Here is a 42,010-nt window from a genome sequence, read left to right as displayed (position 1 = left end):
ACTTCTCACTTCTCACTTCTCACTTCTCACTTCTCACTTCTCACTTCTCACTTCTCACTTCTCACTTCTCACTTCTCACTTCTCACTTCTCACTTCTCACTTCTCACTTCTCACTTCTCACTTCTCACTTCTCACTCCTCTCAATTCTTCAAAGGCATTTTATCGTCTTTTCCTGCGGCGAGTAAGTTAGCAAATAATCTGAAAGCACCTGAGACTCCAGCCGGAAATTCTCTAAAAAAACTTAAACCTGTATAAATATAATTGCCTTTTCCGTATTTGGCAACGAGTAATGCTCCTTCTTTAGAAGATTCTCCTTTGTCATTAGAAGCGAGTAGTGGCGTGAATTCATCTGCCCATTCATTAGGGAAATACAAACCGCGTTCTTGTACCCAACCTTCAAAATCTTGAATGCCGATTTTGTTTGGAAAATTTAAAATGGGATGATTGGGTTCTAAAATTCTGATAAGGGCGTTTTCGTCAGTCACACGATCACGTGATAATTTTAAATCGTAAGGTGCTAAATTATCAACTTTAATGCCTCTGCTGGTGTTGTATTGAATCACCAAGTTGCCACCTTCCTTCACATAGTCTAGCAAATATTTTTGTTTAAATTTTAAAGCTTCTACAATATTGTAAGCACGAATACCGACTACAATCGCATCGAAATTAGAGAGATTTTCAGGGGAAATATCCTCTGGTGGAATAATAGTAACGTTATAACCAATTTGTCGTAAACTTTCAGGAACCACATCACCAGCACCTTCAATATAGCCGATGTTTGTGCCTGCCTTTTTAATATTTAATCGCACCACTTTACTTTCACTAGGGATTAAAACGGTTTGAAATGGAATGTGTTCATAATCGATTTCAATCAATTCATCGGTGTAAAATTCGCCATCAACATTTACCATTGGTGTAATTAAGCCTTCATTTTGATTTTTTGGTGGAATCATGGTAAAGATGACTTTTTGAATGTCTCCTTTATTAGTAATGCTTACGTTTTGTTTATCTGGAAAAACCGTCCAACCATCAGGATATGCCATTTGCACAAAGCCGTCAATATTATTTTTTCCTGCTCTAACGATGACTTCAATTTCTTTTTGTTGATCGTTATCGAAAATATAGACTTCGTTACTCAGGCTTGCAGACACTACAGGAATGATTTCAAACGGACGATACAATTCACCTTTATCTGGCTTCGAATAGCGATGGATGACAGGTTTGGTAATCGTAATTGGTGTGCCTTCAATCATTAAATTAAAATCGACAAATACAGCGCGTGGTGTTTCAGGTAAACCAATGAGATTTTGGTCTGTGACACTATACATGCCTAAAGTACTTTGTGTATTTAACCAATAGGGCGTCGTGTAATTGCTATTATTGGGAATGTTAATGTTTTCGTCAAAATTTAACCGTTGATTGGCTGGTAGTGCCATTTGTTTTGAAATGCCGTTTTGAAGCGTCGATAATTTATAAGAGTCTAAGGTGATGTTCGCTTTACTTCGGTTTAAAACTTCCATTTTAAGACCAACGTCTGTGTTTGGTGCGGCGTGCGGATTTTGAGCTGAGACTTCCAAATACAAACCAGCACAAGCTTCAATAATGGTTTTTAGTTCTTTGGTTTTAATGGTTTTCCAGTGCTCATTTTTTACATTTTGAAGTAATTTGTACGCTTCTAAAAGTTGTGGAAGATGCATCGAAGGATTCACGAAGTTGAAGTTGTTTTCAATCGCAGTCATGATGTTGCCTATGGCTGCACCACCTTCAATTCGATTCCAAGAGGTATCAATACCAGAAAAGACATCGTCGTTATTTTCTAAAGGTTCCCCTTTTAAATATTCTATATATTCTTGTTGAGAGCCACGTTGTGATAATCGACCAAAACCTTGACATAAATGCTGACTACTAGCTAAAGACGCTAGTTCGTTGTTAGACATGCCCTTGGTTGGATAGTATACTCCAATATCAAAATTAAGCATGTTGCTTTTATCTGCTGCTTCAAATTTTTCTTGACTGCCATAAAACCACCAAGATGTGTTAAAGAATAGGCGTGTTGGCTGCCATGTTTCGGTGAGTGTTAATTGCGAAGGGTATTTGGTAGCATCATTAGCCAAATCAAAAGCTTCCATACTTAACATGGCCGAACTGGTGTGATGTCCGTGCGTTCTTCCTGCAGTTCTATGATCAAAGCGATTGATAATAATATCTGGTTTAAATTCTCGAATGGCCCAAACGACGTCTGACAGCACTTCGTCTTTATTCCAAATTTCTAAAGTTTCGTCAGGATGCTTAGAATACCCAAAATCATTGGCTCTTGTGAAACGTTGTTCGCCACCATCGACACGTCTGGCTGCTAATAATTCTTGTGTTCTTATGACGCCTAAAAGTTCTCTAATTTCTGGACCAATGAGGTTTTGTCCGCCATCACCTCGGGTTAACGATAAATAGGCTGTACGTGCTTTCACCTCATTAGACATATATGAAATGAGACGTGTATTTTCATCATCAGGATGTGCAGCAATGTATAAAACTGATCCTAAAACGTTGAGTTTTTGAACGGCTTCGTAAATTTCTGACGATGCATACGTTTTGGGTTGTTGTGCTTGTAATGATACAATGGTACTAAATACAAGTAATAGACAAAGTCTAAATTGGTACATGAGGTGGTTAGTTAGTTGCGTTTCAAATATAGGAAAGTTAGTAACTTATAGCATTTGTTTTAGATTTATTTAACGCTTAGGAAATGGCAGGATAGTTTTACATGAATGACATGACGAATTCAGACCTTTCAGGTTTTCAAAACCTGAAAGGTCTTTGAAGATTTTTGAAACTGCATTCAAAAAATACAATCTGTGCTTATTTTACAACCACTTCTTACGTTTAAAATAAAACAACAAAGCAATAAACATCACTAACATAACACCCAAAAGCACAAAATATCCGTTGTGATAATTGAGCTCTGGAATGTGTTTAAAATTCATGCCATAAAGACCTGCGAGGAAGGTGAGTGGAATAAAAATGGTAGACATAATAGTGAGGACTTTCATCACTTCATTCATCTTATTGCTAATGGTGGTCATATACATGTCCATTAAACTCCAAATCATTTCACGGTAAATATCAATGTTTTCAGATACTTGAATTAAGTGATCGTAAACATCTCGATAATAAGTAATTGTGCGTTTGTAAATTAAAGGGTGTTCGCCTTTTTCAATACGACTAATAATCTCACGAAGTGGAAATATAGCACGACGTACTTTTAAAATTTCGCGCTTTAGTTGTTGAATTTCTATGTTGACACCTTCTCTTGCAGTTCCTGCAAAAAGTTCGGTTTCTAAGTCTTCAATTTTATTGCCTAAAGTTTCGATTATGCTGAAGTAATTATCTACAACGGCATCTATTAAGGCATACAATAAATAATCGGATTTTAGTCCTCTAATACGTCCATTACCTAACCTAAGACGTTCTCTAATAATATCAAAAACATCACCTTCGGATTCTTGAAACGAGATGACATAGTTTTTGCCTAACACAAAACTGACTTGTTCAATTACAATGTTTTCGTCTTTATCGTAATAGAGCATTTTTAAAACCACAAAAAGATAATCGTCATATTCGTCTATTTTAGGTCGTTGCGCTGTGTTTACGATATCTTCTAAAACTAAAGGATGAAGACCATATTGGTTTCCGATGGATTCGATCTCTTTGGTATATTGCAGACCATTAATATTTATCCACGTTACCGAATCCGTATCTTTAAAAGGAATAGCGTCTGCGATATTTAATAAAACGGTTTCTTCAACATGTTCTTTATTATAGTCGAAGGATTCAATATGCAGTTTTTTGTCAGATTTTTTTCCTGTGTAAACTAGTGTTCCAGGAATTTGTCCGACATGCTTCTTATAATTCTCAGTACGTTTTTTAGCTCTCTTCCTCATAATTTATAAAATACTCGTATCGTCTAAGGCGTCCTTTTGCATTAAAGTTACCGCTTTTTGAAGAATTAGATTGTTTGGATAGGTAACCAAATCACCATTATCTTCTCTTAAATGAATTTGAAAGGCTCTAATGTCTTCAATAATGGCTTCTACGGGATAATCTTTATCGTGAATTTTAATTTTATCTCCAACCTTGTAAGGAAACGAGAAAAACATAATAACGCCTGAAGTAACATTACTTAGAATGGACCAAATGGCAAAAAGCGCAACACCAATTACGGCAAAGACCGACGAAAACACTAGCGTAACGTCGTGTGTTTTCGCGCCAAGAATAAAAGCTTCTATAAGAATGGCGATAAGAACCAGAGCGACAGTTGCGTAACGGCCAATTAAAGCTGCTCGTGCTTCGGTTGTGCCACTTTTTTTGCCGATTCTTTTTACAGTAACCACGATAATGGCTCTAATTATAGATAACAGCACTAACAAGATTAAAGTATGAATAATCTCATCTTGGTAGTTAGAAAAATAATCGTTCATGTAACAGGTATTTAGTCACACAAATATAGTTGAGATAATATAAACTCTATTGCAATTTTAAAGTTTCTCTAAGGGTTTCGTCTGCGTTACTATTTTTACTCCAGTAGGCTGATTTTATGAGCTCTAACTTTGTAGCTTTTGTAGTTAAGGTGGTTTCAGAAGGACCGTAACCACTAGACATCACTTCTTCCCAACCTATAATATCATAAGGAAAATTTGGATTAAAATTAATTTTTAGCGTTCTGTTTAAATTGCTGTATGCAATAGTATATGTTCCATTATCTATCGTAGCTGTTGCGTTATATGCTTTTATGGTTCTGTGTTTTAATCGGGTGAATTCTAATGATGGTACTAGTGAGATTTGTCCAACAGGTAAACTTTTAGGATCGATGCGTAATTTGGTCCAAAGTTCATTTTCTGTCCATGTTTTTTCTAAGGTGAAGCTTTCATCACCTTCACTTTGAAAGTAAGAATGCGAGGTAACTTCAAACGTATCTCGGTTATTCAATTGCGAATACACATGGCCACACCATTCCTGTACTGAAGCCGAAATTTTAAGCGTATGTTTGTTGTTTGCCACAGGATAAAATGTACTCTGCATAATTGAATATTGATAAATACCAGTATTGAAATTTTTAGTGGCATTCAATTTTAAAACTGGGATGTTTTGCTCACTATAGTTATCAGCCTTTACTTGTTGTTGAGGTAAAAAGTCTTCAGTCACAAATACCAAAACAGCCTCGCCTTCTCGCATTTCACCATAACGTGCTTGCTCTAATTTATAGGAAGTAATTTCTGCTTCACCATTGTACCAATACCCTTTAAAAGCTTCTGTGAGTTTGGTCTCTGGCGCTATTGTTGCTTCTGTTTGAGATGTTGCAACAGCTAATATTTCTGAAACTTCGGCTGTATTGTCTTTGCAGGAATTTAAAATGAAGATTATTATTATTCCTGTTAAAAGAAAAGTTTTGTTAATTCTAGTCATAGCGCTTGCTTTTATAATTCTGAATCCTAATTAAGAGTAGGATAGAAGATGATATGTTGTATCATTCCAAAACAAATTTACAATCCTAAGCGCCTTCAGCAATGGCATTTAACGTTTCGTAAAGTAAATGCGTTGGTAAGCCAACGACATTATTATATGAGCCTTCTACACTTGTGATTCCAATAGCACCAATCCATTCTTGGATGCCATAAGCACCAGCTTTATCAAAAGGTTTGTAATGATCGATGTAGTACTTGATTTCTTCATCAGTCAACGCTTTAAAGGTCACTTTGGTTATGGTATTGACTAATTTTTGTCCTGATGGTTGCGTAAAACAGATAGATGTCACCACGTCATGCGTTTTATCACTTAAAGATTTTATCATATAAAAAGCATCGTCTGCATCTTTGGGTTTGCCAATGGCTTTTTCATCTAGCCATACAATGGTGTCGCTGGTAATGAGAATGTCTTTCGCATGGATAGCCTTAGCAAAAGGTTCTGCTTTTAGTTTTGCTAAATAGTCTGTGATTTCGTAACTTTTTAAATGTTCAGGATAAATTTCTTCAACAGGTTTTAGCTGAATTTCAAAATCGAGATCCATGGCTTTTAAAAATGCATGACGACGTGGTGATGCTGATGCTAAAATAATATTGAAGTTTTTGAGTTTAGCGTTACGCATATTATTTCAAGATAAAATTATATAATAATAAAGACAGCATGCCTGTGAACATCGTTAATTTTAAAACAAGACTAATGCGTTTGTAGTGCTGAGTTTCTTCAGCATTAAATAGTTTGATGCTGCCGTAAATTAAAGGCGCAACAACCAAAACTAAAAAATAACCAACCACTAATTGCTGTTTAAATAAATACGTAATCACATAATAAACAATGGATACTATGGGAATTAGTGAGATTATAAACACAATTTTGTTCGTTTTCACTTTACCTAAAAGTACAGGCAGTGTTTGTATACCAGTTTGGTGATCACCATCAAAATCTTCAAGATCTTTAACCAGTTCTCTAACAAGGTTAATTATAAAAGCGAAAATAGCGTAGTCTCTTATAATGTATAAAAATGTGGTTTGAACGGCCTTATTATTCAAATTCATGGCAGGTACTAACTCATAAATACCAACCAATAAAATGCTTAAGGCTACGACTATAGATACGATGATATTACCAACAATCGCAATTTGTTTTAGTGAGGTTGAATAAATATAAAGTACAGCAGAAGCGACAAAGAAAATGGCGAAAAAACCAGATTTACCAATGCCGTTAGATAAATAAAACCCTAAGCCAACACCAATGATATTAAGCACCATAAATAATGTAGTAGCTGTTTTTTCTGTAATGAGTTTATTGATGATGCGTTGGTTTGGTTTGTTGATAGCATCGGTTTCAACATCGTAAACATCGTTGATAACATAGCCACCAGCAGCAATGCAAAGTGTCGCTAAAACCAGTAGAAAAAAGTTGAAATCGCTCAAGGTGGTAATCACACTGTGACTCTCACGAAAAGGTTCTAAAAGTGCATATTTTACTAAATATTGCGTGAGTGCAATCATCAGTAAATTTTTCCAACGGATTAAATTAAAAAAGTGAATCATTTGAGGGTTTAGCGAGATAATATTTGTGTGATTAAATAATAAGAAACATAAACAATAACGGCAAAAACGATGAGACTAATAATGGCAGTACGTTTGAATAATTTACGTTCTTGACGTCTTAATTTATCTTTAATTTTTTGTTTGTCTTCTTTGCTTAAATCTTGATGCAAAAAATTCATTTTGTAATGCAGATGCGCTTCCATATCGAGCTTTTCCTTATATTTAGAAAAAGGTGTTGTTGATTTTTGATTAAAGGTCGCCTGACTATTGCCAAAACCTATATATCCAAATCCTATACTTTGTCGTCTTCTACGTGACATGTTTGAATCGATTTAATCCTGTGGCTGAAAATTATGAATCTATTTTTTAAGTTTGAATTAATCGTATTTAGCATTAAAATTTCCATTCCATTTGCCTTGTACCTTTAAGACTTGTTCAATGACGTCTCTTACGGCACCTTTTCCACCATTTTTATGCGAAATGTATTTTGAAATACTCTTAATTTCGGGAACGGCATCTTGCGGACAACATGGCAAGCCCACTAATTCCATTACCGGATAATCTGGAATGTCGTCACCCATATATAACACTTCAGATTTTGAAATATTGTGGCTATTTAAATAGGTGTTGAGTTGTTCAATTTTATTATGCGCATTGAGGAAAATAGTGTTGATGCCTAATCCTGCCAAACGTTTTCTGACGCCTTCATTAGAACCACCAGAAATGATACAGAGGTTAAATCCGGCATCAATGGCTGTTTTTAGGGCAAATCCATCTTTAACATTCATGGTACGCAGCATTTCGCCATCTGTGGTTACTAAGATGGTGCCATCGGTTAATACACCATCAATGTCAAAAATAAAAGTGGTGATGTCTGCTAAATATTCTTTGTAACTTTTATCGTCGCTCATTAATTAGTTTTTTGTTGATTTCGGCCTGTAAGAAGACACATTATGCGTTCTCTTAATAGAAGCCGTCAATAGTTTGTAAATAGATTGATGTTCTTCTTTTTCCATCAATTTTAATTGGCGTTTTATGGTTTTTTTGTCATTGCGTTTTGCAGGACCTGTTTGTGCCATATATGGTGACATATTTTTAATTTTCCGAGCCGTCTCTTGAATCAAGGGCTGCAAAATTTCGAATTCTATGTTTTTAGTCTCGCAAATTTCATGACCAATTCTGTAAAGTTGATTGGTGAAATTATTAACAAATACAGCAGCTAAATGAAGTGTTTGGCGCTGTTCCGTCGTAATTTTATGAGGTTTACAACCAACAGCTTTTGCTAAATTTTTCAATAACTGAAGGTTTTCTTTTTCGTAAGTTTCTACACAAATCGGTACTTCTGTAAAATCAATATCAGCATCTTTAGAGAAGGTTTGTAGCGGATAAAAAACAGCAATTTTATTTTTTTTGTCTAAATCGTGCATAGACACACTACCAGAGGTATGTGCTACAATACGGTTTGTAAATGGTAAATCTTTAGAAAGTTGCTCAATACTATCGTCACTAACAGCCATGATATAGATATCGGCTTCTTTTAAGTCGTCTAAATTGTCTGTGATTTCAACGTCATTGGCATAAGAAGAAATAGAAGCGCGCGTGCGATTATACCATTGGGTTATGGTAATGTTTTCAGAATTTGAAAACGCTTTATAAAGATGTATGGCCACATTGCCAGCACCAAGTAAAACAACTGATATCATGCTGTAAAAATACTAAGATTTCTTATGTTAGACTCATGAGAATTGGATTAAAAGGATAACTTTGGGTAACTATATGAATATGTTCTTTTAAGGAAAACACGTCTGTATAGATGTGAACCTAAAAATCACATTTAAAAAATGTCCTGTTAGGTACAATATATCGGTAAAATAATGGATATGAATTTTTCAAAAAAATGTTTCGTTAGGGACAATATATCGGTAAAACAATGGATATAAATTTTCAAAAAGGGGTTTCGTTAGGGACAATATATCGTTGAAAACAATGGATATAAATTTTCAAAAAGGGGTTTCGTTAGGGACAATATATCGGTAAAACAATGGATATAAATTTTTAAAAAAGGGTTTCGTTAAGGACAATATATCGGTAAAACAATGGATATAAATTTTCAAAAAAATGTTTTGTTAGTGACAATATATCGGTAAAAACAATGGATATGAATTTTTCAATAAAATGTCCCGTTAGGGACAATATATCGGTAGCAAAATTTTTCAAAAGATGAATCAAGCGTGCCTTTAGGTACGCCATATAATTTCAAAAACATGCCAAACACATACACCCAAATACACATCCAAGTTGTTTTTGCAGTTCAGAATAGACAATCTTTAATAAGTCGCATTTGGAAAGACGAATTATATCAATACATTACAGGTATCATTCAAAATAATAATCACAAGGTGTTGCAAATAAATGGAATGCCAGACCATATTCATATCCTTTTCGGAATGCGACCAACCCAGTCGTTGTCTGAATTAATGAAACAAGTTAAACAACATTCATCAAAATGGATAAATGACAAGGGATTTGTTAACGGTAAATTTTCATGGCAATCTGGTTATGGTGCGTTTTCATATTCAAAATCTGAGGTGCCTAGAATTATCCATTATATAAGTAATCAAGAAGCGCATCATAAAAAAATAAAGTTTCAAGATGAATATGTAAAGCTGTTGAAAGATTTTGATGTTGATTATGATGAGCGTTATATTTTAAAATCTGTTTTTTGATGTCTGAATAAGCGACCAAAGCATATGTTGTACCTAAAGGCACAAAAGAAAAAATACGTAAATAGTTTTTACCGATATATTGTCCCTAACGGGACAGGCAATGCTAAAAATAACAATCAAAAAGAAAAGAGTGGCAAACATTAAATAAACAAAAATTTGTCTAAGTTTATGAATAACACACTGGTTGATAGCATAAAATGCGATTTATAATAAAATGTTTTATTACGGATCACATATATTCAGAAATAAAAAAATAATTACATTTATAAATGTGCCTTTGTAAATATCATATCTGCAGTATGATAAAGAAACAAACAACCATAATCAAAGTACCAATGAACAAAGAAGACATTAAAACCAGAGCAGATATTTTTCAATTGGTATCCAAGTTTTACGAAAAAGTGAGAAAAGATGACGTTTTAGGGCCTTTTTTTAATGATACTATAAAAGATTGGGATGCGCATTTAGACCACTTGACGACGTTTTGGGAATCGAGTTTGTTTCTTAAAACCAAATATCATGGCAATCCGTTAGAAGCACATACCAAAGTAGATGCGGCAAATAATAATAGTATTACAGAATTGCATTTTGGTTTGTGGCTCAATCTGTGGTTTCAAACTATAGACGAATTGTTTGAAGGCGATTATGCCGAAAATGCCAAACGACGTGCACGCAAAATGGGAACCTTTCTGTATTTAAAGATTTTTGAAGCACGTACATCAGATTTAAAATAGACGTTTGAAAATCGCAATGAAGCATTCCTCTAAATTCATCTTACCGATTATTGTGATTTCACAATTTTGCTGCACCTCCTTATGGTTTGCAGGAAATGGAATTATTGATGATTTAGTTATTGAATTTAATCTGAGTCCATCAGCATTAGGCTATGTAACATCAGCAATTCAATTTGGTTTTATTTCAGGAACTCTTGTGTTTTCTGCTTTAACTATTGCAGATCGTTTCTCACCATCTCGAGTGTTTTTTGTAAGTGCACTCATCGCTGCGCTATTTAATTTGGGGATTATTCTAAGTTCAAATGCGTTAATAAGTATTATCGTTTTACGGTATTTTACTGGCTTTTTCTTAGCTGGTATTTATCCTATTGGTATGAAAATAGCGGCAGATTACTATAAAAAAGGCTTAGGTAAATCTTTAGGGTTCTTAGTTGGCGCTTTAGTTTTAGGGACTGCATTTCCGCATTTGCTCAATGGTTTATCTTACGATGTGTCTTGGTTAAATATCATTCATGTCACGTCATTAATTGCATTTTTAGGCGGTTTATTGATGTTGGTATTAGTACCTGATGGCCCTTACAGAAACCGAAGTTCACGTTTAAAATTCACAGCGTTTTTTAATATTTTTAAGAACAGCAAATTTAGAGCTGCTGCATTTGGTTATTTTGGTCATATGTGGGAACTGTATGCCTTTTGGGCTTTTGTTCCTGTAATTTTAAAATATTATGTTTTAGAAAATAATACGACTTCTAACGTGTCGTTATTTAGTTTTTTAATCATTGCTATTGGTGGGTTGGCTTGTGTTTTAAGTGGTTATCTTTCAGAATATTTTGGTGCAAAACGTGTGGCTGTTATCGTGTTGAGTTTATCAGGTTTATGTTGTTTATTGTCGCCAGTAATATTGTCTCATAATTCGTCAGTTTTAGTCATTGGCTTTCTTTTATTTTGGGGAATGGTAGTTATTGCAGATTCCCCTTTGTTTTCATCTCTGGTTGCTGAAAATGCTGAACCTGAAATAAAAGGAACAGCTCTAACCATCGTCAATTGTATCGGTTTTGCTATAACCATAATTAGTATACAGTTACTCAGTTTTTTGAGTTTAACTTATCATTCAAGTTTGATTTTTATGGTGTTGGCCTTAGGACCCATATTTGGATTAATGGCATTAATAAAACCATTAAAATAGTATCACGACCTATTGAAAAGTGGTTTTGATAATTATATTTGTCGCAATAAAAAATCAAGAAACCAAAAACACATGAAACTACTTAAAGAATTTAAAGAATTTGCCGTAAAAGGGAATATGATGGATATGGCCATTGGGATTATTATTGGTGCATCCTTCAATAAAGTGATTGATGTTTTGGCGAAGCAAGTCATTTTGCCACCATTATCGTTACTCACAGATGGTGTTAATTTTAGTGATAAAAAATTGGTATTACGAGATGCTATTAGTGATGCTTCTGGTGCAATAACAACCAGTGAAGTGGCTATAGCTTATGGCAAACTTTCAGAAGTGTTTTTAGATTTTTTGATTATCGGATTTTCAGTGTTTATAATTGTGAAATTTATGAATCGATTACGAAATAGGGCACAAGACACTCAAGATAAAACGGTTGTGACGCCTAAGGATATTCAGCTATTGTCGGATTTAAAAGCGCTTATGGAAGAACAGAATAAAATGCTTCAGGCCAATTCTAATCGTTAAAAATTTCTCAAAAGTTTAACACCTTTTGATGCTCAAAATGCCATACCTAAACGAGCAAAAAGCCTTATCTTTGCACCAGCTTAAAAAAGCCTATAGCTATGCAAAAGAAAATCGCTAATTTCCTGTTCTCTACAAAACTGACTGCATTTTTATTTATAGCCTTTGCTGTCGCCATGGCAGTAGGTACTATTTTAGACAGGAACATGGATACCTCTCCAACACCATACACGAGGACTTTCATTTATAATGCTTGGTGGTTTGAAGCCATCATGGTATTTTTTATCATCAATTTTGTAGGAAATATTTTCAGATTCCGTCTACATAAAAAGGAAAAATGGGCCACTTTAGTGTTGCATTTATCATTCATTTTTATTCTTTTAGGAGCCTTTGTAACGCGCTATATTGGTTATGAAGGTATGATGCCTATTAGAGAAGGTGATACGGAAAGCGAGTTTTTCTCTCAAAAAACATATATCAGTGGTCGTATCATTGGTGATTATGAGGTGAACGGTCAACTACAGCAGCGCAGAATTGAGGAGGTTGTTGATTTTTCATCACGTTTAGATAATGATTTTGATGAAACGTTCGATTATGGCGAAGATAATGTTCGTATTCAAGTTAAAGAATTTATACCAGGTGCGGAAAAGGATGTCATTCCAAACGATACAGGCAAACGTTACTTAAAAATTGTTGAGCAAGGCGATGGCGTGCCACATAACCACTTTTTAGAAGATGGTAAAACAGCAAACCTTCATAACATTTTGGTCTCTTTAAATAAGTTTCAAGAAGGTGCCATAAATATTCAAGAAACTGAAGACGGTCTTTTTATCAATTCGCCTTACGAAGGACAATACATGACTATGGCAACACAAGCCACAGGTAAAGTTATTAAAGATAGTTTACAGCCGCTTATATTAAGGTCTTTGTACTCTCTTGGTGGAATGCAAATTGTATTGCCAAAACCTATTGTAAGAGGAGACTTTGGTATTGTTAAAAAACCAGAGATATTAAAAACAGATGCTGATGGACTGATTTTAGTGGTGTCAGCCAATGGTGAAACTAAAGAACTTGGTCTTTTAGGAGGCAAAGGCACTTATAATCCGTTAGAAGAAGTTAAGGTAGGTGGCTTAGAAGTTGCCTTACAATATGGACCTAAATTATTAAAATTACCTTTTGAAATTAAGCTGAATGATTTTATTGCGGAAAAATATCCTGGCACAGATAAGGCGTATTCTTCTTATGAAAGTAAAGTGACCATCATAGATCAAGAAAAAGGTGATTTTGATTATAGAATTTTCATGAATAATGTCTTAGATCACAAAGGCTATCGTTTCTTTCAAGCGAGTTTTGATCCAGATGAAAAAGGCACTATTCTTTCTGTGAATCATGATTTTTGGGGAACGTATATCACTTACGCAGGCTATTTATTGTTATATTTTGGCTTAATGGTAATTCTCTTTGCTAAAAATACCCGTTTTGATGCTATCCGAAGTCAACTCGAAAAAATAAAGAAAAAGAAAGCGAAATTAATGACGATGATCTTGCTTTTAATTGGTTTTTCAGGATTTTCACAATCGCATTCAGATGGAGATCATCAGCGTTCAGAACGACCAGCGAAAGCACAAATAGATTCCATTCTTAGGGTACACATTACGCCAGAGGAGCATGCTGCAAAGTTTTCTGAAATGGTGATTCAGGATTACAGTGGTCGTATGATGCCAATGCACACGTATGCTTCAGAAATGTTGCGTAAAATTAGTAAGAGTGATGTGTATGAAGAGTTCAATGCAGATCAAATTTTTCTATCCATTCAAGAAAGTCCGATGCTTTGGTATAATGTACCAATCATTTATCTAAAACCAAGAAAAGGAGATTCTATTAGAACGATTATTGGTGTCGATTATTCTCAAAAACACGTCAGCTTACTCGATTTCTTTACTGAAAACGGTAGAAACAAATTGGGGCCTTATGTTGAGGAATCCTTTAAAGCGCAAGTGCCAACGGGTTTTCAAAAAGAAATTAAAGAGACTTACAATCGATTAAGTTTGTTATCTGATGCTATTGAAGGTCGTAATATTAAAATTTTTCCAATTCCTGGTGATGAAAATAATCGATGGATCTCTTCTAAAGAATTTAGAGACGAAGGTTTAAGAGAAAAAATTGAAGATACGCTTTATGGCAATTTTATAAATAATGGCTTTGTCGCTTACTTAGTGACCCTTAATAATGCCAAACAAAATGGTGATTATTCTAAAGCAGAAGATTTACTCGAAGGGATTAAGAAAACACAACAGCGTTACGGAAAAGAAGTGATGTTGTCTGACGAAAAGATAAAGGCTGAAATACTATACAACGATTACGATATTTTTAAACGCTTGTTCAGTTGGTATATGTATGCAGGTACCTTGCTGTTTATTCTTTTAATTGTTCAGATTTTTAAATTTAATAGTCAATGGCTTAAAGTTTCTGTTACGGTATTTAAAGTTATTCTTATTGGGCTATTTATTTTACACACTGGTGGTTTAATAATGCGTTGGTACCTTTCTGGACACGCACCTTGGAGTGATGCTTATGAATCTATGATTTATGTGGCTTGGTCAGTAATGTTATTTGGTTTGCTATTTGGTAGAAAGAGTGATTTAACCTTTGCCGCTTCGGCATTTGTGTGTTCTATGATTTTAATGGTTGCCCATTGGAATTGGATGGATCCTGCCATTGGTAATCTAGAACCTGTATTGCAAGGCTATTGGTTAATGATTCATGTTTCTGTTATTGTAGCAAGTTACGGTCCTTTTGCCATTGGGATGATTTTGGGTGTCGTTGCCTTGTTATTAATGATTCTCACCAACAAAGAGAACAAAGAGCGCATGCTCATTAATATTAAAGAGTTAACGATTATCAATGAAATGGCACTAACGGTTGGCTTAGTGATGTTAACCATAGGTAACTTTCTTGGTGGTATGTGGGCCAACGAAAGTTGGGGAAGATATTGGGGCTGGGATCCTAAAGAGACTTGGGCTTTAATTAGTATTATGATTTATGCTTTTGTCATTCACATGCGTTTAGTACCAGGTTTAAGAAGTCGTTGGATTTACAACTTAATGTCAGTGATAGCCTTTGGAAGTATCTTAATGACCTATTTTGGAGTTAATTTCTATTTATCTGGTTTACATGCCTATGCTAGTGGAGATCAAATTGTAAGTTTCCAATTTATTGCTATGACCTGTGTTATCATTGCTGTTTTAGGGTTTTTCTCTTACAGAAACTATAAGACACATTACAAATAGCGGTTAATTTCCTACATTATTTAAACCACTGCATTACTATTTTTATTAATTTTCAGACATTAATTAACTTTTAGATGAATTACTTCAAAAAATTAGGAACTGCAAATCTGCTTATGTTAGCGTTGTGTGCAGCTATAATTATTGTTGCAGAGTTTTTATTTCTTACTGGAGATAAATTGCATGGTATTTTTGTAGGCCTTTGGGCACCAACATTATTAGGTATAATGATCTATTTAAAACTTGTAGATCATGGTCGCAGATGAAATTGTTTTATGGTTTTCCGTTGTTGTAATAACCTTAGTTGTTTTATGGGCATTTTTAATGATAAGAGCTTATAATAGAATGGGAAAAAACGACTAAACACACTTTATTTTAATATTCTAATTTTTAAAGAAGCAAAACGTGCAGATGACTCTAAAATTAGCCGCAATTTATAACATACTTTGGGGAGCTTGGGTGGTATTATTTCCAAATCATTTTTTTAACCTTGTAGGTATGGAGCCATTAAATCATCCTATGGTTTGGCAAGGTATGGGAATGGTTATTGGTGTTTACGGTTTAGGCTATTGGTGGGCATCTTACAATCCCATGAAGCATTGGCCAATTGTTGCTGTAGGTTTTTTAGGCAAAATTTTTGGCCCACTTGGTTTTATATTCAATTATGTTAAAGGTGATGTGCCTTTTGAATTTATCTACACCTTATTAACCAACGACTTTATTTGGTGGATTCCATTCTTTTTAATTTTGAAGAAAGTACATACCGATTATAAATGGAAACTCTCTTGATTAAGTTTCTTCGATTTTTACTTATTGGTTTTTATGCTTTTGCAGGAAGTTATCACTTTATAAATCCTGAATTTTATTTAGATTTAATACCAGATTATTTACCATATCCTCAAGCTGTAAACTATATCAGCGGCTTTTTAGAAATCGTCTTAGCTATTGGTGTCGCAATACCTAAAACACGTCTTTTAGCTGTAAAAGGTATCATTGTGTTATTAATTGTATTTATACCATCACATGTTTATTTTATACAAATAGGATCTTGTGTGGATAGTGCATTTTGTGTAGCACCTTGGATTGCTTGGGTTCGTTTATTATTAGTACATCCCTTACTGATATGGTGGGCTTGGGCTGTAAGAAAATGAGATTAAAATGACTTTAGATTTAATACGTTTATTAATAGATTTTGGATTTGTAGTACTTATTTGGGCTGTGCAGTTGGTTATTTATCCAAGTTTTGGGTATTATACTGATACCAATTTGTACAAATGGCATCGAAGTTATACGGCCAGAGTGACGGTTATTGTACTACCCTTAATGATTAGTCAGTTGGTTTTAGCTGCTATGCAACTTTGGACGGTTCAGAACTGGTTCACCCTAGTAAGTGCCATCATCATTGCAGCATTATGGTTACTCACATTCTCTATTTTTGTGCCTTTGCATCAAAGTATTGATAACAATAAACCAGTTGAAAATGTGTGTTATAAATTAGTAAGCAAAAATTGGATGCGTACGTTTTTATGGACAAGCCTCTTCGTTTTATCTTTATTACATTATATGGTATAAAAAAACCTCTTTTAACTAAACGCTAAAAGAGGTTTTAAATTGTGTACTTAAATATTATGCTTCAGATGCTGAAGTAGCACTAACCGCTAATCCATATACCACTAAACCGAATCCGATTTTGTTGACGGCATCACCGATGTTATAAATAACATCCATGTTTAATCCACTAAACCAACCTTCATACCAACCTGGTGTTCCTGCCATGTAGCCCAAAGGATAGATAGCCCATCCAACGAGTACAAACCAACATAAGGTTTTGTGAGCGGTTAAGAAAGCACCACCTGCTTTTTCAGCAAGTTTCTTAGCTTCACCGAACCAAATGATGTAGACAATAGCGAAATAAGCTAATCCTGAAATTAAGCCCCATAACCAAGCCTGATCTCTGTAAACGGCTTCACCAAAGTAACCTGTTACAAGCATTACTACAGATAGGAAAATCAATTTCCACATCAAAGATTTCTTCGCACCAGCAACTTTAAGTATTAAGTAAAATTCAACACACATTAAAGGCACAGTTAATACCCAATCTACATATCTAAAGAAGGTAGGTGAGTCAGCAAATGTTGCCCAATAATCTCTCATGTACCAATAATGCACAGCAGCAATAAAGGTAATAAGTCCAGAAACTAAAATAGAAGTTCTCCATTTTCTATCAAAACTATTCATTGATAGAAAGAAAAAGGCTGCGGCAGCCATCATAGCCATACATCCTACAAAGAATGTGAAGCCAACGTAATCATCTGTAGCCATTTTTCCAATTTCTACAGTTAAGCTAGTTAGTAAATTCATATCATAAAGTTTTTTTGTTTAGGTAAATGTATAAAACTTTAAACAATAATTGTTTAAAATTTTCACAAAAAAAATAAACAAAACAAAAAAAATGTATGTTTGTATTATGAGATCGACAATTTCAAGCTTAATTTTAACCGTATTCATACTTTGGTTCACCATTCAAATAGATTCGGATTTTGAAATTTATTTGGCTTATATCTTAATTTTAACCATCGGCATTGTCCATGGAGCAAATGACATCTCGTTAATTGGTTTACTAACTAAAAACTCAAAAAAAGCAACCAACACATATCTTCTGGTCTATTTAGCTTTAATTGCTTTTACCTGCTTTGTGTTTTTTAAATTTCCACCAGTTGCGCTCCTTATTTTTATAGCTTTCAGTTGTTACCATTTTGGTGAACAACATTTTTATGATAAACTAGAGCACAAATCAGCAGTCAATAACGTATTGTTTTTTGGTTACGGTGCTTTAATTTTTGGTATGCTCTTTTATTTTAATAGTGAAGCCACTTTGGAAATAATTTTTGAATTAGCTGGTCTATCACTGTTAAGAATGCATTTTCTGGTCTTAGCTATTCTTGGAGCTACAATAACTATTTTATTCTATGCTTTGAATCGTGAAAATTTTAAAAAAGAATACAATGTTTTTGAAGAACTTTTTTTAATTCTTCTGTTTGCACTCGTCTTTCAGCTGGCCACTTTGCTTTGGGCATTTGCTATATACTTTATTATTTGGCATTCATTACCTTCATTAAAGGATCAGACGCAAGCGCTCTATGGAAGTGTTACTAAAACCAATTTTTTAAAATATTTAAAGTCATCACTTTTAAATTGGGCAATTTCAATTATTGGTTTAGCGATAGTCTATTACATTTCGGTCGTATTTCAAATTCGCTTTATTGTGTTGTTCTTTGCGTTTCTATCAGCAATTACAATTCCACACGTTATAGTGATGTATTATTTAAATAAAAAGTAACTAATTAGCGTGTTCTATGTTACGCTTTTTTAACTAGATCGAATGCGATTTTGTTAAAGGTAACACATTGCTGTCTTTTGTTGTATGTGAATTAAGTAAGTTGATGATAAACAATTAGCGGACTCCAATTATTTTTCAAGCACATAATTTCCAATCACTAAAGCATCTAAACCAGTAGAATAAAAACAGCGTAAAGCATCTTTAGGCGATTCTACAACAGGTTCACCTTGAATATTGAAACTGGTATTTAAAACCACTGGAACTCCCGTTTTATCTCCAAGTTTTTTAATTAAACTATGATAGGTCGGATTGATTTCTTTTCTTACCGTTTGAAGGCGTGCAGTACCATCAACATGCGTAATAGAAGGAAGAATATTTTGTTTGTCCTTTAACACATTACAAACTTTAAGCATGAAAGGTGCTTCTACTTCAAGATCGAAATAAGTTTTGTATGATTCCACTAATGCTGAAGGCGCAAACGGTCTGTAAGCTTCTCTATGTTTTACTTCAGAATTAATTTTTCGTTTCATATCAGGAAAAGACGGATTGGCAAGTATGCTTCGATTTCCAAGTGCTCTAGGCCCAATTTCCATGGCACCTTGAAACCAACCAATAATTTTTCCCTTTTCTAATAGTACAGCTGCCGTTTCTGAGGCATCCTCTACATAAGTTGCCTTTAATTTAGCACCTTCGATGGCTTGTTTAATGTCGTCGTTGGTGTATGCGGTTCCGACATAAGGGTCATTGTGTTCAAACGTTCTATTATTTTTTAGCAAGCCATTATACAAATAATAAGCAGCACCAATTGAGGTACCATTATCACCAGCAGCAGGCATCACATAAACATCTTTAAAAGGAGTTTCTCTTACTATTCTGCCATTCATCACGCTATTTAACGAAACACCACCTGCTATAACGAGATAATCGGCCTTGGTTTCGTTATGCAGAAAACGACACATTTCAAGTACTTTATTTTCTAAAACATGTTGAAATGCAGCAGCAAGATTCACATGATTATCCTTAAATTCTCCATCTTTAGATCTCGGCTCACCAAAAAGCGCCACAAACTTTTTAGAATACGATTCTTTAGTTAAATATTGATAATTAAAATACGATAAGTCTACTTTTAATCTGCCCTTGTCATCAACATTAATCATTTTGTCAACTTCGTCTTTATAGACAGTATGGTCTCCCATAGGAGCAAGTCCCATGGTTTTGCCCTCGTCATAGTTGGGCTTAAATCCGCAAAACTGTGTTACCGTTTCATAAAATGAACCTAAGGAATGTGGAAAGAAACTTTCACTAAGTTTTTTTATCGTATTATTTTCTCCATAGCCTAACCACGTGGTTGCCCATTCACCAGAGCCATCAATACCAAGTAAGGCTGCTTTTTTATAAGGCGATACAAAAAATGAGCCTGCGACATGCGTTAAGTGGTGCTCAATAAAATGAACTTCAGGACCATTTGTTTTCCAAATTTTATTATACCATATTTTAAACCGACGTTGTTTGGCATAAGCGTTCACCACATGATGCCCAAAAAAAGGCATAAACAGTTTTGGTCGTTTTAATAAAAAGGTGAGTTTATTAAACCAGTTGGTGGTTGGTTTTATAGATACCGCAATGTGGTCAACATCGGCAAATGTTAATCCAGCAATATCCAAACAACGTTTCGCAGCAAGCTCTGGAAAAGCTTGAGTGTGCTTATCTCTATTTAAGCGTTCTTCTTCAATGGCTGCAATAAGAATTCCATCTTTTACAATACAAGCAGAAGAATCATGAAAGTAGTAATTTAGGCCTAAAATTATCATTATTTGAGTCTTTAGAAGTGTAAAATAAAGCAATGTTTTTAACTAAAGCTTATAAATTCTATACAGAACATTATTTATTCGTTGAACGCTTGTTTAAATAGTGTCAATCGAAGAATTGTTTTGAGCTGCTAAGTTATTATTTATTCTAACAACGAATGTAGTGGATTCTTATATGTAATCTAGGATATCTAGGTTGTAAATTTTAGGACGATGTATAATTTTTGTAAACCAGAACGTTTTTGTGGTGAGTTACGACTGTTATTAATATCATTTTCCTTAGCTTTAGTCTTTAAATAAAAAACGAAATGTCAAAGAAAAAATTAGGGTTAAATACTATTTGTTCTCATATTGGTGAAGTGCCTGATACACAATTTAAAGGAGCTGTGTCACCAATGTTTTTAAGTTCATCTTATGAATTTTTGGATGTTGATGTAAAACGTTATCCACGTTATTTTAATACTCCAAATCAAGACTATTTAACGAAGAAAATTGCAGCTTTAGAACACTCGGAAGCAGCAATGATTTTTGGGTCTGGCATGGCTGCTATAAGTACCATGTTTTTGGCTTTTTTAAAACAAGGAGATCATTTAGTGGTTCAAAATACGTTGTACGGAGGCACTGTTAATTTTATAAAGGAAGAGTTTCCGAAGTATGGCATAGACTTTACATTTACTAATGGCTATCAAGCAGAAGATTTTGAAGCTGCTATAAAAGATAATACAAAGTTGATTCATATTGAAACTCCTTCAAATCCTTTATTAACTGTCACAGATATTAAAGCTATTGCGGCACTTGGCAAGTCTAAAGGAATTTTTACGTCCATTGATAACACATTTGCCTCGCCTGTAAACCAAAAACCTTTAGATTTAGGTATCGATATGGTGATGCATTCCGCAACAAAATATTTTGGTGGTCATAGTGATATTTGTGCAGGAGCGGTAGCAAGTTCATCAGAACATATTGAACGTATTTGGAATGTTGGAAAAAACTTAGGAGGCAGCTTAAGCGATATGACGGTTTGGATGTTAGAACGTAGCATGAAAACTTTAGGACTGCGTGTTAAAGCGCAAACTAAAAATGCCATGAAACTCGCAAAATGGTTAGATAAGCACCCAAAAATTTCGAAAGTCTACTATCCAGGATTAAAGTCGCACCCAGAGCACCAATTAGCAAAATCACAGATGAAAGGTTTTGGCGCCATGTTATCTTTTGAATTGACAGAGGATTTAAATTCTCAAGAATTTCAAAAACAATTAAAACTGATAAAATCTTCCATGAGTTTGGCAGGAGTGGAGAGCACCTTGCTGTCTCCGCATTTAACATCACATGCCTTGTTAACGCAAGAGGAGCGCGATGCCATTGGTATTAGCGATCAGCTCATTCGGTTTTCTGTTGGTATTGAAAACACGAAAGATTTAAAAGAAGATATTCATCAAGCGATTACGGCTTTAGCTTAGTTTTTCTATGATCGGTTTTAAAATTAAGACCAACCATGATTCTGTTGAGGTTGTTTTTTCTAATATGTTGCTTTAAATAGCCAGCGCTGATCTGTACATTTTTTATAAGATGGGCACCAATACCAACGTAGAATCTGTTTTCATGAAATACCTGATCTTGAAAATTAACGAACCCTTCTTCGGTAAGTGCCAAGAAAAAGGTATTGTTAAGCTTGTAACTTAAGCCTAGACGGTATCTAAATCTATTTTGAAGCTCGTTTCTGTTACTAAATTCTAAAAACCGAAGTTCTAAACGTGCACGATGATTAATGTTGAGTTTACTAAAAGTGTGTTTGTAAGTGTATTGTTCTAAAATACGATGCTCAATAACATGTGGCACATCATCAAATTCAAAAACAGTATCAATATCTAAGTAGGCATAGCCCAAGCCGAATGTGGATTTTGAATTGATATGATAATTACCTCTTAGAGATAAAAATAACAAGTTATAGTTAGAAGATGGTTCGTAAAAACGCAGTTCGGCATAAGGAGTTACACTGATGCGTTCACTGAAGCGATGGTTACTTCCATAAGTGTACCATGAACCCAAGAAATCTTCAGAAGGATTTTGTGCTACGGCTGTAGTTTGAAATAGAATAAGGACCCATAAGATGTTGAATATTTTCATATCGAAAATGCGGTTAAATAAAAAAGAGCCCATTTCTGAGCTCTTTTCAGTCATGGAACTATTAAATATGATCATGTAATTGATGATGTTCGTCAATTAATGGACCTCCTTCAATAATGTGTTCTGATGCTTCACTTGAAAACTTTTCAAAGTTGAGATGAAATGAATGCGCAAGCTGAATCGATTTGCTGATATAGGCTCCTTTTTGTAACCAAGTGTTAATTGGGTCTAATAATTCTGTTGGCACATTTGGACATTCTTTTGGCATAAATAATCCAAATATAGGATGTTGCTCAAAGTCAACAGTTTCTAACTTACCTTCAAGAATTGCTGTAATCATCGCTCTAGTATATTTCAATTTAATACGCGATCCAACACCATAAGGACCACCAGACCAACCTGTGTTTATGAGCCAAACGTTAACACCTGCATCTTGCATTTTTTTACTTAACATTTCAGCGTACACTGTTGGATGCAAAGGCATAAATGGTTCGCCAAAACAAGCCGAAAACGAAGGTACAGGTTCGGTAATACCAGCTTCTGTACCAGCAACTTTAGCAGTGTAACCTGATATAAAATGATAAGCGGCTTGGCCAGGAGTTAATTTAGATACTGGTGGCAATACACCAAAAGCATCTGCCGTTAAGAAGAAAATATTGGTAGGGTTACCAGCAAAAGAAGGTTTCTGAATATTATCAATATGATAAATAGGATAACTCACACGTGTATTTTGTGTAATACTGCTATCCAAATAATCAACTTCTCCGTTCGCTTTAAAAACTACATTTTCAAGGATGGCACCTGGTTTAATAGCTCGAAAAATATCGGGTTCTTTGTCTTCAGTTAAATCAATGACTTTAGCATAACAACCTCCTTCAAAATTAAAAATGTTGTTATCCGCTGTCCAGCCATGCTCATCATCACCAATTAATTTACGATTGGGATCCGCAGATAAGGTGGTTTTTCCAGTTCCAGATAACCCAAAGAAAATGGCAGTATCTCCAGCTTCACCAACATTTGCAGAACAATGCATTGGTAAAACGTCTTTTTCAACAGGAAGAATAAAGTTTAATGACGAAAAAATTCCTTTTTTAATTTCACCTGTATAAGCAGAACCACCAACTAAGGCAACTTTCTTTGTAAAATTAAGTAGTGAAAAATTTCCTTGACGCAAACCAACGGCTTTAGGGTCTTTAGCTTCGTAACCTGGAGCACAAAGCACTAACCAATCTTCTTGGAAGTTCTCTAATTCAGATTCGTCCGATCTTAAAAACATATTATAAGTAAACATATTAGACCATGGATATTCGGTCACGGTTCTAACATTTGTTTTGTATTCAGGATCAGCACATACAAAAGCATCTCTGACATAAATTTCTTTTCCGCTTAAATAATTGACGATTTCTGATTGTAAATAATCGAAGTTTTCAGGAGAAATAGCTTTGTTTGTTTTTCCCCACCACACTTTGTCTTTCGTATAATCGTCTTTTACAATAAAGCGATCTTGTGGTGAACGTCCTGTAAATTTCCCTGTATTAATGGCTAATGTGCCATTTGCAGTTTCTTTTCCCATCCCTTTTTCAATAGTGATGGCTTGTAGTTTCTCTGGTGACAAATTCCAATGTGCATTGGTGTCTTTTAGTCCGTACTTTGTGAGGTCTCTCGTTTTCATAATCCGTTGTTTTAATGTTTCCATGATTTATTAAAAAAATTAATCCGACTCTCGGGTTAAAATGGCCATATCAATGGCACTAATATTAATGAGGTTATTAAGAAGAGCAGCAGCAATGGCGCACCTACTTTTAAATAATCTATAAATTTGTAGCCACCTGCGGTCATAACCATAGCATTGGTGGTTGTACCAACAGGAGTTAAAAATGCAGTGGAAGCACTAATGGCGACCACAATCATAAATGGAGCCGCAGAAATATGGAGGGTGTTGGCTGCAATAATGACAATGGGTGCCATGAGTACTGCAGTGGCTGAGTTATTAATGACTTGACTAAACGTTGTGGTAAGTAAAAACACACCACCCAATAACACAACAGGATGCAAGCTACCAAGCGTGTCCACTAATCCATTGGCAATTAATTCTGCTGTGCCTGTTTTCTGTAATGCAATGCCCATCGGTATCATGGCTGCAATCATCACAACGCTAATCCAGCTTATGCCTTTATAGGCTTTTGATATCGGAACACAACCAGAAATTAAAATAATACCAGCAGAAATCAATGCGGCAATGGCACCTGGTACAATTTTAAAAACAAGCATTACAATCATTAATGCCAAAGCGGCTAAAGCAATATAAGACCTTGTGGTAAGATTAGTGACTGTTTTTGCCATGCCTTCAGGACTACCACAAATGACGAGATGTTCATAATGATTTTTAAGATCTTCAATGGCACTCCATTCTCCTCTAATTAAAAATGCATCACCAGCTTTTACTAAAATTTCGCGCTCTAGTAAAGGTCTTGCATTTCGCGAAGCAGCCATTAATTGCACATTAAAACGCTCAAAGAAATGACTAGATTTTAAATTTTTACCTACGAGTTCAGATTGTGGTGTCACTAAAACTTCTGCCATCCCAACCTCTTGGTTGATGAGGTTATTTCGTAATTCATCAGCTATAGGTTCTAGAGGTAAAAGTCCTAATCTAAATTTTATCATTAAGGCGTTAATGGCTTCCGTATCTCCTTTAACCGTTATAATGTCATGGTACAAAAATTCAGTATCATCCGTTGGTAATTCAATAAATGGATCGTTGCCTTTTAGCATACTAGGATGTCTCCGCTTAATTCGTAATATGGTAATGCCATGTTCTTTTTCAAGATGCCAATCACCCAATTTAGTGTTTAAGAATGGAGATACCGAACGGACTCTCAATCTGTAATAATCACCATCCACTTTATAGGCTTCAATCCATTGGTGAAGTGTGGTACTTACATTGACCGGCTTGTTATTGGTTTTGTTGTTTGGTAATAATCGGTAACCCACAAAACGAAAATAGAGTAGGGCGATAATTAATAATGGCAAGCCTATAAGTCCGAATTCAAAAAATGAAAACCCTTCTAAGCCACTTTCTAATATGGTGTTGTTAACAATAATATTTGGAGGTGTACCAGTTAAGGTCAACAAACCACCAGTATTAGAACCAAAAGCCATTGGCATTAATAATTTAGAAGGTAAGGTGCCAATACTCCAAGCAGAGGATATCGTTACAGGCATTAAAGTCGCTACAGTACCAGTATTACTGACGACTCCAGAGAGTAAACCAGAACCTAGTGTGGTGATTAACAGTAGTTTTATTTTGCTTTTACCAGCCATTTTAATAAACTTTTCCCCAGCTAAAGCGGTCCAGCCAGTTTGAGATAAGCCTTCTCCAATGATAAAAAGCGCAGCAATCATAATAACGGTTGGATTGCTAAATCCGCTAAGCGTTTCTGTTAAATCTAATATTCCAAAAATGAACAAGCTTAACATGGAAATCAGTGCAATAATATCTGGCGTAAATTTTCCCCAAATAAATAAGAATATTGTAATAACTAATATGGCTATCATTAAGCTCATCGTGGTTCTTCTTTTTAATTATAATGTAAAGGTAAAGGCATTAAGAAGCAATATTTATGACGAATGTCATACTTTTATACTATTGCGAATTTTTCAATTTTGAAGACAATTTTACTCCAAAAAGAAGTATTAATGTAAACGAAACCGTTTTCGGATTGAAAAGAAAGCGACAATCTATCTTCTTTTTAATATTTTTGACATTTAAGGGAAGGTAAAATGTATTGAAATGCCCTAATGAATTTCAATTGGAGAGCGAAAAAAGGGGGTTGAACCTGTTTAGTCCTACTTTAACAAAATGAATTTAGACAGATAAACCGAGCATATTATAAGTGTTATCATTTGGAAAAAATGATGAATAGCGAACAGTTCCGATAGTTATCAGGTTGACTTATAAATAAACAATAAATATAAACAGATGAAATTAGATATATTAGCCATTGGTGCACATCCAGATGATGTAGAATTAAGTTGTGGTGCCACCTTAGCAAAAGAAGTTTCTAAAGGTAAAAAAGTAGGAATTATTGACCTTACGAGAGGTGAATTAGGAACAAGAGGCACTGCTGAAACTAGAGATGAAGAGGCTTTTAATGCGGCTAAAATTTTGGGAGTACATTCTCGAATTAATATGCGATTCGCAGATGGTTTTTTTATAAATGATAAAGTCCATCAGCTCGAACTAATTAAAATGATTCGTTATTATCGTCCAGAAATTGTGATCTGTAATGCTGTTGACGACCGACATATCGATCATGGTAAAGGCAGTCAACTAGTTAGTGATGCTTGTTTTTTAAGTGGCTTAATAAAAATTGAAACGATTAATAAAGATGATAATTCCGTACAACACCCATGGAGACCCAAAGTCATTTATCATTACATACAATGGAAGGATTTAGAGCCAGATATAGCCGTTGACGTCACAGGTTTTATGGATGTAAAAATGGAAGCTGTCTTAGCCTACAAAACACAGTTTTTTGATCCTAACAGTGATGAGCCTGAAACACCAATATCTAGTAAAAACTTTACGGATAGTATTGATTACAGAGCACGTAACTTAGGGAGATTAATTGGAGTAGCGCATGCCGAAGGGTATACGGTTGAACGTTGTGCTGCCGTAGATTCGTTGTTTGATTTAAAATAAGTGAAAAACAGTTTGCAGGAAATAACAAATAATATATCTTTGCAATCCAATTTAAAATGGTGGTTGTAGCTCAGTTGGTTAGAGCGTTGGTTTGTGGTACCAAAAGTCGCCGGTTCGAACCCGGTCTTCCACCCAGAAATACAAAGCTTCTCTGAAAAGAGGAGCTTTTTTTGTGGATTAAATTCTAAATGAATAACTAGGGTGAGACGTTTATGCCCAAACAAACCAGCTTACAAAAACCAACCGCTCTGTTATCCGCAATTTAAAAATGAAATTTTAAGAGGTGCTTAGCTATGGATCACTAGTATGAGATTTTTAAAATCGATATTAAAGGCGACTTGCATAAATTCATATTCATAATTATTCTAAATAATACTTATTGTTAAATTATTATCTATATGCTCATTTTTTTGTTAATTGCTTACTTAATCCTAGGTGGAACTCAGGAATTGTGACTTATTTTCAATAAAAATCCAATTTCGTTACAGATTTTAAAATCCCCTTTATAATTTGTAAATTTGTGACACTTATTAAATAATAATTATCAACCTTAAATATACTATATGGCTTTTGACATTGATATGATTAAAAAGGTTTACGCTAACATGACGGAGCGCGTTGATGCTGCTAGAGAAGTCGTTGGTAAACCATTAACACTTTCAGAAAAAATATTATACGCTCACTTATGGGACGGAAAACCTACAAAACCATTCACTCGTGGAAAGGATTATGTCGATTTTGCTCCAGACCGTGTGGCTTGCCAAGATGCTACAGCACAAATGGCTTTATTACAGTTTATGCAAGCTGGTAAGGCAAAAGTGGCTGTACCAACTACGGTCCATTGTGATCACCTAATACAAGCTAAAGATGGTGCTGCAACAGATTTAAAACATGCAAATAGTACCAGTAGTGAGGTTTTTAACTTCTTAGAATCAGTATCTAATAAATATGGTATCGGATTCTGGAAACCAGGAGCAGGTATTATTCACCAAGTCGTCTTAGAAAATTATGCATTTCCTGGTGGAATGATGATTGGTACAGATTCACATACCGTTAACGCTGGTGGATTAGGAATGGTTGCTATTGGAGTAGGTGGAGCAGATGCTGTAGATGTTATGGCAGGTATGGCTTGGGAATTAAAATTTCCAAAACTCATAGGTGTAAGATTAACCGGAAAATTATCAGGTTGGACAGCGCCAAAAGATGTCATTTTAAAAGTAGCTGAAATTTTGACCGTAAAAGGTGGAACTGATGCCATTGTAGAATATTTTGGGCCAGGAGCCCTATCAATGTCTTGTACAGGTAAAGGTACCATTTGTAATATGGGTGCTGAAATTGGAGCAACCACTTCAACATTTGGTTACGACGATTCTATGGAGCGTTATTTACGTGCTACAGATAGAGCTGATGTTGCAGATGAAGCTAATAAAATTAGACCTTATTTAACTGCAGATGCAGAGGTGTATGCAAATCCAGAACAGTACTTCGATCAGGTTATTGAAATTAACTTATCTGAATTAGGCCCTTTATTAAACGGTCCTTTTACTCCAGATTTATCAACAACGGTTGGTGCTGAAATGACTGAAAAGGCTACAGCAAACGGTTGGCCAATGCAAGTAGAATGGGGATTAATTGGTTCTTGTACCAATTCATCTTACGAAGATTTATCGAGAGCATCATCTATTGCCCAACAAGCTTTAGATAAAGGTTTAAAAATGAAATCGGAATTAGGCATTAATCCTGGTTCTGAGCAAGTACGTTATACGGCTGAACGCGATGGTATTCTCGGAATTTTTGAGGAATTAGATGCTAAGATATTTACAAACGCTTGTGGCCCTTGTATTGGGCAATGGGCAAGATATAGTGATCCTAAAAATGCACCAAAAAACAGTATTGTACATTCTTTTAATAGAAACTTTGCGAAGCGTGCCGATGGAAATCCAAATACACACGCCTTTGTAGCATCACCAGAATTAACAGCAGCTATTGCAGTTGCTGGCCGTTTAGATTTTAATCCTTTGAAGGATAAATTAATCAACGAAAATGGCGAAGAAGTGATGTTTGATGAACCAACAGGATGGGAATTACCACCTAAAGGTTTCGATGTAAAAGATAATGGTTATTTAGAGCCAGTGGCTGACGGAAGTGGAGTTGAAGTTTCTGTGAATCCAACATCTGAGCGTATTCAATTATTAGAGGCTTTTGTGCCACTTGGTGATACCATAACTGGTGCTAAATTGTTAATTAAGGCGTTTGGAAAGTGTACAACCGATCATATTTCTATGGCTGGACCTTGGTTGCGTTTTAGAGGACATTTAGATAATATTGCTAATAACACATTGATAGGTGCCGTTAACGCATTCGGAAAGAAAACAAACTTCGTTAAAAACCAATTAACAGGAGAATTTGGTGGAGTGCCAGATACGGCTCGAGCTTATAAAAAAGCAGGTGTAAAATCTATAGTTGTAGGTGATCATAACTATGGTGAAGGCTCTTCTAGAGAACATGCAGCAATGCAGCCGAGACACTTAGGTGTTGCCGCAGTCATTGTAAAGTCGTTTGCACGTATTCATGAAACCAACCTTAAAAAACAAGGCATGTTAGGTTTAACGTTTGCTAACGAAGCAGATTATGATTTAATTCAAGAAGACGACACGTTTAACTTTATTGATTTAAATGAATTTGCACCAAACAAGCAATTACATTTAGAGGTGGTACATGCAGACGGAAGTAAACATACAATTGCTTTAAATCACACGTATAACCAAGCACAAATTGATTGGTATAACGAAGGTTCTGCGCTTAACTTAATTAAGAAAGAGAACGCTTAATAAGTTACAGTCTTATAGTTTAAAAAGCTCCTAGTTGTGTACTAGGAGTTTTTTTGTGTCTTATTTGGAAGGTATTACCATTTATTTCGACTACAGTTACTACTAAAACAAGTTAACTATGAATTCAATATGGGTCTTTGAAGAAGTCAATCTATTTAACTTGTTATGTCCTCATAAATTCAAGACTTATGCAGCTTGCCATACGTTTGACGACTATAAAAAAACAGACTACATTTATTTTGAAGATGATGCTGCCAATAAAGTCTATCTTATTGAAAAAGGAAAAGTAAAAATTGGTTACTACAACGAAGACGGATCAGAAGTCGTAAAATCTATATTGAGTAAAGGAGATCTTTTTGGTGAAAAAGCGATTTTAGGAGAGGAAAAACGCGATGAATTTGCACAATCTATAGATAATACAACATCCATTTGCCCAGTGAGTGTGGATACTATGCATGAGTTGATGAGAGATAATAAAACCTTCGGCTTAAGAATTTATAAATTTATAGGTTTTAAGTTTAAAAAGTTAGAACGACGTTTGCAGCTGCTTTTGTTTAAGGATTCCAAAACGCGTTTAATAGAATTTTTAGATGAACTTTGTGAAGATTATGGCTATAACTGCGAGAAAACGGGCGACCATGTCATTAGACATCCGTATACACAGAAAGATATGGCGTCACTGATTGGCACATCTAGGCCAACTATAAACATTCTGCTTAACGAACTCAAAGAAGAAAATTATCTCAATTTTAATGGAAAAGAGATAAGAATTTTAAAAAGAGTTGCTTCGTGTTAGCTGGCTAACATTTTATAACATTGAGTTACTATAATTTTGAAGTATGAACTTTAAAATAAAAAAAGTAATGATGAAAAAAATGATTTTAGCAGTTTTGGCATTAGGAATTTTTGCCACTTCTTGCAGTAGTGATGACGATAATACGGCTCCTACAAATTCAAATTTAACCCTTAATCTTAATGGTTTAGAAGCTTTAGGGAGCGATTTTGTTTACGAAGGATGGATTATTGTAAATGGGTCTCCTGTATCAACAGGAGTATTTACAAGTGTAACTTTTCCACAAACCTTTTCAGTAAATACGGTACAACTAAATAACGCAGAAGCATTTGTACTTTCCATTGAGCCATTAATGGATAGCGATCCTGCACCTGCAGCAACGAAAGTATTGCGTGGTGAATTTTCAGGAAATGCAGCAGCAGTAACCACGGATTTAGTAGGTGATTTTACTAATGCATCAGGACAATTCTTTTTAAGAACTCCAACTGATGAAACAGGAACAAATAATATGAATGATGAATACGGTGTTTGGTATGGTACACCTGGAATGCCACCAGCTCCAAATTTTGTATTACCAACGTTGCCAGAAGGTTGGGCTTATGAAGGTTGGGTTGTTGGTGAAACAGGACCTTTAACAACCGGTACATTTACAAACTTTAATACGGTTGATAATGCAGCACCATTTAGTGGTACAGCGCAGTCTGGGCCTCCAGTACCAGGTGAAGATTTCTTTATGAATGCACCAACAGGTGAAACATTTCCATTAGACATAAGAGGTCGTACGGTGGTAATATCAGTAGAGCCAGTTCCAGATGATTCGCCTGCACCATTTGCAATGAAACCTTTATTAGGTGTTGCTGGTAATGAAACGGCTCCGGCAGTTCATGCATTTGATTTAAACTTAGGTTCTTTACCAACAGGAACCGTAACGAGAAATTAAAATTGAGTTTTAATTTGTTAAATTTGAAGCGTAATACTAAATTTTAGTGTTGCGCTTCTTTATGTTAAGAATATAGCATCGATGACGAAATCAAAGAAAAAAAATTCTAAAATTTATAATATTATTGCTGTGGTAGTCGTAGCATTATTCATTATTCCGCAAACTAGAAATCCAATTCAGATTGTTTTGCACAAAGGATTGAGCTTTATAAATTCAGCTTCGTTTATAGATAAAGAAGATCAAAAAAATATAAGTCATCTAAGTTGGAAATTAAGATCTCATTCTAATACGCAACTCAATTTAAAAAACACCAACGGAAAAGTTGTTTTCATCAATTTCTGGGCAACTTGGTGTCCTCCTTGTATTGCCGAAATGCCAAGTCTTCAAGATTTGTACAATGATTATAATGATACAGTGGTTTTTCTATTTCTAACAGGAGACGATAGTAAAACAGTAGACCAATTTAAATTAAAAAGAGGATTCAATTTTGAAGTCTATGAGCCAATGTCAGAAGTTCCAGAGGCCTTAAAAACAGGTTCAATACCCAGAACGTTTATAATTGATAAAAGTGGTGCCATCGTTGTTGATGAAACTGGTGCGATTAACTGGAATAGCGCCTCTGTAAGACAACAATTAGACGATTTACTTTCACAATAATATATGGCGATTTCTACTTGAAGTATTTAAAAGGTACGAGTAGCATCCCGAAATTTTCACCTTTATCTTTTCCTAAGTGTTTATGATGCATTTTGTGAGCACGTCTTACACCTCTGGCATATTTATTATCTATATTCCGAAGCCACTTAAAGCGTTGGTGAATAAAGATATCATGAACAATAAAATAAGCTAATCCATAAGCCATGATGCCAATACCGATTGGTAAAAAGTACCAAAGGTCTTTTTCTCCCCAAAGATACCAGCAACTCATGCTAACAACAGCATAAAAGATAAAGAAGGCGTCATTACGCTCAAACCAACTATCGTGGTCTTTGTGATGATGATCCTTGTGTAAATTCCATAAAAAGCCATGCATAATATACTTGTGCGTAAACCATGCATTAAATTCCATTATCGAAAATGTGGCGAAAAAGATTAGTATCCAAAAAAACGTTTGCATAATAGGTCTCTTATATCTGTTTTAAAGTAAATTGAGTTGGTACTTAACGTAACTGCGTGTTAGTAATTCTATCTTTCTGTAGTTGGGAACTCTGATACGCGTCGATTTTATTTGAAGCGCAGGAGTCTTTTTTAGCTTATCTAATAACTTGCTATAGTAACGATAAGCCATAAACACACCAAATTTTGCTTCAATTGGTAGGCGTTTGATACCTTCTAAACCTTTTTCAAAATCAGCTTCAATATCAGTAATAATAGCTTGTTTAGAGGTTTCGTCGAGTTCGTTTAAATCTGTATTTGGAAAATAAGTACGACTTAAGTCTTCAAAATCAGCCTTCAAATCACGTAAAAAGTTTACTTTTTGAAATGCAGAACCTAAGCTCATTGCTGAGTCTTTTAAATCGTCATATTGCTTTGTATCTCCTTTTACGAAAACCTTCAGACACATTAAACCTACCACATCTGCAGAACCATAAATATAATCTTTATACTCTTGTTCAGTGAGATAGTCTTTTTTATGCAGATCTAAACGCATACTTTTCATAAACGAATCTACCATGTGCTTATCAATACCGTATTTATGATATGTTTCTTGAAAAGAATTCAGTATGGGACTAAGACTAATTTTATCTTCCAATGCCGTTTCAAGATTACTTTCAAAATTATTGAAAAGCTTCTCTTTATCGTAATCATGAAAAGTATCCACGATTTCATCAGCAAATCTTACAAAACCATAAATGTTGTAAATATCTTGTCTAATGGTATCGGATAACATTTTTGTTGCCATAGAGAAGGATGTGCTGTAAGCATTTGTTACGGCTTTGCTGCATTCTCTGGAGACATCGTCAAAAATTGATTTCATTTTTTAAATTTCTTATGCTATGCTATTAAACTTCATTTTTTTCAATCAGTTCAGCAACGAGCTTTCCTGAAATTAAGGATGGTGGAACTCCTGGACCAGGCACTGTTAATTGACCTGTGAAATAAAGTCCATTTACCTTTTTACTTTTTAATTTTGGTCTTAAAAACGCGGTTTGCAATAGTGTATTTGCCATACCATATGCATTGCCTTTGTAAGAATTATAATCTTCAATAAAATCATTGACACAATACGATTCTTTAAACAAAACACGATCCTTAACACTTTGCGAGGTTCTTTTTTCGAACCGCTCTATGATTAAATCAAAATATTGCTCTCTTAGTTCTGGTGTGTCTTCTAATCCTGGTGCAATCGGAATTAAGAAAAAACCAGTTTCACAACCGTCAGGCGCCATACTGGCATCCGTTACTGAAGGAAAGTTAACATAAAATAGTGGATTTTTGGGCCATTTAGGATCGTCATAAATTTCTTCAGCATGATTTTCAAAATCGGTATCAAAGAATAAATTATGATGTTCTATGTTTTTTAATTTCTGGTTGAAACCAACATAAAAAAGTAGAGATGAAGGTGCAAACGTACGACTCTCCCAATACGACTCGCTGTATTGTCGGTAATTTTCATCTAATAATGTTTCCGAATGGTGGTAATCGGCTCCACTTAAAATAACATCTGAATGAACGACCTTTCCATTTACAGTAATGCTTGTGGCTTTTCCATTTTCTACTGTAATTTTTTCAACATTGCTATCGGTGTAAATTGAAACACCCAAACTCTCTGCTAAAGTTTTCATAGCTTTAATAACCTCATACATGCCTCCTTTAGGATGCCAAGTGCCTAATCCAAAATCTGCAAAATTCATAAAACTATAGAACGATGGAGTCTGATTTGGTTTAGCACCTAAAAATAGTACAGGAAATTCTAAAGTTGATATCAGTTTTGGATTGTTAAAGTTTTTACGAACTTCCGTGCTAATCGTTCTAAAAAAACGATCGACTCTTGTAATCGTTTCTTTTGTGACTAACTCAAAAGGCGATAAGCCTGGTTTTAAAACTACTTTGTTAATAGCAATATCGTAATGCTCTTGTGCTCTGGCTATAAATTTGCGCAAGGGTTTAGAGCTTCCAGTTTCAATGCGCTCAAATTCTTTACAAATCTGATCCATATGGTCACCAATGGTAATAACATCGTCCGAAAAGAAGATTTTATAAGCAGGACTCAATTTATCAAGCTGGTAATAATCAATTGTTTTTTTTCCGAAGTCATTAAAAAATTTATCAAAAATATCTGGCATCCAATACCAACTTGGACCAATATCAAAAGTAAAACCTTCTTTAACGATTTGTCGAGCTCTTCCACCAACAGAGGCGTTCTTTTCGAAAATAGAAACGGTATGTCCAGCTTGTGCTAGGTAGCAAGAGGCCGATAACGCTGAAAAACCTGAACCTATGATAGTAATTGTTTTACTCATTAAGTGTTATAATTCTTTAATTAAGGATTGAATGGATTTAAACGCTCTCATTCCTGAAGGTAATTTGTCGATATCAATACTGTTTAACATTTGACCTAATATCCAAAATTCAGTCTTTGGATTTTTTAGTAATAATTTGTCAAAATCAGTGATGTATTTTGCAATATGTTCTTTTTCAGGTTTTATCGTAAAATAAGAGAGGTAAATGACTTCATCGTAGTATCTCTGAAGGTCAGTTAGACTTTCTAATGGTACGCTTTGTCCCAAAAATATAGATTGATACCCTTTACTAACGATTTGATGATTAATAAACATCAATCCAAGCTCGTGGATTTCATTATCAGGTAAGTAAAGTACAAACGTTTTTGTGGAATTATTAGTCTGTTGCGACTGAATTTTTTCGGTATTTATTAATATTTTTTGACGTAATAGTGATGTAATAAAATGCTCGTGTGCTGTTGAAATGGTGTCCGTTTGCCATAGTAAACCTATTTCAGTTAACAATGGGATAAAAATATCATAGAAAATATCGTGGAATGCCTTTTCTTCAAGTAACGACTCGTACGTTTTATAAAACAACGCTTGATCAAAATTAAGCATAGCTAGTTTGAAAGCATTGATGGCATGACTTTCTAAATTAGACTCTGCTGCAATTTCTCTTACTAAAACAGGAATTTTTTTCTCATCAATAGTGGCTATTTTTGAGATTTTGAAACCATTATTATTAAGGTAACTGACATTTAATAATTTTTGAAAGCTGGCTAAGTCGTAATAACGAATATTTGTTTCAGTACGCTTTGGCTCTAAAAGGTTATAACGCTTTTCCCAAATTCTTATCGTATGTGCTTTAATACCTGTAAGATTTTCTAAATCTTTGATACTAAATCTGTTTTTTATGTTGTTCATTTTTTATAAAAAATCTTTAAACAAAAATAGGGTTTATTGTTAAATCTAGGCGAGAATTAACAAAATTATATAAAAAAAGAAAAAGTTGTGAGGTGAGCGTCTTTTGAAACCTATTGTTTTGAAGTTTTCTTCTAAATTCAAAAATTTATTAAAAGTGCGCACGAGAAGACTCGAACTTCCACGGACTAATGTCCACCAACCCCTCAAGCTGGCGCGTCTACCAATTCCGCCACGTGCGCAAAATAATAAAGTAAAGATAAAAAAAAAGCTAAGCAAAATGCCTAACTTTTTAAGTGACCAGTCTGGGGCTCGAACCCAGGACCCTCTCCTTAAAAGGGAGATGCTCTGCCAACTGAGCTAACTGGTCAAAATGCTTTCTCTTAACGAGGGTGCAAATATAAAATGTTTAATTAATAAAACAATACTTTTTTTATTTAAATTTTTGTTTTTTTGTAGGTGAATAACCTATCGGTTTAAAAATCAATTTATAAGCAATATGATTATAGTTTTAATAGGATATATGGGATCGGGAAAATCCACAATTGGTAAGGAATTGGCTACAGCTCTTAACTATGATTTTATAGATTTAGATGATTATATTTCTGATAAAGAACAAATAACAATACCCTATTTATTCAAGACTAAAGGTGAAATTTATTTCAGAAAGAAAGAAACAGAATATTTACAAACTATAATAGAGTCATCAGACAATTTAGTTTTAGCGCTTGGAGGCGGCACACCTTGTTATGGAAATAATATGGATGTTTTAAAAAGAACTTCGCAATTAGTTTCAATTTACCTAAAACTTTCAATTCCTCTTTTGGCAGAACGCTTATTTTTAGAACGCGAAGAGCGACCATTGATAAGCTATTTAAACTCTAAGGAGGATTTAATAGAATTTATTGGAAAACATTTGTTTGAGCGCAGCTACTATTATAGTAAAGCTGAATTTACACTTAAGACTGATGATAAAACAAAACCAGAAATTTTGCAATCGCTCTTAGAGTATTTAATCTAAATAAGCTTCGTAAGGCTGTTTAGATAAATTAACATGCACATGCTCAAATAAAGAGGTGGATAACGAAATACCTTTAAAATCTGCCTTAACAGGATATTTTTTATGATTACGATTAACTAAAACTGCTGTTTTAAATTGTTTTAAAGGAACATCTAAAAAGTGCTTAATACCATAAATAAGCGTGCTTCCTGAATTGAGGACATCATCAATAAGCACTATAGATTTATTCGTATAGTCTTCTTTACTAATAGATGTTTTTATTGGAGTAGTAGGATGTATTTTATCGATAGTTACTTTACACAAGGTTGATTGAATATTAGAGATTTTATCTAAATGTGTTTTAATTTTTTTAGCAAATAAGTAGCCGTTACTCTGAATACCTGCTATAATAAGTTCAGTTTCGTTGGCATTACATTCATAAATTTGATAAGCAATACGTTTTATTTTATGCTCAATTTCTTTATGACTTAAAATGGTATTTTTAGTAAGTGCCATTAGCTCTTTTTTTCAAAGATAAAAAACAGTTCTTTACCTTCTCGTTCTTTTATTGAATTTGTTGCAGGTTCTAAAACTTTTAGATGAAAGGTGCTTTTAAAAAGTAACTGGTATTCTAATAAACGGCCACCGAATGGTGGTCCTATTGTTGTTAATTCAAAATTAAAGAGTAAGCCTACGAGTTTGCCATTGGGTTTGAGCAAATCAGCCATTTTATCAACATAATCTTTTCTTAAATTTGGTGTAAGTGCGCAAAAAAAGGTTTGTTCTAAAATAAGATCAAAACTGTCATCTAATTGAAAAAAGTCAGCATTTATAAGTTGGTGCTTTGGAAATGTAGGTACTCGGTTTTTAAAATTTTCTAAGGGTTGGGAGACAATATCTAAAACAAAAACATTCTTAAAACCATTTTTCCATAAGTATTCAGCTTCGTAGCTATTGCCTGCACCAGGAATTAATATTTTAAGAGATGTATCATTAATTTGATCAATATATGTTTTTAGCGGAAGTGATATTTTGCCGATATTCCAACCAATCTCGTTTTTAGCGTAACGATGTTCCCAATAATGTTTGTTAATATGAGTCATGTTTCAATAGAACCTTTTAGTTAAAATTATTCTTCTTCATCGTCATAAAAGCCGTCAATATCACGTCGGTCTTTTTTTGTTGGTCTTCCTGCGCCTTTTTTACGATAATAGTCTTTGCTGTATTTTAAAAGCTCTTTGGCTTCAAAAGCAGATTTTGGAGTGGTATCCGTTCTATAAATATCAACAAGCTTTGCGCCAACTCGGTTTGGAGGTAAATCATTAACGGTGAGTTGGTAAATGATTTGATCTTTTCTAAGTTCAATTTTATCGGTAGGGTAAATTTCTCTCGACGGTTTAACGGCAGCTCCATTTACTTTTACTTGTCCTTTTTTACAGGCTTTGGTAGCAATACTTCGGGTTTTATAATACCGTACACACCATAAATATTTGTCAATTCGCATATTATTTTTACTAAAAACTACGTTAATCAGATAGTACAAAAATATTATATTATTGTATCTTGCACTCAATAAATAAAGCAATAATGAACTTCGTTCTTAAACTGTGGTGGTTTAGAGCGAGCAATACAAATTATTATGAAAATTAAAATTTTAAAATTTAGTATTCTTTTAGCAATTTTACTAGCGGTAGTTGTCTCTTGTGAAGACGATGATGACGTAACAACAGTCTTCGTTGAAATAGATAGAACCGAACAACAATTAGAAGATAATGAAATAATCTTAAATTATTTAGCTTCACATTATTACAATTCTAGTTTTTTTGAAACGGGTTCTAATCATAAATATACAGATATTGTGATAACCGAATTAGCACAAGATGCCGATGGTAATTTTGAAGAAGTTCCTGAAGGCCATACGTTACTTTCACAAGCGGTAGTAACAAAAAACGTTACTTATGAAGAAGCGGATTACGAGTATTACATCTTAAATTTAAATCAAGGAGGTGGTGAAGCACCGAAATTTACCGATGCTATACGTGTGAGATATGAAGGAAGCTCTATTAATGACGAGGTCGGTGGCGAAGAAGAAATCTTTGATTCTTCAATTATACCAGCAGAATTTAATTTGCAAACTGATTTTTTTAATGTTGGTGCTGTTATAAAAGCATGGCAACTAGTAATGCCACAATTTAATGCGTCTTCTAGCTTTGAAATCAATAATGATGGTGTTGTTGATTTTATAAATCCTGGTTTGGGCGTAATGTTTGTACCTTCAGGGTTAGCCTATTTCTCAGGAATCGCAACAGGCTCATCGTTCGATAATCTCATTTTCAAATTTGAATTATTACAATACCAAACTGTAGATCATGATAATGATGGGATTCCATCTTATATTGAAGATTTAGACGAGGATTTAGATGTGACTAATGAAGATGCAGATGAAGATGGTTTTTTTAATTTTATTGATAATGACGATGACGGTGATGGTGTGTTAACAATAGATGAATTAATACCAGGTACACGTTTAGTTGGTGAGACTTTTTCTCCTAATGAATTTGAAATTAGTAGATCTGAGGTTAATGGTGTAATGACTATTAAAACTGTAACAATTGCAGACTCACCTGGCAGCGATGGTCAGCCAGATGGTATACCAGATTATTTAGATGAAAATATAAGTATTAATTATAATGCGGATAATTAGAATATAATCTATGAGATGATATAAAAAATGCCACTCATTTTGAGTGGCATTTTTTTGTGTTTATTTCAACAATTATAAACCAATTGATAAACTTAGAATAAGTTGATCTGGTCTCGTGTCAATTCTGCTTATAATTCCGGAGTTTAAATTTGTATCTAAAAAGGTGGCTTCATTATCTTCAAAGCCTCTCTCATATCTTAAGTCGATACCGATATTATTAAAATTAAGTGCAATACCAAAATTAAGACCCACGGAGAAATCTTCTTGTATCTCGTCTATGTCAATACCTTCAAATTCAGAATTTATAATATATTGTAATGATGGTCCAGCAAAAACACTAACAGGGCCTAATATTTTTAAACCAACTAAAATAGGTGCATCAATCTTTTTAATCGAAAATTCATTACTATTATAGTCACTTTTTGTCGCAGTATAAACCAACTCTGGTCGCAGGTAGAGTTTGTTTCCAATTTTTCCAAAAACACCAACATGATAGCCTAGATTACGATCTGGGTTTTCGGCATTCGCATTTATGGATTCAAAATAATCTCCATTGGCTCCATAATTTAAGCCGCCTTTAAAACCAAACGCACTTCCCGTTTGTGCATTCAGACTGAATGCCATAAATGTAAAAGCGACAGTTATAAGAACTGATTTTTGCAACTGTTTCATAAGATTCGTTTTTAGATTAAACAAGTTCATAAGATGTATAATAACAAAAACGATACCAAAACGAAATTATTTTCTCGTAAGTACTTTTTTAACAGCATTTTGAATGGCATCACTATTCAAACCATATTTATCCATCAATTGTGCAGGTGTACCAGATTCACCAAAAGTATCGTTAGTAGCAACAAATTCTTGAGGTGTTGGATGGTGTTGCGCTAAAACTCTGGCAACGCTTTCTCCAAGTCCGCCAAGATAGTTGTGCTCCTCCGCAGTTACAATACAACCTGTTTTGGCAACAGATTCTAAAATAGCTTTATCGTCTAATGGTTTTATGGTGTGAATATTAATAACTTCAGCAGAAATACCAGCCTTATTCAGAGCTTTTGTAGCTTCTAAGGCTTCCCAAACTAAATGGCCAGTGGCCACTATGGTAACGTCAGTACCTTCTGTGAATTTAACGGCTTTACCAATCTCGAATTTCTGATCCGCAGGCGTAAAAATTGGAACAGATGGACGTCCAAATCTTAAATACACAGGGCCATCATAATCTGCGATAGCAATAGTTGCAGCTTTTGTTTGGTTATAATCACAAGGGTTAATGACGACCATGCCAGGTAACATTTTCATTAATCCAATATCTTCTAAAATTTGATGAGTGGCGCCATCTTCTCCTAATGTTAAACCAGCGTGAGAAGCACAAATTTTAACATTTTTACCAGAATAAGCGATAGATTGACGAATTTGATCATAAACTCTTCCCGTTGAGAAATTAGCAAACGTACCTGTAAACGGAATCTTACCACCAATGGTTAAACCTGCTGCGATACCCATCATATTAGCTTCTGCAATTCCTATTTGGAAAAAACGCTCTGGATTTTCATCAATAAATTCATTCATTTTTAAAGATCCAATTAAGTCGGCACACAAGGCAACAACATTCGGATTTGTGCGACCTAGTTCAGCTAAACCAGCTCCAAAACCACTTCTTGTATCTTTTTTTTCTGTGTATGTATATGTTTTCATAATAATGCCCATAAAAGCGGGTATCTTTTAATTAGTAATCGTTATTTTTTACTCTAAACTCTAAACTCTAAACTCTAAACTCTAAACTCTAAACTCTAAACTCTAAACTCTAAACTCTAAACTCTAAACTCTAAACTCTAAACTCTAAACTCTAAACTCTAAACTCTAAACTCTAAACTCTAAA

General features: G+C 34.4%; 41 protein-coding genes and 3 tRNA genes. 19 read left to right on the top strand and 25 right to left on the bottom strand.

Going from position 1 to position 42,010, the window contains the following annotated elements; translation table 11 throughout:
• Nucleotides 1-140: 140 nt before the first annotated feature.
• From AB8B52_RS05055 to AB8B52_RS05015, 9 genes are all read right to left on the bottom strand, one after another.
• Complete coding sequence (locus AB8B52_RS05055; RefSeq protein WP_406025861.1) at nt 141-2,660, bottom strand: PIG-L family deacetylase; 2,520 nt, start codon at nt 2,658-2,660, stop codon at nt 141-143.
• 201 nt (nt 2,661-2,861) lie between these two features.
• Complete coding sequence (corA, locus tag AB8B52_RS05050; protein WP_406025859.1) at nt 2,862-3,938, bottom strand: magnesium/cobalt transporter CorA; 1,077 nt, start codon at nt 3,936-3,938, stop codon at nt 2,862-2,864.
• A gap of 3 nt (nt 3,939-3,941) precedes the next feature.
• Nucleotides 3,942-4,475, bottom strand: a complete 534-nt coding sequence (locus AB8B52_RS05045) for a mechanosensitive ion channel domain-containing protein (protein WP_406025857.1) — start codon at nt 4,473-4,475, stop codon at nt 3,942-3,944.
• A gap of 46 nt (nt 4,476-4,521) precedes the next feature.
• A complete protein-coding gene (locus AB8B52_RS05040; protein ID WP_406025855.1) occupies nt 4,522-5,460 on the bottom strand; it encodes a septum formation inhibitor Maf in 939 nt (312 codons plus the stop codon).
• 85 nt (nt 5,461-5,545) lie between these two features.
• Entirely contained in the window at nt 5,546-6,139 is a 594-nt protein-coding gene (locus tag AB8B52_RS05035; RefSeq protein WP_406025853.1) for a Maf-like protein, read from the bottom strand.
• A gap of 1 nt (nt 6,140) precedes the next feature.
• A complete protein-coding gene (locus tag AB8B52_RS05030; protein ID WP_406025851.1) occupies nt 6,141-7,067 on the bottom strand; it encodes a geranylgeranylglycerol-phosphate geranylgeranyltransferase in 927 nt (308 codons plus the stop codon).
• 8 nt (nt 7,068-7,075) lie between these two features.
• The gene (locus tag AB8B52_RS05025) at nt 7,076-7,387 is read right to left on the bottom strand and encodes a hypothetical protein (RefSeq protein WP_406025849.1); all 312 of its coding nucleotides are present in this window, start codon (nt 7,385-7,387) and stop codon (nt 7,076-7,078) included.
• A 57-nt stretch (nt 7,388-7,444) separates the two neighbouring features.
• Nucleotides 7,445-7,978 carry a KdsC family phosphatase gene (locus AB8B52_RS05020; protein ID WP_406025847.1) on the bottom strand — a complete coding sequence of 178 codons (534 nt, stop codon included), beginning with the start codon at nt 7,976-7,978 and terminating at the stop codon, nt 7,445-7,447.
• A 3-nt stretch (nt 7,979-7,981) separates the two neighbouring features.
• Nucleotides 7,982-8,770 carry a Rossmann-like and DUF2520 domain-containing protein gene (locus AB8B52_RS05015; protein ID WP_406025845.1) on the bottom strand — a complete coding sequence of 263 codons (789 nt, stop codon included), beginning with the start codon at nt 8,768-8,770 and terminating at the stop codon, nt 7,982-7,984.
• Nucleotides 8,771-9,331: 561 nt separating this feature from the next.
• Between AB8B52_RS05015 and tnpA the strand changes: the two genes are divergently transcribed.
• The 9 genes from tnpA to AB8B52_RS04970 all read left to right on the top strand — a co-directional run bounded on the left by tnpA (nt 9,332) and on the right by AB8B52_RS04970 (nt 17,091).
• Nucleotides 9,332-9,793: an IS200/IS605 family transposase gene (gene tnpA, locus AB8B52_RS05010; protein WP_406025843.1), complete on the top strand. Its 462-nt coding sequence runs from the start codon at nt 9,332-9,334 to the stop codon at nt 9,791-9,793.
• A gap of 335 nt (nt 9,794-10,128) precedes the next feature.
• Nucleotides 10,129-10,527 (top strand): group III truncated hemoglobin, encoded by a 399-nt coding sequence (locus AB8B52_RS05005; protein WP_406025863.1) that lies wholly within the window; start codon nt 10,129-10,131, stop codon nt 10,525-10,527.
• Nucleotides 10,528-10,543: 16 nt separating this feature from the next.
• Nucleotides 10,544-11,713, top strand: coding sequence for a nitrate/nitrite transporter (locus AB8B52_RS05000; RefSeq protein ID WP_406025841.1), 1,170 nt, complete (start codon nt 10,544-10,546; stop codon nt 11,711-11,713).
• 72 nt (nt 11,714-11,785) lie between these two features.
• The gene (gene mscL, locus AB8B52_RS04995; RefSeq protein ID WP_406025839.1) at nt 11,786-12,235 is read left to right on the top strand and encodes a large conductance mechanosensitive channel protein MscL; all 450 of its coding nucleotides are present in this window, start codon (nt 11,786-11,788) and stop codon (nt 12,233-12,235) included.
• Between the two features lie 98 nt (nt 12,236-12,333).
• Nucleotides 12,334-15,522 (top strand): cytochrome c biogenesis protein CcsA, encoded by a 3,189-nt coding sequence (ccsA, locus tag AB8B52_RS04990; RefSeq protein ID WP_406025837.1) that lies wholly within the window; start codon nt 12,334-12,336, stop codon nt 15,520-15,522.
• Between the two features lie 74 nt (nt 15,523-15,596).
• Nucleotides 15,597-15,785, top strand: coding sequence for a hypothetical protein (locus AB8B52_RS04985; RefSeq protein WP_406025835.1), 189 nt, complete (start codon nt 15,597-15,599; stop codon nt 15,783-15,785).
• A gap of 145 nt (nt 15,786-15,930) precedes the next feature.
• Entirely contained in the window at nt 15,931-16,308 is a 378-nt protein-coding gene (locus AB8B52_RS04980) for an alkyl hydroperoxide reductase (RefSeq protein WP_406025833.1), read from the top strand.
• Nucleotides 16,293-16,670 carry a DoxX family protein gene (locus AB8B52_RS04975; protein ID WP_406025831.1) on the top strand — a complete coding sequence of 126 codons (378 nt, stop codon included), beginning with the start codon at nt 16,293-16,295 and terminating at the stop codon, nt 16,668-16,670. The genes AB8B52_RS04980 and AB8B52_RS04975 overlap by 16 nt, the downstream gene beginning before the upstream one ends.
• 7 nt (nt 16,671-16,677) lie before the next feature.
• On the top strand, nt 16,678-17,091 hold the full coding sequence (locus AB8B52_RS04970; protein ID WP_406025829.1) for a hypothetical protein: 414 nt from the start codon (nt 16,678-16,680) through the stop codon (nt 17,089-17,091).
• A gap of 54 nt (nt 17,092-17,145) precedes the next feature.
• On the opposite strand, the gene AB8B52_RS04965 is transcribed toward AB8B52_RS04970, so the two are convergent.
• Complete coding sequence (locus AB8B52_RS04965) at nt 17,146-17,880, bottom strand: bacteriorhodopsin-like (protein ID WP_406025828.1); 735 nt, start codon at nt 17,878-17,880, stop codon at nt 17,146-17,148.
• A 106-nt stretch (nt 17,881-17,986) separates the two neighbouring features.
• Here AB8B52_RS04965 and AB8B52_RS04960 point away from each other — a divergent pair, with 106 nt between their 5' ends.
• A complete protein-coding gene (locus AB8B52_RS04960; protein WP_406025826.1) occupies nt 17,987-18,859 on the top strand; it encodes a Brp/Blh family beta-carotene 15,15'-dioxygenase in 873 nt (290 codons plus the stop codon).
• A gap of 128 nt (nt 18,860-18,987) precedes the next feature.
• Here the strand turns inward: AB8B52_RS04960 and AB8B52_RS04955 are convergent, their stop codons facing one another.
• Complete coding sequence (locus AB8B52_RS04955) at nt 18,988-20,670, bottom strand: carbamoyltransferase (protein WP_406025824.1); 1,683 nt, start codon at nt 20,668-20,670, stop codon at nt 18,988-18,990.
• Between the two features lie 305 nt (nt 20,671-20,975).
• Between AB8B52_RS04955 and AB8B52_RS04950 the strand changes: the two genes are divergently transcribed.
• Complete coding sequence (locus AB8B52_RS04950) at nt 20,976-22,127, top strand: trans-sulfuration enzyme family protein (protein WP_406025822.1); 1,152 nt, start codon at nt 20,976-20,978, stop codon at nt 22,125-22,127.
• Here AB8B52_RS04950 and AB8B52_RS04945 read toward each other — a convergent pair.
• From AB8B52_RS04945 to AB8B52_RS04935, 3 genes are read right to left on the bottom strand one after another with little or no spacing between them, the layout of a single operon-like run.
• Nucleotides 22,111-22,848 carry a DUF2490 domain-containing protein gene (locus AB8B52_RS04945; protein WP_406025820.1) on the bottom strand — a complete coding sequence of 246 codons (738 nt, stop codon included), beginning with the start codon at nt 22,846-22,848 and terminating at the stop codon, nt 22,111-22,113. The two genes, AB8B52_RS04950 and AB8B52_RS04945, sit on opposite strands and share 17 nt — an antisense overlap.
• Before the next feature lie 7 nt (nt 22,849-22,855).
• Nucleotides 22,856-24,466, bottom strand: a complete 1,611-nt coding sequence (gene pckA / locus AB8B52_RS04940; RefSeq protein WP_406025818.1) for a phosphoenolpyruvate carboxykinase (ATP) — start codon at nt 24,464-24,466, stop codon at nt 22,856-22,858.
• Between the two features lie 56 nt (nt 24,467-24,522).
• On the bottom strand, nt 24,523-26,361 hold the full coding sequence (locus AB8B52_RS04935) for an SLC13 family permease (protein WP_406025816.1): 1,839 nt from the start codon (nt 26,359-26,361) through the stop codon (nt 24,523-24,525).
• Nucleotides 26,362-26,776: 415 nt separating this feature from the next.
• Between AB8B52_RS04935 and bshB1 the strand changes: the two genes are divergently transcribed.
• The 6 genes from bshB1 to AB8B52_RS04905 all read left to right on the top strand — a co-directional run bounded on the left by bshB1 (nt 26,777) and on the right by AB8B52_RS04905 (nt 32,720).
• Complete coding sequence (gene bshB1 / locus AB8B52_RS04930; protein ID WP_406025814.1) at nt 26,777-27,499, top strand: bacillithiol biosynthesis deacetylase BshB1; 723 nt, start codon at nt 26,777-26,779, stop codon at nt 27,497-27,499.
• A 58-nt stretch (nt 27,500-27,557) separates the two neighbouring features.
• A tRNA-His gene (locus AB8B52_RS04925) sits at nt 27,558-27,633 on the top strand.
• A gap of 429 nt (nt 27,634-28,062) precedes the next feature.
• Complete coding sequence (locus tag AB8B52_RS04920) at nt 28,063-30,330, top strand: aconitate hydratase (protein ID WP_406025812.1); 2,268 nt, start codon at nt 28,063-28,065, stop codon at nt 30,328-30,330.
• Between the two features lie 118 nt (nt 30,331-30,448).
• On the top strand, nt 30,449-31,126 hold the full coding sequence (locus AB8B52_RS04915; RefSeq protein ID WP_406025810.1) for a Crp/Fnr family transcriptional regulator: 678 nt from the start codon (nt 30,449-30,451) through the stop codon (nt 31,124-31,126).
• Between the two features lie 43 nt (nt 31,127-31,169).
• Entirely contained in the window at nt 31,170-32,063 is an 894-nt protein-coding gene (locus AB8B52_RS04910; protein ID WP_406025808.1) for an anti-sigma factor, read from the top strand.
• Nucleotides 32,064-32,144: 81 nt separating this feature from the next.
• On the top strand, nt 32,145-32,720 hold the full coding sequence (locus tag AB8B52_RS04905) for a TlpA family protein disulfide reductase (RefSeq protein ID WP_406025806.1): 576 nt from the start codon (nt 32,145-32,147) through the stop codon (nt 32,718-32,720).
• A gap of 13 nt (nt 32,721-32,733) precedes the next feature.
• Here the strand turns inward: AB8B52_RS04905 and AB8B52_RS04900 are convergent, their stop codons facing one another.
• The 6 genes from AB8B52_RS04900 to AB8B52_RS04875 all read right to left on the bottom strand — a co-directional run bounded on the left by AB8B52_RS04900 (nt 32,734) and on the right by AB8B52_RS04875 (nt 36,800).
• The gene (locus AB8B52_RS04900) at nt 32,734-33,180 is read right to left on the bottom strand and encodes a beta-carotene hydroxylase (protein WP_406025804.1); all 447 of its coding nucleotides are present in this window, start codon (nt 33,178-33,180) and stop codon (nt 32,734-32,736) included.
• A 21-nt stretch (nt 33,181-33,201) separates the two neighbouring features.
• Entirely contained in the window at nt 33,202-34,041 is an 840-nt protein-coding gene (locus AB8B52_RS04895; protein ID WP_406025802.1) for a phytoene/squalene synthase family protein, read from the bottom strand.
• 25 nt (nt 34,042-34,066) lie between these two features.
• Nucleotides 34,067-35,527 (bottom strand): phytoene desaturase family protein, encoded by a 1,461-nt coding sequence (locus AB8B52_RS04890; protein WP_406025800.1) that lies wholly within the window; start codon nt 35,525-35,527, stop codon nt 34,067-34,069.
• A gap of 6 nt (nt 35,528-35,533) precedes the next feature.
• Nucleotides 35,534-36,433, bottom strand: coding sequence for a MerR family transcriptional regulator (locus AB8B52_RS04885; protein ID WP_406025798.1), 900 nt, complete (start codon nt 36,431-36,433; stop codon nt 35,534-35,536).
• 155 nt (nt 36,434-36,588) lie between these two features.
• Nucleotides 36,589-36,672: transfer RNA gene (locus tag AB8B52_RS04880), tRNA-Leu, on the bottom strand.
• Between the two features lie 55 nt (nt 36,673-36,727).
• Nucleotides 36,728-36,800: transfer RNA gene (locus tag AB8B52_RS04875), tRNA-Lys, on the bottom strand.
• Between the two features lie 129 nt (nt 36,801-36,929).
• On the opposite strand from AB8B52_RS04875, the gene AB8B52_RS04870 reads away from it, so the two are divergent.
• The gene (locus AB8B52_RS04870) at nt 36,930-37,451 is read left to right on the top strand and encodes a shikimate kinase (RefSeq protein ID WP_406025796.1); all 522 of its coding nucleotides are present in this window, start codon (nt 36,930-36,932) and stop codon (nt 37,449-37,451) included.
• Here the strand turns inward: AB8B52_RS04870 and AB8B52_RS04865 are convergent.
• From AB8B52_RS04865 to AB8B52_RS04855, 3 genes are read right to left on the bottom strand one after another with little or no spacing between them, the layout of a single operon-like run.
• On the bottom strand, nt 37,443-37,946 hold the full coding sequence (locus tag AB8B52_RS04865) for a phosphoribosyltransferase family protein (protein WP_406025794.1): 504 nt from the start codon (nt 37,944-37,946) through the stop codon (nt 37,443-37,445). The genes AB8B52_RS04870 and AB8B52_RS04865 overlap by 9 nt on opposite strands.
• Entirely contained in the window at nt 37,946-38,533 is a 588-nt protein-coding gene (locus tag AB8B52_RS04860) for a methyltransferase domain-containing protein (RefSeq protein WP_406025792.1), read from the bottom strand. The genes AB8B52_RS04865 and AB8B52_RS04860 overlap by 1 nt, the downstream gene beginning before the upstream one ends.
• 26 nt (nt 38,534-38,559) lie before the next feature.
• Complete coding sequence (locus tag AB8B52_RS04855) at nt 38,560-38,934, bottom strand: RNA-binding S4 domain-containing protein (RefSeq protein WP_406025790.1); 375 nt, start codon at nt 38,932-38,934, stop codon at nt 38,560-38,562.
• Nucleotides 38,935-39,069: 135 nt separating this feature from the next.
• On the opposite strand from AB8B52_RS04855, the gene AB8B52_RS04850 reads away from it, so the two are divergent.
• Nucleotides 39,070-40,134: an FKBP-type peptidyl-prolyl cis-trans isomerase gene (locus AB8B52_RS04850; protein WP_406025788.1), complete on the top strand. Its 1,065-nt coding sequence runs from the start codon at nt 39,070-39,072 to the stop codon at nt 40,132-40,134.
• Nucleotides 40,135-40,206: 72 nt separating this feature from the next.
• Here the strand turns inward: AB8B52_RS04850 and AB8B52_RS04845 are convergent, their stop codons facing one another.
• Together AB8B52_RS04845 and AB8B52_RS04840 are read right to left on the bottom strand one after the other, a co-directional pair.
• Complete coding sequence (locus AB8B52_RS04845; RefSeq protein ID WP_406025787.1) at nt 40,207-40,806, bottom strand: outer membrane beta-barrel protein; 600 nt, start codon at nt 40,804-40,806, stop codon at nt 40,207-40,209.
• 66 nt (nt 40,807-40,872) lie between these two features.
• On the bottom strand, nt 40,873-41,826 hold the full coding sequence (locus tag AB8B52_RS04840) for a transketolase family protein (RefSeq protein ID WP_406025785.1): 954 nt from the start codon (nt 41,824-41,826) through the stop codon (nt 40,873-40,875).
• Between the last annotated feature and the right edge of the window lie 184 nt (nt 41,827-42,010).

It is taken from the genome of Winogradskyella sp., from assembly GCF_045105575.1.
Taxonomy (GTDB): domain Bacteria; phylum Bacteroidota; class Bacteroidia; order Flavobacteriales; family Flavobacteriaceae; genus Winogradskyella.
The sequence above is the reverse complement of the archived record's forward strand: the minus strand, read 5'-3'. Positions and strand labels throughout refer to the sequence as shown.

Coding starts and splice junctions, on each gene's coding strand:
- AB8B52_RS04960 (WP_406025826.1), top strand. CDS start 17,987: ATGAGATCGACAATTTCAAGCTTAATTTTAACCGTATTCATACTTTGG.
- AB8B52_RS04895 (WP_406025802.1), bottom strand. CDS start 34,041: ATGAAATCAATTTTTGACGATGTCTCCAGAGAATGCAGCAAAGCCGTA.
- AB8B52_RS04985 (WP_406025835.1), top strand. CDS start 15,597: ATGAATTACTTCAAAAAATTAGGAACTGCAAATCTGCTTATGTTAGCG.
- AB8B52_RS04935 (WP_406025816.1), bottom strand. CDS start 26,361: ATGAGCTTAATGATAGCCATATTAGTTATTACAATATTCTTATTTATT.
- AB8B52_RS05030 (WP_406025851.1), bottom strand. CDS start 7,067: ATGATTCACTTTTTTAATTTAATCCGTTGGAAAAATTTACTGATGATT.
- AB8B52_RS04970 (WP_406025829.1), top strand. CDS start 16,678: ATGACTTTAGATTTAATACGTTTATTAATAGATTTTGGATTTGTAGTA.
- AB8B52_RS05015 (WP_406025845.1), bottom strand. CDS start 8,770: ATGATATCAGTTGTTTTACTTGGTGCTGGCAATGTGGCCATACATCTT.
- pckA (WP_406025818.1), bottom strand. CDS start 24,466: ATGAAAACGAGAGACCTCACAAAGTACGGACTAAAAGACACCAATGCA.
- corA (WP_406025859.1), bottom strand. CDS start 3,938: ATGAGGAAGAGAGCTAAAAAACGTACTGAGAATTATAAGAAGCATGTC.
- AB8B52_RS05005 (WP_406025863.1), top strand. CDS start 10,129: ATGAACAAAGAAGACATTAAAACCAGAGCAGATATTTTTCAATTGGTA.
- AB8B52_RS04950 (WP_406025822.1), top strand. CDS start 20,976: ATGTCAAAGAAAAAATTAGGGTTAAATACTATTTGTTCTCATATTGGT.
- AB8B52_RS04965 (WP_406025828.1), bottom strand. CDS start 17,880: ATGAATTTACTAACTAGCTTAACTGTAGAAATTGGAAAAATGGCTACA.
- AB8B52_RS04855 (WP_406025790.1), bottom strand. CDS start 38,934: ATGCGAATTGACAAATATTTATGGTGTGTACGGTATTATAAAACCCGA.
- mscL (WP_406025839.1), top strand. CDS start 11,786: ATGAAACTACTTAAAGAATTTAAAGAATTTGCCGTAAAAGGGAATATG.
- AB8B52_RS04860 (WP_406025792.1), bottom strand. CDS start 38,533: ATGACTCATATTAACAAACATTATTGGGAACATCGTTACGCTAAAAAC.
- ccsA (WP_406025837.1), top strand. CDS start 12,334: ATGCAAAAGAAAATCGCTAATTTCCTGTTCTCTACAAAACTGACTGCA.
- AB8B52_RS04870 (WP_406025796.1), top strand. CDS start 36,930: ATGATTATAGTTTTAATAGGATATATGGGATCGGGAAAATCCACAATT.
- AB8B52_RS04910 (WP_406025808.1), top strand. CDS start 31,170: ATGAACTTTAAAATAAAAAAAGTAATGATGAAAAAAATGATTTTAGCA.
- AB8B52_RS04980 (WP_406025833.1), top strand. CDS start 15,931: ATGACTCTAAAATTAGCCGCAATTTATAACATACTTTGGGGAGCTTGG.
- AB8B52_RS05035 (WP_406025853.1), bottom strand. CDS start 6,139: ATGCGTAACGCTAAACTCAAAAACTTCAATATTATTTTAGCATCAGCA.
- AB8B52_RS04840 (WP_406025785.1), bottom strand. CDS start 41,826: ATGAAAACATATACATACACAGAAAAAAAAGATACAAGAAGTGGTTTT.
- AB8B52_RS04920 (WP_406025812.1), top strand. CDS start 28,063: ATGGCTTTTGACATTGATATGATTAAAAAGGTTTACGCTAACATGACG.
- AB8B52_RS04945 (WP_406025820.1), bottom strand. CDS start 22,848: ATGACTGAAAAGAGCTCAGAAATGGGCTCTTTTTTATTTAACCGCATT.
- tnpA (WP_406025843.1), top strand. CDS start 9,332: ATGCCAAACACATACACCCAAATACACATCCAAGTTGTTTTTGCAGTT.
- AB8B52_RS04885 (WP_406025798.1), bottom strand. CDS start 36,433: ATGAACAACATAAAAAACAGATTTAGTATCAAAGATTTAGAAAATCTT.
- AB8B52_RS04850 (WP_406025788.1), top strand. CDS start 39,070: ATGAAAATTAAAATTTTAAAATTTAGTATTCTTTTAGCAATTTTACTA.
- AB8B52_RS05000 (WP_406025841.1), top strand. CDS start 10,544: ATGAAGCATTCCTCTAAATTCATCTTACCGATTATTGTGATTTCACAA.
- AB8B52_RS04900 (WP_406025804.1), bottom strand. CDS start 33,180: ATGCAAACGTTTTTTTGGATACTAATCTTTTTCGCCACATTTTCGATA.
- AB8B52_RS05025 (WP_406025849.1), bottom strand. CDS start 7,387: ATGTCACGTAGAAGACGACAAAGTATAGGATTTGGATATATAGGTTTT.
- AB8B52_RS04890 (WP_406025800.1), bottom strand. CDS start 35,527: ATGAGTAAAACAATTACTATCATAGGTTCAGGTTTTTCAGCGTTATCG.
- AB8B52_RS04915 (WP_406025810.1), top strand. CDS start 30,449: ATGAATTCAATATGGGTCTTTGAAGAAGTCAATCTATTTAACTTGTTA.
- AB8B52_RS04865 (WP_406025794.1), bottom strand. CDS start 37,946: ATGGCACTTACTAAAAATACCATTTTAAGTCATAAAGAAATTGAGCAT.
- AB8B52_RS05055 (WP_406025861.1), bottom strand. CDS start 2,660: ATGTACCAATTTAGACTTTGTCTATTACTTGTATTTAGTACCATTGTA.
- AB8B52_RS04955 (WP_406025824.1), bottom strand. CDS start 20,670: ATGATAATTTTAGGCCTAAATTACTACTTTCATGATTCTTCTGCTTGT.
- AB8B52_RS05020 (WP_406025847.1), bottom strand. CDS start 7,978: ATGAGCGACGATAAAAGTTACAAAGAATATTTAGCAGACATCACCACT.
- bshB1 (WP_406025814.1), top strand. CDS start 26,777: ATGAAATTAGATATATTAGCCATTGGTGCACATCCAGATGATGTAGAA.
- AB8B52_RS05040 (WP_406025855.1), bottom strand. CDS start 5,460: ATGACTAGAATTAACAAAACTTTTCTTTTAACAGGAATAATAATAATC.
- AB8B52_RS05045 (WP_406025857.1), bottom strand. CDS start 4,475: ATGAACGATTATTTTTCTAACTACCAAGATGAGATTATTCATACTTTA.
- AB8B52_RS04905 (WP_406025806.1), top strand. CDS start 32,145: ATGACGAAATCAAAGAAAAAAAATTCTAAAATTTATAATATTATTGCT.
- AB8B52_RS04975 (WP_406025831.1), top strand. CDS start 16,293: ATGGAAACTCTCTTGATTAAGTTTCTTCGATTTTTACTTATTGGTTTT.
- AB8B52_RS04845 (WP_406025787.1), bottom strand. CDS start 40,806: ATGAAACAGTTGCAAAAATCAGTTCTTATAACTGTCGCTTTTACATTT.